General features: G+C 62.6%; 57 protein-coding genes, 1 tRNA gene and 1 other RNA gene. 29 read left to right on the forward strand and 30 right to left on the reverse strand.

Annotation, left to right across the window (positions count from 1 at the left end; all coding sequences use genetic code 11):
• A partial coding sequence (locus BHQ40_RS13780) for a beta strand repeat-containing protein (RefSeq protein WP_139139305.1) occupies positions 1–1,827 on the forward strand: 1,827 nt, incomplete at its 5' end.
• A gap of 163 nt (positions 1,828–1,990) precedes the next feature.
• Here the strand turns inward: BHQ40_RS13780 and BHQ40_RS13785 are convergent.
• From BHQ40_RS13785 to BHQ40_RS13835, 11 genes are all read right to left on the reverse strand, one after another.
• On the reverse strand, positions 1,991–2,197 hold the full coding sequence (locus BHQ40_RS13785; protein ID WP_070156448.1) for a cold-shock protein: 207 nt from the start codon (positions 2,195–2,197) through the stop codon (positions 1,991–1,993).
• 116 nt (positions 2,198–2,313) lie between these two features.
• Positions 2,314–2,547 (reverse strand): hypothetical protein, encoded by a 234-nt coding sequence (locus tag BHQ40_RS13790; protein ID WP_070156449.1) that lies wholly within the window; start codon positions 2,545–2,547, stop codon positions 2,314–2,316.
• Positions 2,544–2,762 carry a hypothetical protein gene (locus BHQ40_RS13795; protein ID WP_070156450.1) on the reverse strand — a complete coding sequence of 73 codons (219 nt, stop codon included), beginning with the start codon at positions 2,760–2,762 and terminating at the stop codon, positions 2,544–2,546. The genes BHQ40_RS13790 and BHQ40_RS13795 overlap by 4 nt, the downstream gene beginning before the upstream one ends.
• Before the next feature lie 168 nt (positions 2,763–2,930).
• A complete protein-coding gene (locus BHQ40_RS13800) occupies positions 2,931–3,698 on the reverse strand; it encodes a TSUP family transporter (protein ID WP_253183358.1) in 768 nt (255 codons plus the stop codon).
• 343 nt (positions 3,699–4,041) lie between these two features.
• A complete protein-coding gene (locus BHQ40_RS13805; protein ID WP_139139306.1) occupies positions 4,042–4,365 on the reverse strand; it encodes a hypothetical protein in 324 nt (107 codons plus the stop codon).
• Positions 4,325–5,656, reverse strand: a complete 1,332-nt coding sequence (locus BHQ40_RS13810; protein WP_216094888.1) for an MFS transporter — start codon at positions 5,654–5,656, stop codon at positions 4,325–4,327. Before BHQ40_RS13810 ends, BHQ40_RS13805 begins: the two co-directional genes overlap by 41 nt.
• Positions 5,653–6,465: a TrmH family RNA methyltransferase gene (locus BHQ40_RS13815; RefSeq protein ID WP_070156453.1), complete on the reverse strand. Its 813-nt coding sequence runs from the start codon at positions 6,463–6,465 to the stop codon at positions 5,653–5,655. Before BHQ40_RS13815 ends, BHQ40_RS13810 begins: the two co-directional genes overlap by 4 nt.
• Before the next feature lie 30 nt (positions 6,466–6,495).
• Positions 6,496–6,768 (reverse strand): HPr family phosphocarrier protein, encoded by a 273-nt coding sequence (locus BHQ40_RS13820; protein WP_070156454.1) that lies wholly within the window; start codon positions 6,766–6,768, stop codon positions 6,496–6,498.
• Entirely contained in the window at positions 6,765–7,169 is a 405-nt protein-coding gene (locus tag BHQ40_RS13825) for a PTS sugar transporter subunit IIA (RefSeq protein ID WP_070156455.1), read from the reverse strand. The genes BHQ40_RS13820 and BHQ40_RS13825 overlap by 4 nt, the downstream gene beginning before the upstream one ends.
• A 25-nt stretch (positions 7,170–7,194) precedes the next feature.
• Positions 7,195–8,124: an RNase adapter RapZ gene (gene rapZ, locus BHQ40_RS13830; protein ID WP_070156456.1), complete on the reverse strand. Its 930-nt coding sequence runs from the start codon at positions 8,122–8,124 to the stop codon at positions 7,195–7,197.
• Positions 8,121–8,576 (reverse strand): HPr kinase/phosphorylase, encoded by a 456-nt coding sequence (locus tag BHQ40_RS13835; protein ID WP_070156457.1) that lies wholly within the window; start codon positions 8,574–8,576, stop codon positions 8,121–8,123. The genes rapZ and BHQ40_RS13835 overlap by 4 nt, the downstream gene beginning before the upstream one ends.
• A 136-nt stretch (positions 8,577–8,712) precedes the next feature.
• Between BHQ40_RS13835 and gatB the strand changes: the two genes are divergently transcribed.
• Entirely contained in the window at positions 8,713–10,215 is a 1,503-nt protein-coding gene (gatB, locus tag BHQ40_RS13840; RefSeq protein ID WP_070156458.1) for an Asp-tRNA(Asn)/Glu-tRNA(Gln) amidotransferase subunit GatB, read from the forward strand.
• 134 nt (positions 10,216–10,349) lie between these two features.
• Here the strand turns inward: gatB and BHQ40_RS13845 are convergent, their stop codons facing one another.
• The 3 genes from BHQ40_RS13845 to BHQ40_RS13855 all read right to left on the reverse strand — a co-directional run bounded on the left by BHQ40_RS13845 (position 10,350) and on the right by BHQ40_RS13855 (position 11,180).
• Positions 10,350–10,667 (reverse strand): hypothetical protein, encoded by a 318-nt coding sequence (locus BHQ40_RS13845; protein WP_083276928.1) that lies wholly within the window; start codon positions 10,665–10,667, stop codon positions 10,350–10,352.
• A gap of 30 nt (positions 10,668–10,697) precedes the next feature.
• A complete protein-coding gene (locus BHQ40_RS13850; protein ID WP_070156460.1) occupies positions 10,698–10,883 on the reverse strand; it encodes a hypothetical protein in 186 nt (61 codons plus the stop codon).
• Between the two features lie 84 nt (positions 10,884–10,967).
• The gene (locus BHQ40_RS13855; protein WP_070156461.1) at positions 10,968–11,180 is read right to left on the reverse strand and encodes a hypothetical protein; all 213 of its coding nucleotides are present in this window, start codon (positions 11,178–11,180) and stop codon (positions 10,968–10,970) included.
• 126 nt (positions 11,181–11,306) lie between these two features.
• Between BHQ40_RS13855 and BHQ40_RS13860 the strand changes: the two genes are divergently transcribed.
• The 6 genes from BHQ40_RS13860 (at position 11,307) to BHQ40_RS13885 (ending at position 19,095) form a co-directional block, all read left to right on the forward strand.
• Positions 11,307–11,391 (forward strand) — tRNA-Leu (locus tag BHQ40_RS13860).
• Between the two features lie 74 nt (positions 11,392–11,465).
• Positions 11,466–13,064 carry a trigger factor gene (gene tig / locus BHQ40_RS13865; protein ID WP_070156462.1) on the forward strand — a complete coding sequence of 533 codons (1,599 nt, stop codon included), beginning with the start codon at positions 11,466–11,468 and terminating at the stop codon, positions 13,062–13,064.
• A gap of 24 nt (positions 13,065–13,088) precedes the next feature.
• Entirely contained in the window at positions 13,089–14,087 is a 999-nt protein-coding gene (locus tag BHQ40_RS13870) for a glycosyltransferase family 2 protein (RefSeq protein ID WP_070156463.1), read from the forward strand.
• Between the two features lie 108 nt (positions 14,088–14,195).
• Positions 14,196–14,819 (forward strand): ATP-dependent Clp endopeptidase proteolytic subunit ClpP, encoded by a 624-nt coding sequence (gene clpP / locus BHQ40_RS13875; protein ID WP_070156497.1) that lies wholly within the window; start codon positions 14,196–14,198, stop codon positions 14,817–14,819.
• 135 nt (positions 14,820–14,954) lie between these two features.
• Positions 14,955–16,220: an ATP-dependent Clp protease ATP-binding subunit ClpX gene (gene clpX / locus BHQ40_RS13880; RefSeq protein WP_070156464.1), complete on the forward strand. Its 1,266-nt coding sequence runs from the start codon at positions 14,955–14,957 to the stop codon at positions 16,218–16,220.
• A gap of 391 nt (positions 16,221–16,611) precedes the next feature.
• Positions 16,612–19,095: a TonB-dependent receptor gene (locus BHQ40_RS13885; RefSeq protein ID WP_070156498.1), complete on the forward strand. Its 2,484-nt coding sequence runs from the start codon at positions 16,612–16,614 to the stop codon at positions 19,093–19,095.
• Between the two features lie 56 nt (positions 19,096–19,151).
• Here BHQ40_RS13885 and mtgA read toward each other — a convergent pair whose 3' ends face one another.
• Complete coding sequence (mtgA, locus tag BHQ40_RS13890; RefSeq protein ID WP_070156465.1) at positions 19,152–19,841, reverse strand: monofunctional biosynthetic peptidoglycan transglycosylase; 690 nt, start codon at positions 19,839–19,841, stop codon at positions 19,152–19,154.
• A gap of 41 nt (positions 19,842–19,882) precedes the next feature.
• Entirely contained in the window at positions 19,883–21,178 is a 1,296-nt protein-coding gene (locus BHQ40_RS13895) for an MFS transporter (RefSeq protein ID WP_070156466.1), read from the reverse strand.
• 76 nt (positions 21,179–21,254) lie between these two features.
• Here BHQ40_RS13895 and BHQ40_RS13900 point away from each other — a divergent pair, with 76 nt between their 5' ends.
• Complete coding sequence (locus tag BHQ40_RS13900; RefSeq protein WP_070156467.1) at positions 21,255–21,827, forward strand: TetR/AcrR family transcriptional regulator; 573 nt, start codon at positions 21,255–21,257, stop codon at positions 21,825–21,827.
• Positions 21,828–21,973: 146 nt separating this feature from the next.
• Here the strand turns inward: BHQ40_RS13900 and rpoH are convergent, their stop codons facing one another.
• Positions 21,974–22,894, reverse strand: coding sequence for an RNA polymerase sigma factor RpoH (gene rpoH / locus BHQ40_RS13905; RefSeq protein WP_070156468.1), 921 nt, complete (start codon positions 22,892–22,894; stop codon positions 21,974–21,976).
• A 78-nt stretch (positions 22,895–22,972) separates the two neighbouring features.
• Positions 22,973–23,929, reverse strand: a complete 957-nt coding sequence (locus BHQ40_RS13910) for an RluA family pseudouridine synthase (RefSeq protein ID WP_070156469.1) — start codon at positions 23,927–23,929, stop codon at positions 22,973–22,975.
• Positions 23,930–23,945: 16 nt separating this feature from the next.
• Between BHQ40_RS13910 and BHQ40_RS13915 the strand changes: the two genes are divergently transcribed.
• The 7 genes from BHQ40_RS13915 to BHQ40_RS13945 all read left to right on the forward strand — a co-directional run bounded on the left by BHQ40_RS13915 (position 23,946) and on the right by BHQ40_RS13945 (position 30,506).
• A complete protein-coding gene (locus tag BHQ40_RS13915; protein WP_070156470.1) occupies positions 23,946–24,344 on the forward strand; it encodes a M67 family metallopeptidase in 399 nt (132 codons plus the stop codon).
• A 124-nt stretch (positions 24,345–24,468) separates the two neighbouring features.
• Entirely contained in the window at positions 24,469–25,110 is a 642-nt protein-coding gene (locus BHQ40_RS13920) for a histidine phosphotransferase family protein (RefSeq protein WP_070156471.1), read from the forward strand.
• A 100-nt stretch (positions 25,111–25,210) separates the two neighbouring features.
• Positions 25,211–27,583, forward strand: a complete 2,373-nt coding sequence (locus BHQ40_RS13925; RefSeq protein WP_070156472.1) for a chemotaxis protein CheA — start codon at positions 25,211–25,213, stop codon at positions 27,581–27,583.
• A complete protein-coding gene (locus BHQ40_RS13930) occupies positions 27,583–28,020 on the forward strand; it encodes a chemotaxis protein CheW (protein ID WP_070156473.1) in 438 nt (145 codons plus the stop codon). Before BHQ40_RS13925 ends, BHQ40_RS13930 begins: the two co-directional genes overlap by 1 nt.
• A gap of 93 nt (positions 28,021–28,113) precedes the next feature.
• Positions 28,114–28,479 (forward strand): response regulator, encoded by a 366-nt coding sequence (locus BHQ40_RS13935; protein ID WP_070156474.1) that lies wholly within the window; start codon positions 28,114–28,116, stop codon positions 28,477–28,479.
• Positions 28,480–28,545: 66 nt separating this feature from the next.
• Positions 28,546–29,625: a chemotaxis protein CheB gene (locus tag BHQ40_RS13940; RefSeq protein WP_070156475.1), complete on the forward strand. Its 1,080-nt coding sequence runs from the start codon at positions 28,546–28,548 to the stop codon at positions 29,623–29,625.
• Complete coding sequence (locus tag BHQ40_RS13945; protein WP_070156476.1) at positions 29,622–30,506, forward strand: CheR family methyltransferase; 885 nt, start codon at positions 29,622–29,624, stop codon at positions 30,504–30,506. Before BHQ40_RS13940 ends, BHQ40_RS13945 begins: the two co-directional genes overlap by 4 nt.
• Here the strand turns inward: BHQ40_RS13945 and BHQ40_RS26205 are convergent.
• A complete protein-coding gene (locus tag BHQ40_RS26205; protein WP_171905853.1) occupies positions 30,482–30,622 on the reverse strand; it encodes a hypothetical protein in 141 nt (46 codons plus the stop codon). The two genes, BHQ40_RS13945 and BHQ40_RS26205, sit on opposite strands and share 25 nt — an antisense overlap.
• Before the next feature lie 54 nt (positions 30,623–30,676).
• Here BHQ40_RS26205 and BHQ40_RS13950 point away from each other — a divergent pair, with 54 nt between their 5' ends.
• The 5 genes from BHQ40_RS13950 (at position 30,677) to BHQ40_RS13970 (ending at position 33,353) form a co-directional block, all read left to right on the forward strand.
• Positions 30,677–31,375 (forward strand): N-acetylmuramoyl-L-alanine amidase, encoded by a 699-nt coding sequence (locus tag BHQ40_RS13950; protein WP_070156477.1) that lies wholly within the window; start codon positions 30,677–30,679, stop codon positions 31,373–31,375.
• Positions 31,376–31,430: 55 nt separating this feature from the next.
• An RNA gene (gene rnpB, locus BHQ40_RS13955) (RNase P RNA component class A) lies at positions 31,431–31,829 on the forward strand.
• 113 nt (positions 31,830–31,942) lie between these two features.
• Positions 31,943–32,503 carry a J domain-containing protein gene (locus tag BHQ40_RS13960; protein WP_070156478.1) on the forward strand — a complete coding sequence of 187 codons (561 nt, stop codon included), beginning with the start codon at positions 31,943–31,945 and terminating at the stop codon, positions 32,501–32,503.
• A 10-nt stretch (positions 32,504–32,513) separates the two neighbouring features.
• A complete protein-coding gene (locus BHQ40_RS13965) occupies positions 32,514–32,834 on the forward strand; it encodes a (2Fe-2S) ferredoxin domain-containing protein (protein WP_171905854.1) in 321 nt (106 codons plus the stop codon).
• 111 nt (positions 32,835–32,945) lie between these two features.
• The gene (locus tag BHQ40_RS13970) at positions 32,946–33,353 is read left to right on the forward strand and encodes a hypothetical protein (RefSeq protein ID WP_070156479.1); all 408 of its coding nucleotides are present in this window, start codon (positions 32,946–32,948) and stop codon (positions 33,351–33,353) included.
• Here the strand turns inward: BHQ40_RS13970 and BHQ40_RS13975 are convergent.
• From BHQ40_RS13975 to BHQ40_RS26210, 8 genes are all read right to left on the reverse strand, one after another.
• Positions 33,344–33,748: a SufE family protein gene (locus BHQ40_RS13975; protein WP_070156480.1), complete on the reverse strand. Its 405-nt coding sequence runs from the start codon at positions 33,746–33,748 to the stop codon at positions 33,344–33,346. The two genes, BHQ40_RS13970 and BHQ40_RS13975, sit on opposite strands and share 10 nt — an antisense overlap.
• A gap of 90 nt (positions 33,749–33,838) precedes the next feature.
• A complete protein-coding gene (locus BHQ40_RS13980) occupies positions 33,839–34,072 on the reverse strand; it encodes a hypothetical protein (RefSeq protein ID WP_070156481.1) in 234 nt (77 codons plus the stop codon).
• 34 nt (positions 34,073–34,106) lie between these two features.
• Complete coding sequence (locus tag BHQ40_RS13985; protein ID WP_070156482.1) at positions 34,107–34,358, reverse strand: hypothetical protein; 252 nt, start codon at positions 34,356–34,358, stop codon at positions 34,107–34,109.
• A gap of 40 nt (positions 34,359–34,398) precedes the next feature.
• Positions 34,399–34,659, reverse strand: coding sequence for a hypothetical protein (locus tag BHQ40_RS13990; protein ID WP_070156483.1), 261 nt, complete (start codon positions 34,657–34,659; stop codon positions 34,399–34,401).
• Between the two features lie 117 nt (positions 34,660–34,776).
• Positions 34,777–35,157: an envelope stress response membrane protein PspC gene (gene pspC / locus BHQ40_RS13995; RefSeq protein WP_070156484.1), complete on the reverse strand. Its 381-nt coding sequence runs from the start codon at positions 35,155–35,157 to the stop codon at positions 34,777–34,779.
• Between the two features lies 1 nt (position 35,158).
• Complete coding sequence (gene pspB, locus BHQ40_RS14000) at positions 35,159–35,425, reverse strand: envelope stress response membrane protein PspB (protein ID WP_070156485.1); 267 nt, start codon at positions 35,423–35,425, stop codon at positions 35,159–35,161.
• A gap of 4 nt (positions 35,426–35,429) precedes the next feature.
• Entirely contained in the window at positions 35,430–36,098 is a 669-nt protein-coding gene (gene pspA / locus BHQ40_RS14005; protein ID WP_070156486.1) for a phage shock protein PspA, read from the reverse strand.
• Between the two features lie 84 nt (positions 36,099–36,182).
• Entirely contained in the window at positions 36,183–36,347 is a 165-nt protein-coding gene (locus BHQ40_RS26210; RefSeq protein WP_171905855.1) for a hypothetical protein, read from the reverse strand.
• 183 nt (positions 36,348–36,530) lie between these two features.
• Between BHQ40_RS26210 and pspF the strand changes: the two genes are divergently transcribed.
• On the forward strand, positions 36,531–37,565 hold the full coding sequence (pspF, locus tag BHQ40_RS14010) for a phage shock protein operon transcriptional activator (RefSeq protein WP_070156487.1): 1,035 nt from the start codon (positions 36,531–36,533) through the stop codon (positions 37,563–37,565).
• Positions 37,566–37,732: 167 nt separating this feature from the next.
• Here pspF and BHQ40_RS14015 read toward each other — a convergent pair whose 3' ends face one another.
• The gene (locus tag BHQ40_RS14015; protein ID WP_070156488.1) at positions 37,733–38,296 is read right to left on the reverse strand and encodes a urate hydroxylase PuuD; all 564 of its coding nucleotides are present in this window, start codon (positions 38,294–38,296) and stop codon (positions 37,733–37,735) included.
• 218 nt (positions 38,297–38,514) lie between these two features.
• On the opposite strand from BHQ40_RS14015, the gene BHQ40_RS14020 reads away from it, so the two are divergent.
• The 3 genes from BHQ40_RS14020 to BHQ40_RS14030 all read left to right on the forward strand — a co-directional run bounded on the left by BHQ40_RS14020 (position 38,515) and on the right by BHQ40_RS14030 (position 39,989).
• Positions 38,515–39,126, forward strand: a complete 612-nt coding sequence (locus tag BHQ40_RS14020; protein WP_070156489.1) for a superoxide dismutase — start codon at positions 38,515–38,517, stop codon at positions 39,124–39,126.
• A 153-nt stretch (positions 39,127–39,279) separates the two neighbouring features.
• Positions 39,280–39,681 carry a response regulator gene (locus BHQ40_RS14025; RefSeq protein WP_070156490.1) on the forward strand — a complete coding sequence of 134 codons (402 nt, stop codon included), beginning with the start codon at positions 39,280–39,282 and terminating at the stop codon, positions 39,679–39,681.
• 104 nt (positions 39,682–39,785) lie between these two features.
• On the forward strand, positions 39,786–39,989 hold the full coding sequence (locus tag BHQ40_RS14030) for a hypothetical protein (RefSeq protein WP_070156491.1): 204 nt from the start codon (positions 39,786–39,788) through the stop codon (positions 39,987–39,989).
• A 12-nt stretch (positions 39,990–40,001) separates the two neighbouring features.
• Here the strand turns inward: BHQ40_RS14030 and greB are convergent, their stop codons facing one another.
• Positions 40,002–40,484, reverse strand: coding sequence for a transcription elongation factor GreB (gene greB, locus BHQ40_RS14035; protein WP_070156492.1), 483 nt, complete (start codon positions 40,482–40,484; stop codon positions 40,002–40,004).
• 183 nt (positions 40,485–40,667) lie between these two features.
• A complete protein-coding gene (locus tag BHQ40_RS14040; RefSeq protein ID WP_070156493.1) occupies positions 40,668–42,773 on the reverse strand; it encodes a lytic transglycosylase domain-containing protein in 2,106 nt (701 codons plus the stop codon).
• Between the two features lie 94 nt (positions 42,774–42,867).
• Between BHQ40_RS14040 and dapA the strand changes: the two genes are divergently transcribed.
• The 4 genes from dapA to BHQ40_RS14060 all read left to right on the forward strand — a co-directional run.
• Entirely contained in the window at positions 42,868–43,746 is an 879-nt protein-coding gene (dapA, locus tag BHQ40_RS14045; protein ID WP_070156494.1) for a 4-hydroxy-tetrahydrodipicolinate synthase, read from the forward strand.
• A gap of 43 nt (positions 43,747–43,789) precedes the next feature.
• A complete protein-coding gene (smpB, locus tag BHQ40_RS14050; RefSeq protein ID WP_070156495.1) occupies positions 43,790–44,272 on the forward strand; it encodes an SsrA-binding protein SmpB in 483 nt (160 codons plus the stop codon).
• A 2-nt stretch (positions 44,273–44,274) separates the two neighbouring features.
• Positions 44,275–44,868, forward strand: a complete 594-nt coding sequence (locus BHQ40_RS14055; RefSeq protein WP_070156496.1) for a DUF2062 domain-containing protein — start codon at positions 44,275–44,277, stop codon at positions 44,866–44,868.
• Positions 44,869–44,901: 33 nt separating this feature from the next.
• The coding region (locus tag BHQ40_RS14060; RefSeq protein ID WP_139139307.1) for a PAS domain-containing protein at positions 44,902–45,939 on the forward strand (1,038 nt) is incomplete at its 3' end.

A 45,939-nucleotide genomic window follows, 5' to 3' on the forward strand; every position in this document is an offset into this window, starting at 1 on the left:
GGCACGGCGGCCAATGAGAGCTTCTATGGCGGCAATGGCGACGATGCGATCGACGGTGGCGCAGGGGCCGACTTCCTCTATGGCGAGGGCGGCAATGATACGCTGACGGGCGGAGCGGGCGCGGATACGCTGGATGGCGGCGCGGGCACGGACACGGCCAGCTATCTCAATTCCTCGTCCGGCGTCATGGCCTATCTGAACGGCGTGACGGGATCGGGCGGCGACGCGCAGGGCGACAGCCTGACCGCGATCGAGAATCTCGTCGGTTCCGGCTTTGCTGATACGCTGACCGGCGATGGCGGGGCGAACAGCCTGGACGGCGGGCTGGGCAATGATATTCTTGTCGGCGGCGCTGGCGGCGACGTGCTGATCGGCGGATCGGGCACGGACATTGCGAGCTATGCGAACGCCGCGAGCGGCCTGACCGCCAGCCTCGCCAACGCCGCGGGCAATACAGGCGATGCGGCGGGCGACAGCTATAGCAGCATAGAGGGCCTGATCGGCTCCGCCTTCGCCGACATTCTGACAGGCGATAGCGGCGCGAACAGCATCGATGGCGGCAATGGCGACGATACGCTGATCGGCGGCGGCGGCGCGGATGCGCTGAATGGCGGATCGGGCGTGGACACGGCCGACTATTCCGCCTCCGCATCCGGTGTGACCGTCTATATGGATGGCACGGTGGGCGTGGGCGGCGATGCGGCGGGCGATACGCTTTCCAGCATAGAGGTCGTCATCGGTTCGGCCTCCGCCGACACGCTGATCGGCGACAGCGGCGCGAATACGCTGAACGGCGGCAATGGCGACGACACGTTGATCGGCGGCGCGGGCGCTGACACGCTGCAGGGCGGCGCGGGCTTTGACACGGCGAGCTATACGACGGCCGCGTCGGGCGTGACCGCCAATCTGTCGAACAGCCTCGCCAATAGCGGCGATGCGTCGGGCGACAGCTATAACAGCATCGAGCATCTTCTCGGCTCGGCCTTCGCCGACATATTGACCGGCGATGGCGGCGCGAACACGCTGAACGGCGGCAATGGCGACGATGTGCTGACGGGCGGCGCGGGCGCTGACTCGCTGATCGGTGGCAACGGCACGGACACCGCAAGCTACAGCAATGCCGGTTCGGCGGTCGTCGCGAACCTGGCCAACAGCGCGGCGAACACCGCCGATGCGGCAGGCGACACCTATAATGGCGTCGAGAACCTGCTGGGCACCGATTATGCCGATACGCTGACAGGCGACAGCGGCGCAAACCGGCTGGACGGCGGCAATGGCGACGACATCCTGCGCGGCGGGGCGGGGGCGGATACGCTGGTGGGCGGATCGGGCATCGACACGGCCGACTATTCCGGCTCCGGCGCGATCAACCTGAACCTGTCAACGGCGACGGGCACTGGCACGGGCGGCGATGCGCAGGGCGATACGCTGAGCGGTATCGAACATATCTTGGGCAGCGGCAACAATGACAGCTTCACGCTCAATCTTTCGGCGGGCTGGTCAGTCGATGGCGGCGCGGGGCAGGATACGGTGACGATGGCGGCGAACAGCGGCACGGTGAATCAGGCCGCGCTGCTGGGCGTGTTGAGCAATGTCGAGAGGATCGATTTCACCGCCAGCAATGTGACGGCGAACCTGACCGTGGACTCCAGCTTCATCCAGTCGATCGTCGGGGCGGGCAACAGTTCGCATCTGACGCTGGCGAAGGATGGGGCGGACACAATCACGATCGATCCGGCGGCGCATTATTCAGTGTCTGGCTCCGACTACACCTTCTACAGCGATGCGGGCATGACGACGCAGGTGGCGCAGCTTACGATCGCATAGGGCTTCAATCCGGGTGCTTGCCGCCTTTGGGGTGAGGCGCGATTGGTGCGTTATCTCCATAGCGAAGCGGAACACGGGAAGCAGTAGCTGATGCTCTCCCGGCAAAGATGGCTGCTCCGGGGCGCCGGCAGCGGAAAGCTGCGGCGCCCCGGTCAACGGACCGTCAGGCCGGCTGGATATTGACCGCAGCCTGCTTGCCGCGCTTGTCGGGTTCAAGGTCATAGGACACGCGCTGATCATTGGTCAGCGTACGCAGACCGGCCTTCTCGACCGCCGTGATATGGACGAAGGCATCTGCGCCGCCATCTTCCGGCGCGATAAAGCCATAGCCCTTGTCGGCGTTGAAAAACTTAACTGTGCCAATCGGCATGGGTATTTCCTTTGGTGGACCGCAGTCTGCCCGCGGGGCGGAGATCTGCGCTGATACAGGGCCGGATTTCGATAATGCACGCGCGCCGTCCGGCCCTCGCCAGTGCGCGTGAATGCCTATTTTGCAGGGAGCGGCGGCCGGGCCATGTAGAGACCAGAGCGGACCACACGGCCTTCCAGCACCTTGCCGCTCATCCGCCGGCGGAGGTCTGCTGCGCCATCGCTGGTGCGCAGCACGACGCGCGTGCCGCCCGATGGCAGCGGTTCAATGGCCGAAATATCGATGCTGTGTTTGGCGCACATCGCCTCGACCGACTGGATTGGCGCATCCAGGTTGATTGCGCGGCTCAAGCGATTGCCGCCTTTGGCGCGCCGAAACGGCCGGGATCGAAACTTTTCGAACCATCATTCTGCGGGGTCCGATAGGAAAGCCGGTGCTGGTCGATCCGGCGGGCATAGGCCCTGGCAAGCGTGTCATGGGCCGCCTTCGCCGATGCGTTTGTCGTTTCCCTCGCAAGAAGGATTTCCACCTGTTCACGGTGGAGGAGATAATTGAGGTCTTCCATGAGAAGCGCTCCTGATAGCAAGCGGGAGCGCGATTAGTCTCTCTGTCACGGCGAACGCTTGCGGGCGATTTTCGCGCGATGGGCGTGGGATAGCACAGGGTGGGCGGTTTGTCGCCGTTTTTAACGCGCAATAGGTGTAGAAAACGCGATAAGGCCCCGCTCTCAGGGCTAGAAATGCAGCATCATGCGGAGCGGGTTGGCGGGGTCGGACAGCAGCTTGACCGTCAGGGCGAGCGACATCACCACCAGCACCGGACGCACGCCCTTGCCGCCGAAGCGCATGGCGGTGTGTGCGCCGGCCTGATTGCCCAATATGCTGGCGAGCGCCATCGGCAATCCGATGATCCAGACCACCTTGCCTCCTGCTATCATGACGAGAAGGCTCATCATGTTGGTGCAGAAGTTCAGGAATTTGGTGTGGGCGATCGCCCGGACGAGGCCCAGGCCGCCCAGCGCCACCAGCGCGGTGGTGAAGAAGGAGCCGGTGCCGGGACCGAAAAAGCCGTCATAAAAGCCGATCGTCGCGACGATGGCGAACAGCCCCGCCATGCCGACGCGGCTGTGGCGATCCACATCGCTCATGTCCGGCGCGGCGAGGAAATAGATCGCCATCGCGATCAGCAGGACGGGGATGAAGCCCGCCAGAAACCCTGAATCGATCAGTTGCAGGACATAGGAACCGGCCCCCGCGCCGATCATCGCGCCAATGGCGGGCCAGCGGAACCGTTGAAAATCAATATGCCCCTTGCGCGCAAAGGCGAGGAAGGCGGAACCTGTGCCGAACGTGCCCTGAAGCTTGTTGGTGGCGATCGCCGAGACCGGAGAGACGCCTGCGGCCATCAATGCCGGGATGGTCAGCAGTCCGCCGCCGCCCGCAAGCGCGTCGATGAAACCAGCGATAAAGGCCACGCCGGCCAGCAGTGCGATGATGTCCAATCCACAGTCCATAAGCCCCCCTAGAGCGGGTTTCCCCCGGGTCGAAGCAAAACCCGTTCTGATATTGCTTTTTCCGCAATATCCGGGCCGTCAGGCGATCCTGTCCGGCTGGAAATCCGATCCGCCCTGTGATTGCCCGGATGGGGAAAGCCGTTGGAAAATAAGGCGCGAAAAAACCCCAACAAAGGCGAGGGTGTTCGGTATTTTGCGCAATTTGCCGGTCTGATTAGTTCAAGTATTTCAATGGATTGCGCAGGCCGCGCAAAAATAGGATTTGTTGGAACCTTCGCCTTTGTTGGACTTTTGAAGGATGCGTTGAAGCGCGCCTTGGGGCGTCTCTGGCTCAGTCGCCCGCCATGCCCTCGAACGGCACGCCCAGCTCAAAAAGGTAGATGGACGAGTGCCCATCCTTCTTTCCCTCCTTTATCAGCGCATGGATCATGGCGTCGGTATTGCCGCTGACGGCGACCGCCTTGTTGGCGAGGGGAAGGGTGTCGCTATGGCCGGGCGCCATGTTCACTGTGCGGCCAACCGATCCCGGCGCCCATTCCGCCAGCGCCATGAAGGATATGCCATGTTCAGCGCAGCGGCGGCTGAGGCTCAAAAGGGCCGGGGCGATTTCCCGGTCATAAAAGGCTTCCCGCTCCTGCGGCGTCATGCTGTTCAACCCCCGTTTCCCGTTCCCGCGCGACCTTAGGTCCGCCGGGCCTCCACAATGCGGCCAGGCTGATGACCGCCGCGACCGACATATACAGCCCGACGAAACTGCCCAGTTTCAACGTCACAAGCTGCTGCGCCACGATAGGCGCGAGCGCGCCGCCGATGATGCCGCCCAGATTGAAGGCGAATGATGCGCCTGTATAGCGCAATTGCGTTGGGAAAAGCGCGGGCAGGAAAGCGCCGAGCGGGCCATAGACCAGTCCCATCAGGAACAGCGCCAGCGCGAGGATCAGGAAGATCGCAAGCAGCGATCCGCTGCCCATCGCCAGCCCGAAGATCGCCCCCATCGGGACCGTGCCGAGACATCCGGCGATCAGCACGCCGCGCGGCGTGAAGATGTCCGACCACCATCCCGACAGGATGATCCCCACCGCCATGAACAGGATCGCGCCAAGCTGGACGCCCAGAAAGACTTCACGGTCGATCTTCAGCGTTGCGGTGCCATATCCCAACGCAAAGGCCGTCGCGATGTAGAAGATGGCGAAGCAGGCGACCACGGCGAAGGTGCCGGCAATGGCGGGCCGAAGATGATCGCGCAGCAGGTCGGCGAGGGGCAGATGCGAGGGAGGTGCCTCCGCCATCGCCGCGGAAAATTCCGGCGTTTCCGTCAGTTTGAGCCGGATCCACAGACCAAGGCCAACCAGGATCGCGCTGGCAAGAAACGGCAGGCGCCATCCCCAGCTTATAAATTGCTCCTCCGTCAGCATCGCGCCGAGCAGCAGGAACATGCCGTTCGCGGCGATGAAGCCGACGGGCGCGCCCAGTTGCGGGAACATGCCAAACCGGCCGCGCCAGCCCGGCGGCGCATTCTCCACCGCGAGCAGCGCTGCGCCGCCCCATTCCCCGCCGAGGCCGAAACCCTGTCCGAAGCGCAGAAGGCACAGGATGAGCGGCGCCCACCAGCCGATCGACTGGTATGTCGGCAGGAAGGCGATGGCGAGGGTCGATCCGCCCATCAGCATCAGGGAGGCGACCAGCGTGGATTTGCGGCCGATGCGATCGCCATAATGGCCGAACACCGCAGCGCCCAGGGGCCGGGCGAAGAAGGCGAGGGCGAGGCTGGCATAGGAAAATAGGAGCTGGGTCGAAGGCGGCGCGGCGGCGAAGAAAAGCGGCCCGAACACAAGGCTGGCGGCCGTGGCGTAAATATAGAAATCGTAAAATTCGACCGAGGTGCCGGTCAGGCTGGCGATCAGCACCCGCTTGTTCCGCAGCATCGCGCCCATGCCGTCGCTCATTGGCCCGGTCCCTTCCGGCTCTGGTTCTGGTTCAATATCTCATAGGCCATCACGGCCGTCGCCACCGCCACGTTCAAACTGTCCGCCTTGCCCAGCATCGGCATTTTGACGAGCAGGTCGCATTCCGCTTCATAGGTTTCCGGCAGGCCCTGCGCCTCATTGCCGACCAGCAGGAAGGTTGGGGCGGCGTAGTCAGCATCCCGGTAATGGGAGGCCGTGTTAAGGCTGGTGCCGACAAGCTGTCCCGGCCCCTGCCGCAGCCAGGCGAGGAAATCCTCCCAGCGCGCGGTCGAGATCGTCTGGGTGAACAGCGCGCCCATGCTGGCCCGCACCGCCTCCACGGAAAAGGGGTCGACGCAATCGTCGACAAGGATCAGGCCGCCAGCGCCCACGGCGTCGCCGGTGCGCAGGATGGTGCCCAGATTGCCGGGATCGCGCAGCGACTGCGCAACGATCCAGATGTCCGCGCTGCTCCGGTCGAGCGCCTCCAGAGGCGTCAGCCGGTCGCGATAGACGCCGACCAGCGCCTGCGGATTATCCTTGCCGGAAATCTTGGACAATATGTCGGCCGTGGTTTCGATGACGTCGCCGCCCGCCGCCTCCATCGCCGCGATCAGCTCAAGCGCCAGCGGGTGCGGCGATCCGGCGTGGAACAGCATTTCCGGGAGCACGCCTTCCTCGCGCGCTTCGGTCAGGATGCGCAGCCCCTCGGCCAGGAACAGTCCCTCGCGCTTGCGATGCTTCTTTTCCCGGAGAGAACGGACGCGCTTGACCAGCGGATTGGAGAAGCCGGTAATTTCGCGTGACACTGATCGGCCTTCCAGAATGGCGGGCGGGGATTATTCTTCCCCGAACTTGTCCTCGACCAATGTGACCAGCTTTCCAAGCGATTCTTCGGCATCCGGGCCTGTCGCCATGATCGTGATGCTGTCGCCCATGGCGGCGCCCAGCATCATCAGGCCCATGATGGAGGTGCCGGTCACTTCCGATCCGTCCTTGGCGACGACGATTTGCGACGGCAGGCCGCTCGCCAGCGTGACGAACTTGGCGCTTGCCCGTGCGTGAAGCCCACGCTTGTTACTGATCAAAACCTCCCGGCGGAGATCGGTCATGGAGTGTTACCCAGCAGTTCCGATGCGACGCTGATATATTTCTGCCCTGCTTCGCGCGCCGCTGCAACCGCCTTGCGCACATCCATCGCCTTGCGGGCGCTTTCCAGGCGAATGAGCATGGGCAGATTGATGCCGGCGATCACCTCTATCTCACCGGTCTTGAGCAGGGAGATGGCCAGGTTGGAGGGCGTGCCGCCGAACAGATCGGTCAGCAGGATGACGCCGGAGCCGTCATTCACCTTGTCCACGGCGGCGGCGATGTCCGCCCGGCGCAGCTCCATATCGTCATCGGGACCGATGCAGATGGTCTCGATCGCCTGTTGAGGGCCGACCACATGCTCCATCGCGACAACGAACTCCGCCGCCAGCCGCCCATGCGTAACAAGAACCAGCCCGATCATGGGAGAATATGCCCTATATGCTGCGTCATAGCTTTGGTTCCGGACCCCCTGCGCGGCGCTTCTCCAGGGCGTCCTGGGGCGCTGATTCCATGTTGCGGTGCGAGACCGTGGGCGAAAATCCTTCCCGGCGCAAGGCTGCCGCCACCCGTTCCGCGACATGCACCGACCGATGTCTCCCGCCGGTACACCCGAATGCCACGGTTACATAGGCCTTTCCCTCTCCCGCATATCGGGGGAGGAGGGTGAGCAGCAGTTGCTCGATCTGTCCGACGGCCGCCTCATAGGCGGGGTCGCCCGCGATGTAGGCGGCGACGTCCGGGTCGCGCCCGGTTTTCGGCCGCAGATCGGGCACCCAATGCGGATTGCGCAGGAAGCGCATGTCGAACACCAGGTCCGCATTGCGCGGCAATCCGCGGGAAAAGCCGAAGGAAATGACGGTCAGCACAGGCTCCGACAGCTTGTCGAGGCTGAAGCGCGCGCGGATTTCCTGTTGCAGGCCATTGCTGTTGAATGTCGTCGTGTCGATGACATGGGTGGCCCAGCGGCGAAGCGGCTCGGTCAGTTCGCGGTCCCGCGCAATGCCGTCGGTGGCCGGACGGTCCACGGCAAGCGGATGGCGGCGGCGGGTTTCGGAAAAGCGCCGCTCCAGCTCCGACCCCGAACAGTCGAGAAATAATGTCTCGACGTCCAGTCCGTGATCCTCCCGCAAAGTCTTGATGCGGCGCACAATGGCGGCGGCGTCGAAGCCGCGGGTGCGGGCGTCGATTCCAAGAGCAAGGGGCCGCTCCTGCGCGTCCTTTGGCAAGGGCATGTCGAGCAGGCGGTCGAGCAGCAGGAGGGGCAGATTGTCGGCGACTTCCCACCCGATATCCTCCAGCGTCTTGAGCGCGGTCGTCTTGCCCGCGCCCGACAGGCCCGACACCAGCAGGATCGTCTTGCGCGGCTGATCGGTCATCGCCCGGCGAGGTCCAGTCCGAAGGCGCGCAGGGCATATTCCACCTTGATGGGGGCCGAAGGCTCATGAGGCGCGATTTTCATGACCGGCACGTCTACGCCCGCAATCCGGCGGGTCAATGGCTTCTCCGGCATGCGGTCGACAATATCGAAAAGGTCGACGATCAGGGCGACCGGCATGCTGGCCAGATGCGGCACATCGACGATGCCGATGCCGCGAATCTCCATCTTGCCCGCGATGGTCTGGGGCGGGGAGGCCGCCACATGCGCCGACGCCCCCCGGCCGATCCGTGTCGCCAGGGTATAATCGTCGCTGACGAGGGCAGCGCCGCGATCGATGAGGCGCAGGGCGAGGTCCGACTTGCCGCTCCCGCTGACGCCGCACAGCATGACGGCCCGCCCGGCTATGGCCACGGTGGTTGCGTGAAGCGTCTCGGATGAAAGCGTCGCCACAGGGCAGTCTCCAGGCGATATGCTCTAGACCGCCTTGCGGTCCAAGGGAATCCGGCAAATGCGGTAAGCGGCAGACCTTCGTCCTATCCCTGGACTCGTCTTGCCTGCCGCGCCTTTCCCGCCTATCGGCTCTGGCATGACGGAAACAGCATATCGTATCCAGGGCGCCACGGGTGATTGGGAGGTCGTGATCGGCCTGGAGGTCCATGCCCAGGTCACATCGCAGGCCAAGCTTTTTTCGGGCGCGTCGACCGCATTTGGCGCGGAACCCAACAGCCAGGTCAGCCTGGTGGACGCGGCCATGCCCGGCATGCTGCCCGTTCCCAATCGCGAATGCATCCGCCAGGCGGTGCGCACCGGCATGGCGATCGACGCGCAGATCAACAAATATTCGCGGTTCGACCGGAAGAACTACTTCTACGCCGATCTTCCGCAGGGCTACCAGATCAGCCAGCTCTACCATCCGATCGTCGGCGAAGGCGCGATCGAGGTGACGCTGGACGAGAAGGACCCGGCCAGCGCGACCAAGCGAATCGGCATCGAGCGCATCCATGTCGAGCAGGACGCCGGCAAGCTGATGCATGACCAGCATCCGACGCGCAGCTATGTCGATCTCAACCGGTCCGGCGTGGCGCTGATGGAGATCGTCAGCCGCCCCGACATGCGTTCGCCCGCCGAGGCGGGGGCCTATCTGCGCAAGCTCCGCACCATCCTGCGCTATGTGGGGTCGTGCGACGGCAATATGGAGGAAGGCTCCATGCGCGCCGACGTCAATGTCTCGGTCCGCAGGCCGGGCGAGGCATTCGGCACCCGGACGGAAACGAAGAACGTCAATTCCGTGCGCTTCGTGATGGCTGTGGTCGAGCATGAGGCGAACCGGCAGGTGGATGTGCTGGAGGGTGGCGGAAAGATCGTCCAGGAAACCCGGCTCTACGACCCCGACCGGAACGAGACACGCTCAATGCGGTCGAAGGAAGATGCGCACGATTATCGCTATTTCCCGGACCCGGACCTGCTGCCGCTGGAACTGGACGATGCGTTTCTTGAGGAATGCCGCGCCTCTCTGCCGGAACTGCCGGACGCCAAGCGCGCGCGTTATGAGCAGGCGCTGGGTCTTTCCGCCTATAATGCCGCAGTTCTGACCGCCGAGGCGGAGACGGCGCGCTGGTTCGAGATGTTGCTGGCCGAAAGCGCGCGCGTCCAGAAGAAGGGCGAGGGAGAGGTCGCGAAGGCGGCTGCCAACTGGCTGCTCTCCGAACTGTTCGGGGCGCTGAACCGTCTGGGCAAGGATCTGGACACCAGTCCCGTCAGCCCGGAACAGGGCGCTGAGCTGCTTGCCTTGGTCGCCGATGGCACCCTGTCCGGCACGCTGGCCAAGCAGGTGTTCGAGATCATGCTGGAAACGGGCGATGCGCCGGGCAAGATCGTCGAGGAAAAGGGCCTGAAGCAGACCAGCGATACGGGCGCCATCGAGGAAGCGGCGGCGAAGGTCATTGCCGACAACGCCGACAAGGTGGAGCAGTATAAGGCCGGTAAGGAAGCGCTGTTCGGCTTCTTCGTCGGCCAGACGATGAAGGCGATGGGCGGCAAGGCCAACCCCAAGGTCGTCAACGAGATATTGAAGAAGGCGCTGGGCTAGGCCGAGCGGACTCTAAAACGCTAGACGTGGCGCGTGCTCCTGCGCAGGCAGGAGCCCAGTCCCACGCTCTGAACTGGGCTCCTGCCTGCGCAGGAGCACGCTGACGCCGGGCATTGAACCGCTGCCGGAATCACTCAATAGTCATAGTCATTGTCACGGCGCTGGCGGCGGATGTCGCGGCTGGCCTCGTCCTGCCTCGCCGCGATCCTTGCCCGCTCGTTGCGGCTGAGGCCGTAGCCGTCGCGGCGGTCATGCCGGGCCTGCCGCGCTATCTTGCGCTGCTGCTTGGTCAGCTTGCGATATTCCTTCCCGGTAATATCGCCATTCTGATAGCCGCGCTCGATCCGCTCCTGCTGCCGCCATTGCCGTTCGCGGATATTCTGGGCGTTGGCGGCGGGCGTTATGGCGGTGACGGCGAAAATCGCGGTCGCGGCAAAAAGCATGCATTTCATGGCTTTTCTCCTGAACATAATTTGTGATCTTCAATCGGGCGGCGGAATCTCATCCGGTCCGCGTCCCGGCTCATCTATGTCGGGCGATGGCCCGTCCGGCGGAATTTCGGGCGGTTCCCGGTAGGGGGTTTCCTCCGGCCGCTCGATCGGCGGCGTTTCCGGCGGCGATTGCGGCTCTATCGTGTCCGGCGGCGGCACTTCGGGTTGGGTGGCCATAGGCTCACCTCCTTTTTGTAAATCTATTCCCCCGATCCTACGCCTCCGGAGCGGGGACGTTCCACGCCCGGCCTTATTTCGCAGTCAGGCGAACAGTTCGCGATCCTTGTCATCCTGATGGACGACCGGGACGGGCAATTGCTTCGTGCCCTTCGGATTGCGATCCTTCTGGTCGGAGCGGGCCGACAAGCCCAGAACCATGGTCCACCAGCCTTGCGCCATGATGAGCGGCAAGGTCCAGAACGCCAGGACAGGATTGATCGCGGCCAGTCCGACCGGCTTGATATTATCTTGCATGAACGCCTCCTGTGATGCCGGATATACGGCTGACCGGGGGGAGGGTTCCTGAAAGCGGGAGCAGATCGACGGATTATGTTGCCTTTTGGCCATCATGCCCTTAGGACGCGCCGACCGGCGACCGATGCGGGCGTGGCGAAACTGGTAGACGCGCCAGATTTAGGTTCTGGTATCGCAAGATGTGGGGGTTCGAGTCCCTTCGCCCGCACCAGTGGCGTCAGCCCTGAATCGGCCCAGAAACGGGAAGCCAGCGGAATTCAGCTTAGAGAGCGTTTGAGAGATAAGATGCAGACTGTCGAGACGTTGAATGAGGGCCTGAAGCGCGCCTACACCCTGACGATCACCGCCAAGGATCTCGACGCGCGCGTCGAGAAGGAAGTGGCCACCATCGCGCCGCAGGTGAAGATGCCCGGCTTCCGCCCCGGCAAGGTTCCGGCCAACCTCGTCAAGAAGATGCACGGTGAATCGCTGCAGCGCGACGCGCTGAACAGCTCGATCCAGGAAGGCGTGCAGAGCCTGATCGCCGAGAAGAAGCTGCGTCCCGCGATGCAGCCCTCGGTCGAGCTGGACGAAGGTTTCGAGTTCGGCAAGGACGCCGAGATCAAGGTCGCCCTGGAAGTGCTGCCCGAAATCGCGGCGCCCAGCATCGAGGGCCTGAAGCTTGAGCGCCTGACCGCGGAAGTCGGCGACGCCGCGATCGACGAGGCCGCCGAGCGCATCGCCAAGCAGCAGGGCGCGTTCGACGCGCTGCCCGCCAGCCATAAGGCCAAGACCGGCGACACGGTGGTCATCGATTTCGTCGGCAAGGTCGACGATGTGGCGTTCGACGGCGGCACCGGCGAGGGCATGAAGGTCGAGATCGGCTCTGGCAGCCTGATCCCCGGCTTCGAGGACCAACTGGTCGGCGTCAAGACCGGCGACGAGAAGGTCATCAACGTGACCTTCCCCGAAGATTATAATGCCGAGAATCTGAAGGGCAAAGCCGCGACCTTTGACATCAAGGTCACCTCGATCCTCGATTCGTCCAAGCCCAAGGTTGATGAGGACTTCGCCAAGTCGCTGGGCCTTGAGGGTCTCGACAAGCTGAAGGAGCTGCTCAAGGGGCAGATCGAGCAGGAGCATAACGGCCTCACCCGCACCTATATGAAGCGCAAGCTGCTGGATCAGCTCGCCGCTTCGCACGACTTCGACGTGCCGCCGAGCATGGTTGAGGCCGAGTTCGGCCAGATCTGGGCGCAGCTTGAGCATGAAGCCTCGCATGAGGAAGACCCTGCCGCCGCCCTGGCCGAGATGGAGAAGGAAAAGGACGACTATCGCGCCATCGCGGTGCGTCGCGTCCGTCTGGGCCTGCTCCTGTCCGAAATCGGTCAGGCCAATGGCGTCGAGGTCAGCCAGCAGGAAATGAACCGTCTGATCATGCAGGCCGCTCAGCAATATTCGCCGCAGGACCGCGAGCGTTTCGTCCAATATGTCCGCCAGGACCCGATGGCCGCCGCCCAGTTGCGCGCGCCGCTGTACGAGGACAAGGTGGTCGACTTCCTGTTCGAGAAGGCGGAAGTTTCGGATCGCACGGTCAGCCGCGAGGAGCTGGAAGCAGCGATCGAGGCCGAGGATGACGGTTCGCCCAAGCCGCACGTTCATGGCCCCGGCTGCGGTCACGACCATGACCATGACGAAAAGCCCAAGGCGAAGAAGGCTGCAGCCAAGAAGGCCGACAAGGCCGACAAGGCCGAGGCCAGCGACGAAGTAGCCGAAGGCGGCGAGAAGAAGGCTGCGCCCAAGAAGGCCGCCGCGAAGAAGGCCGAAACGGCTGAGGACGCCTCTGCCGCCGAAAAGCCGGCCAAAAAGGCTGCGCCGAAGAAGGCGGCCGCGAAAGCGGAATAACGTCCGGCAGGGCGGGGGCGGAGCATGGAGAGCACACTGCTTCCCCCCGGCCTGCGGATCGCCGTGATCCTGCCCTGCTATAATGAGGCGGGGGCGATCGCGCAGACGGTGCATGCGTTCCGAGCGTCGCTGCCCAGCGCCACGATCTTCGTCTACGACAATAACAGCACCGATGGCAGCCAGGGCGTGGCCGCCGAGGCGGGGGCCGTTGTCCGCCGGGTCCGCCAGCAGGGCAAGGGCCATGTCGTCCGGCGCATGTTCGCCGATGTCGATGCCGACATCTATGTGATGGCGGACGGCGACGCGACCTATGAGGCGGCCGCGGCGCCATCGATGATCGCCGCCATGCTGGCCGATAATTTCGACATGGTTGTCGGCGCGCGCGAGTCGGAGGTGGACGCCGCCTATCGCCGGGGACACCGAATGGGTAATCGGGTGCTGACGGGCCTTTTGCGGCAGCTTTTCGGGCGGAGCTTCACTGATATTCTTTCCGGCTACCGCGTGTTTTCGCGCCGTTTCGTGAAAAGCTTTCCGGTCCTTTCGGTGGGCTTCGAGATCGAGACGGAGATGAGCGTTCATGCGCTGGAACTGGCGATGCCGGTGTCCGAACAGGTGACGGCCTATAGCGCGCGGCCGGAGGGATCGGTCAGCAAGCTCAGCACCTATCGCGACGGCTGGCGGATATTGCGGACGATTGTCCAGCTTTACCGCGTCGAGCGGCCAATCTGGTTTTTCGGCGCGATTGGCAGCGTTTTCGCTCTGGCGGGGACGATCCTTGCCCTGCCGCTGGTCTGGACATGGCTGCAGACCGGCCTGGTCCCCCGCTTTCCGACCGCGATCCTGGTCACGGGCATCATGATCATCGCCGTGCTGAACGGGATGTGCGGATTGATTCTCGATACGGTTGTGCGCGGCCGCCGGGAGGTCCGGCGGCTCGCCTATCTGACATTCCGCGCGCCGGCCGACTTTGAACTGGATCGCCGTTCCGGGGCGCCCGATGACCGTTCCGGGACGGGCGTCTGACTTACGGGCGCGTTGCCCCCTTGAACCGGCCCGCTATTGCGCCGATGTAAGGCAGGGCAAAAGCAAGTCTGAAAGAGCATCATGCACGACCATAATTTCGATTCCCGTATGACCGACCCTCTGTCTGCGCTGGTTCCCATCGTTATCGAGCAGTCGAACCGCGGTGAGCGCAGCTTCGACATCTTCTCGCGCCTGCTGCGCGAGCGCATCATTTTCGTGACCGGACAGGTTGAGGACCATATGGCCTCCCTGATCGTCGCCCAGTTGCTGTTCCTCGAATCGGAAAATCCGAAGAAGGACATCTACATGTATATCAACTCGCCCGGCGGCGTGGTGACGGCCGGCATGGCGATCCATGATACGATGAAATATATCCGGCCGAAAGTCGGCACGGTTTGCATCGGTCAGGCCGCGTCGATGGGCAGCTTCCTGCTGGCGGCGGGCGAGCCGGGCATGCGCGTGGCGCTCTCCAACGCCCGGATCATGATCCATCAGCCCTCCGGCGGCGCGCAGGGCATGGCGTCCGATATCGAGATCCAGGCCAAGGAAATCCTGCGTATCAAGCGCCGGATGAACGACCTGTATGTGAAATATACCGGCCAGACGCTTGAGAAGATTGAAGCGGCGATGGACCGCGACACCTTCCTGGAAGCGGATGAGGCAAAGGCGTTCGGACTGGTGGACGAAGTGTTCGATCAGCGTCCCGCAATGCCCGATACGGCACAGGAATAGGGAAATCTTTACGCCGTTGCATCATTTTCTGCCCTTGTGAAACCGATGCGCCACGGTCTAGGATGACCGTGGACCAAGATGTCCCGTGGCTGAGCGCGGATTTCCGTCCCCGCCACGGGGAGGAAGATTGAAGGAATGACAAAGCTTACCGGCTCCGATTCTAAGAGCACGCTCTACTGCTCGTTCTGCGGCAAGTCGCAGCACGAGGTGCGCAAGCTGATCGCGGGGCCGACCGTATTCATCTGCGACGAATGCGTGGAACTGTGTAACGACATCATCCGCGAGGAGACCAAGGGCGGTCTCGTCGGCAAGAAGGATGGCGGCGTTCCCACGCCGCAGGAGATTTGCGACGTCCTTGACGACTATGTCATCGGCCAGAGCCGCGCCAAGCGCGTCCTGTCCGTGGCGGTCCACAACCATTATAAGCGCCTGAACCACGGGACGAAGGCGGGCGAGGTCGAACTGGCCAAGTCTAACATCCTGCTCGTGGGGCCGACCGGCTGCGGCAAGACGCTGCTGGCGCAGACCCTGGCCAAGACGTTCGACGTGCCCTTCACCATGGCTGATGCGACAACGCTGACCGAAGCCGGCTATGTCGGCGAGGATGTGGAGAACATCATCCTGAAGCTGCTGCAGGCGTCCGACTATAATGTCGAGAAGGCGCAGCGCGGCATCGTCTATATCGACGAGATCGACAAGATCAGCCGCAAGGCGGAGAATCCGTCGATCACGCGCGATGTGTCGGGCGAAGGCGTGCAACAGGCGCTGCTGAAGCTGATGGAGGGCACCACGGCCTCCGTTCCGCCGCAGGGCGGCCGCAAGCATCCGCAGCAGGAATTCCTGCAGGTCGACACGACGAACATCCTGTTCATCTGCGGCGGCGCGTTCGCTGGGCTGGAGAAGATCATCGGCGACCGTCTGGAAGCCAAGTCGATCGGCTTTGGCGCCCATGTGGCGGCTCCCGAGGAGCGCCGGACCGGCGAACTGCTTCGCCAGTCGGAGCCGGAGGATTTGCTGAAATTCGGCCTGATCCCGGAATTTGTCGGCCGTCTGCCGGTCATCGCGACGCTGGAGGACCTGGACGTGACCGCGCTGGTCAAAATCCTGGGCGAACCGAAGAATGCGCTGGTGAAACAGTATCGCAAGCTTTTCGAAATGGAGAGCGTCGATCTGACCTTCACCGACGACGCCCTGGTGGCGATCGCGAAGAAGGCGATCGAGCGCAAGACCGGCGCGCGTGGCCTGCGTTCCATCATGGAATCGATCCTGCTGGACACCATGTTCGATCTGCCGTCCATGCAAGGCGTCGGCGAGGTGGTGATCGACAAGGATGTGGTCGAAGGCCGCAAGGAACCGGTCCGCGTATTCAGCGAACAGCGCAAGGCTGGCGACGCCGCCTGATCCCATGTAAAATTTAATGAAAAGTCAGGCCGGAGTTTTCGCTCCGGCCTTTTTCATGTCTGAGTGCCTACATTTTGTTGCGCATGCGTAATTTCTTTGCTGCGTTGCAAAATTATCGCATCCTTCAAGATTGCGGTAAATCGAAGCGGAATCCCCGTGGACCAGCCGATTTTCGGCATTATCCAAATGTCATTGAGCCGGAAATGCCGGCCGAACCTTGCGGTGCGATCGATAAATCGACGCATCGCACAATGACGACGTCACAAAAGCGCAACCGGACCGGAACAGGGGCGTCGTCATGCGCTCCTAGGAAGACGCGGACTCGCCTGGTGCGGGGAAATGGAGAGCAGTGCCTTGCGCAATGCTCTCCTCAGACAAGGACAAGGGAAGCATGAGAAAAATTCTGTTGCAGGGAGCGGCCGTCATTGCGGTCGCAATGCCGATGGCCGCGTTCGCACAGTCGACAGGCTCGGTCGATTTCGACAATGAAATCATCGTCACAGGATCACGCATCAATGACGGCGTGGGCGGTGTCGTGGTGCCTGACACCAGTAAGGCGAAAGCCGTGCTGACGTCCGAGTTCATTCAGGCGCAGACACCTGGTCAGACCATCAACGACATCATCAACCAGCTTCCGGGCGTCAGCTTCCAGAATAACGATCCCTTTGGTTCGGCTGGCGGTACGATGACGATCCGCGGTTTCGACGATCAGCGTATCTCACAGACCTTCGACGGTATCCCGCTGAACGATACGGGCGGCTACGCGCTTTATTCCAACCAGCAGGTCGATCCTGAAATCATCGATCAGGTCAACGTCAACCTTGGCTCGACCGATGTCGACAGCCCGACGGCGGCGGCGACCGGTTCGACGGTCAACTATCGCTCGATCACGCCGACCGAGGATTTTGGCGTGAAGCTGGTCGGCTCGGCCGGTGATTTCAACTTTTTCCGTGCGTTCGGTTTGATCAATACGGGTGAATTCACGTCATGGGGTACGCGGGCCTTCTTCTCGGCCAGCAGCGCGACCAACGATGCGATCTACGGCGGCATCGGCAAGATCGAAAAGCAGCAATATAATGCCAAGATATACCAGCCGATCGGCAGCAATGGCGACTTCATTTCGCTGGCCGGCCATTATAACCAGAACCGTAACAACTTCTTTGGTTCAGTACCGCTCCGCACCGACACCGCTGGCCGGGTTGTGGGCAGCGGCAGCGCCAACCGCTTTCCTCTGACCAAGGGGGAGCGCTTCTACGAAACGGCGCGCTGCCAGATTGCCGCTCCGGTGACGGGCGTCGCTGATGCCGCCAGCGCATGCGGTTCGGATTTCGAATATCGCTACAATCCCTCGAACACCGGGAATATCCGTATCAGTTCGCGTTTCACGCTGGCTGACGGCGTGATCCTGACCGTCGACCCCAGCTACCAATATGTGAAGGCCAATGGCGGCGGCACCAGCATCGGCAGCGAAGGCACGACCCCTGTGGGCGGCGTCGGTTACGCCGGTTTCATCCAGGGTTCGTCGAGCGCGCCGCAATATTTCTTCGGTCGCGATATCAACGGCGATGGCGATGCGCTGGATACGGTCCGTATCCTGACGCCCAGCCAGACCCAGACGCACCGCTACGGCGTCATCTCCTCGCTTCGCTATGACATTAACGACCAGCACACCGTGCGTATTGCCTATAGCTTCGACCGTGGGCGTCACCGTCAGACGGGTGAAGCAGGCTATCTGCAGCAGGATGGCTTCGGCATCGATCCCTTCCCGGTCAATGATCCGATCGTCGACCGGAACGGCAATGCGGTGCAGAAGCGTGACCGCCTGTCCTACGCGATCCTGCATCAGGTGTCCGGTGAGTATCGTGGCGAGTTCTTCGACGCGCTGACGGTGAACCTTGGCGTGCGTGCGCCTTTCTTCAAACGCGACCTGAACAATTACTGCGCCACCGCGACGGCGGCAGGCAATCTGCGCTGCTTTGGCGATGATGCTGCGCAGGCCGCCTATGCCGCTGCCAACCCGACCATTCAGGGGCCGCAGCGCCGAGTGCTGAAATATGACAAGATCCTGCCGAATGCCGGTCTGGTCTATGATTTCAGCGATGCGATCAGCCTGTTCGGCAATTATTCGAAGGGCTTGCAGGTGCCGGGTACGGACAACCTCTACCAGTCCTTCTTCTTCGCGCCGGACAATGCCAATGCCAATCCGCGTCCGGAAACCACGGACAATTTCGATGTCGGCATTCGCTACCGGTCCAGCAAGCTGCAAGCGCAGCTTTCCGGTTGGTATACGATCTACAAGGACCGTCTGGCGTCTGCCTATGATCGTGAACTGGACCAGACCATCTACCGGAACCTGGGCCAAGTCGACAAATATGGCGTCGATGGCAGCGTCAGCTATCAGCCGATACCCGAAGTCATGGTTTATGCATTCGGCTCCTATCTGAAGTCGAAGATCAAGGATAATGTCGAACTGTCGTCGACCAGCTTCGCGCTGACGGCTGGCAAGCGGGAATCGGGTGCTCCGGTCTACACCTTTGGTGGTCGCGTACAGGGCGATATCGCTGGCTTCACGCTTGGTATCCAAGCCAAGCGCACTGGCCCCCGCTACGTCAACGATCAGAACCTGCCGGTCGTCATCAGCGGCGTGCAGGTCTATGGCGCCAAAGCTCCGGCCTATACGCTGGTTGACCTTGATGCGCGTTATTCACTGGAATCGCTGGGCGCACCCGGCGTTGCCGTACAGCTTAACGTGACCAACCTGTTCGACAAATTCTATGTCGGCGGCTTCGACGGTACGCTCGTGAACAATTCTGTGACATTTGCCCAGATCGGCGCGCCGCGCACCTTCATCGGGTCGCTGATCGTCGGCTTCTGATCGATCATCATCTCAAGGAAGGGGGCGCTGACCGAAAGGTTTGCGCCCCTTTTTTGTTACAGGCAGTCGTCCAGACCTTCGTTGCGCACCATGCCGATACGGCGCTGGATGCTGTTGCCATAGCGGCGGGTGAAGCCCTGGGGGGCGATGGCGGCCCGCTTCTTGGGCAAGGGCAGGACGGCGGCGATGCGCGCCGCCTCGCTTGGCGAAAGCTTTGAGGCGTCGTGGTGGAAATAGCGCATCGATCCGGCATTGACGCCATAGGTGCCGATGCCGGTTTCCGCGACGTTCAGATAGACTTCCATGATCCGCCGCTTGCCCCAGATCGCCTCAATAAGGACGGTGAACCAGGCTTCGAAGCCCTTGCGGATGAAGCCGCCGCCCTGGAATAGAAAGACGTTCTTCGCCGTCTGCTGGCTGATGGTCGACCCGCCGCGGACACGGCCTCCGCTTGCGTTGTGGCGCATGGCCTGGGCGATGGCGACGGCATCAAAGCCGTGATGCGAGCAGAATTTGCTGTCCTCCGCCGCGATCGCCGCGCGGGGCATATCGGGATCGATTTCGCTCAGTGGCATCCAGTCCTTCGTGATGCCATTGCCATCCATGATCATCGTCATGGTCACGGGTGGCGGCACGAAGCGAAAGATGACCACAAGCACGAACGAGATGATGACGAACCACATCAGGATCTTGAGCGGTATCGATATCCAGCGGCGGCGCGGCCGCCCGGCAGCTTTTGTGACCATAGGGCGAACCTAGCGCGCGAAACGCCGGGATCGCAAGTGGATCAGGCGGGAGCGAGCCTGCGCCCCTGCAATGCACCGGGCCGGATGGCCAGAGCAAGCAGAGCGGCGAGGATGCAAAGCGCGCCGGCGGCGATGAATGCGGGCAGGTAGCTGTTAAGTGCGGTGCGGGACAGGCCCCCGCCAAAGGCCGCGCTGGCTGCGCCAAGCTGATGCCCTGCGAAGATCCACCCAAAGACCACATTGGCGCGCTCCGGCCCGAAGCGGTCGGCCGTGAGCTTCACTGTCGGCGGAACGGTCGCGACCCAATCCAGCCCATAGAAGATGGCGAAAACGGACAGGCCGTAGAGGGAGAAGCCGCAGAACGGCAGATACAGCAGGGACAGGCCGCGCAGGCCATAATACCAGAACAGCAGCCAGCGATTGTCGAACCGGTCGGACAGCCAGCCGGAGCCGACCGTGCCGATGAAATCGAACAGGCCCATCATCGCGAGGAATCCGGCCGCGCCGACGGCGGCCAGCCCATAATCTCCGCATAGCGCGATGAAGTGCATCTGGATCAGGCCGTTGGTGCTGGCCCCGCAGACAAAGAATGTGCCGAACAATATCCAGAATGTGGGGGTGCGCGCGGCGTCCTTCAAAATGATGAGGGGGAGGAGGAGGGCGGCGCCCAGGCCGCCGGACGGCGCGGGCGGGGCGCCCGATATGTCGCCGCCATAGGGGGCGAGGCCAAGGTCAGCGGGGCGATCGCGCATCAGAAGCAGGACCAGAAGCGCGGAGAACAGAATCGCGCCGCAGACGAGGCCCAGCGCGACGCGCCAGCCGGAATGTTCGGTGAGGCTGGCGAGCAGCGGCAGGAAAACGAGCTGCCCCGTCGCTGTGCTGGCGGCGAGGAAGCCCATGACAAGGCCGCGGCGCTGCGCAAACCAGCGCGTCGCAATGGTCGCGCCAAGGACAACGGCGGTAAGGCCCGTGCCCAGGCCAACGACCACGCCCCAGAGCAGCACCAGTTGCCAGAGCCTGTTCATGCCAAGGGAGAGGAGCAGGGCCGACACGACGATGCCCATGGAAATCAGCATCATCCGCCGGACGCCGAACCGGTTCATGAAGGCGGCGGCGAACGGTCCCATCAGGCCGAAAAGCGCAAAGCGGATGGCGAGGGCGCCGGAAACCTCCGAAGCGCTCCAGCGAAACTCCTCCTGCAGCGGCACCATGAAAACGCCCGGCGCGCCCACCGCGCCCGCCGTCACCAGCATCGTCAAGAATGTGACGAAGGCTACGACCCAGGCGTAATGGCGGTTGCGGGCGGAAAGATATGCGTTGAGTGGACGGCTGAACATGACATGCTCCGGAAGGGACTTGCGTTAAATGTCGATCATCATGTAAATGGTCAAGCGCAAATCGAAGGAGAGAAGGTTGAGGGTCAGCAGGGAACAGGCGGCGTTGAACCGGGAACGGGTGATTGACACCGGCTCCCGGCTTTTTCGCGAAAAGGGCCTGGATGGGATCGGCATTGCCGATCTGATGAAGGCCAGCGGCATGACGCATGGCGGCTTTTATGGCCAGTTCGAATCCAAGGATGCTCTCGCGGCGGAATGCGTGACGCGCAGTTTCGGGCGCAGCGTCGAGCGGTGGCGGCGGCTTCTTGATCAGGCCAGAGACGGGCATGACGCAGATCCGCTGCGGACGATCGTGGAGGATTATCTGTCGGTCCGGCATCTGAACGGACCGGAAACCGGTTGCGCCTTTACGACGCTGGCCGCCGACGCCGCGCGCAGGGGCGGGGCGATGGCCGAAGCGATGTCCACGGGCATGGATGCGCTGGTGGATATTCTGGTCTCGATTCTGCCCGAAGGCGGGCGGGCCGATGCGCTGGCGATCCTGGCGCAGATGAGCGGCGCTATGACCCTTGCGCGGGCGACGGCTGACCCGGCCTTGGCGGAGGAAATATTGGCGGCCGCGCGAAAGGCGATCCTGACGCCCAGGTGATCTGGCAGGTGATCTGGCAGGTGATTTGGCGGGTGATCTGGCAGGTGATCTATTGCCGGGTTTGATGCCCGGTGCGATTGCAGGGCAAGCATAAAAAAGGCCCCGCCTTTCGACGGGGCCTTTCTGCTTGGGATCAATTTAACTGGTTAGATCGCCGCGAGGCGTCCGCCGATGCCGGACAGCTTGTCGCCGGCGATGCGAGTCATCGCCTTCTGCAGCTTTTCGAAGGCGCGCACCTCGATCTGACGGACGCGCTCGCGCGATACGCCATAGACCTGGCTCAGTTCTTCGAGCGTCTTGGGTTCTTCGGCCAGACGGCGCTCGGCAAGGATGTGCTTCTCGCGATCGTTGAGATCGTCCATCGCCTCGATCAGCATGTCGTGACGCAGGTCTTTCTCCTGCGCTTCAGCGACGCGCTCATCCTGCAGCGGGCCATCATCAGCCAGCCAATCCTGCCACTGGCCCTCGCCATCCTCACGCAGAGGGACGTTGAGCGACGTATCGCCGCCCATCGCCATCCGGCGGTTCATGGAGATGACTTCCTCGTTGGTCACGCCCAGATGCGTGGCGATCTTCTCGACATCATCGGGATGAAGGTCGCCATCCTCGAATGCCTCGATGCTGTTCTTCATCCGGCGCAGGTTGAAGAAAAGCTTCTTCTGAGCAGCCGTGGTGCCCATCTTCACGAGGCTCCACGAGCGGAGGATGAATTCCTGGATCGACGCGCGGATCCACCACATGGCGTAGGTCGCCAGGCGGAAGCCGCGATCCGGCTCGAATTTCTTCACGCCCTGCATCAGGCCGATATTGCCTTCGGAGATCAGCTCGCTGACCGGCAGGCCATAGCCGCGATAGCCCATCGCGATCTTGGCGACGAGGCGCAGATGCGAGGTGACGAGCTGCGCGGCGGCATCAGGGTCCTGATGCTCGGCGTAGCGCTTCGCCAGCATATATTCCTGTTCGGGCGTCAGCAGCGGGAATTTGCGGATCTCGCTGAGATACCTGTTGAGACTTGCGTCGCCGCCAAGCGCTGGCACCGTCGCGGGGACATTGCTCTTGTTGGCCATGACAACTTTTCCTTCCCTTCCATGCGCGCGGCGGGACCCAGATGAGGCGTCGCTGCACCGCGGCAAACTTGGCACTATCTATACGTTAAGCTGGCTTAACAGTTCCTGCATGTCAGCCGGAATTCGGCTTTCGAACGATAAAGCGCGCCTATCGACGGGGTGTATGAACCCCAGGGTTTTGGCGTGCAATGCCTGTCTATCGAAACCCAGCGTTTCCAGTATCGATTTGAAACCTTTTTTCGCTCTACCGTAAACCGGGTCGCCAATCAAGGGGTGTCCTATGTGCGCCATATGGACCCGGACCTGATGCGTGCGGCCGGTTTCCAGCCGGCATTCGACAAGACTGGCGCCGTTCAGCGCCTGTTTTGTCGCATAATGGGTGACGGCATGTTTGCCGCGTCCTTCCCGTTGAACCGCCATTTTCTTTCGATCAGCGTCGGATCGGCCAATCCAGGTGTCGATCGTCCCGGAAGGGGGAGCGGGCCGCCCGGCGACGATGGCGGCGTAGAGCCTCTCGATGCTGTGCGCCTTGAACTGGGATGCCAACCCTTCATGAGCCTTGTCCGTCTTTGCAACGACCAGAAGCCCGGAAGTATCCTTGTCGATCCGGTGAACGATGCCCGGCCGCGCGACGCCGCCGATGCCCGAAAGCTGCCCCCGGCAATGGTGCAGCAGCGCGTTGACCAGCGTTCCGTCCAGATTGCCGGCCGCCGGATGGACGACCAGCCCGGCGGGCTTGTCGACGACGATCAGATGATCATCCTCATAGATGATGGAGAGCGGAATGTCCTGCGCCACTGCCTCCGCCGCCACCGGCGGGGGCAGAGTGATCGCGAAAACCTCCCCCGCCGCGACCTTTCTTGCCGGATCGGAAACGATCCTGCCGTCGGCGGTCATGACGCATTGGTCGAGGATCAGGGCCTTCAGCCGCTCACGCGAAAGATCCGTCGCGACGCCAGCCAGCGCCTTGTCCAGACGCAGGCCAGAGCTTGCCTCGTCGATAAGCGCTTCTATGGTTGAGGCCCCCGGAACCATTATCCGGGATATGGGGATGATCGTGCGGATTTCAAGGTCGCTGTTGGAAAGGATTGTCGCGCTGGCGGGGGCGGAAGATGCGGAAATCTGCGGTTTGCTGCTGGGGAAGAGGGCGGAGTGCACCGGGATAGTTCCGGCCGCGAATGTGGCGCAGGACCCGGCCGCCCATTTCGAGATCGATCCCGCCGTTCTGATCGCCGCTCACCGCGCCGCGCGAACGGGCGGTGCGGCGGTGCTTGGCCATTATCATTCGCACCCCAGCGGCGTGGCCGAACCGTCGGCGACCGATGCTGCGGCGGCCCGGCCGGACGGCGCGTTATGGCTGATCGTTGCGGACGGAGACTGCGGTCTCTGGCGGGCCGGAGAGGAAGGGCTTCATGGCCGTTTTTCGCCTGAAATCATGGAAGTGATCTGAACCATATCCGCCGATCCGGGCGCCTGCGCGGCTGGATCGGGGGTTGCATCCCGTGGCTTTCCCGGCAATAGGCGTGGATAGCGGCCCAATATGGGACAAGATGCAGGCCAGAAGAAAGCACGGCATGACCGATCCGAACATGGAATTTGCAGCGCTTCTGTGCTCCCGTTTATGTCATGATCTTCTCAGTCCGGTGGGTGCGCTCAATAACGGCCTTGAATTGATGGCCGATGAAACCGACCCGGAAATGCGCCAGCGCTGCCTCGACCTTCTTGGAGACAGTGCGCGGACTTCCGCAAACAAGCTGAAATTCTTCCGCCTCGCTTTCGGTTCGGCCGGGGGATATGGCGACAGCGTTCCCGCGCATGAGGCCCGTACCGCCATTGAGGGCATGTATGCCGCCGCTGGCCGGGTGACGGTCAACTGGATGGTCGCCGAGGAGGCCCTGGCCAAGCTCCCCGCCAAAATCCTACTCAATCTGGCGCTGATCGCTGGCGATGCGCTGGTGCGCGGCGGGCAACTGGATATCGGCGCGGAGCATCGCGATAGCGTCGTCGAGATTGTGGTGCGCGCCGAAGGGCCGAAAATCGTGCTCGATCCTGAACTGCGCGCCGCGCTTGGCGGGGCGACGTCCAGCGCGGACGTGACCTCCCGTTCGGCAGCGGCATGGATGGTCCACACTTTGGTCGCGGGCGTCAACGGCCATATCATGCTGTCCGATCCCGCCGACCCGGTGCTGTTGTTCGGGGCCAGCCTCCCGGCGTAAAAGTCGGCGAAATGTCCAAGCTTTAACGCTGATTTAACCACAGCTCCGCCAAAGTGCGGCCGAAAGGCTCTGAGCCTAGCGGTCGCATCGGACGGGACTTATGGACGATCTACTCCAGGAATTCATTTCGGAGACACAGGAAACGCTTGAGGCGCTGGCCGCCGAGGTCGTCGCCTGGGAAACCGATCCGACCGACCGCGATCGCCTGGACGCCATTTTTCGTTTCTTCCATACGGTGAAGGGAAGCTGCGGCTTCCTGAACCTCCCGCGCTTCGAAAAATTGAGCCATGCGGCGGAGGATGTGCTGTCCGACATCCGTGAGGGCAAGCGCGTCGCCGACCCCGCCACCGTCAGCGCCGTGCTGGCTGTGATGGACCGGATCGGGGAACTGGCCGAAGCGGTTGCGTCTGGAGCGGCCCTGCCCAACGAGAATGACGATTTCCTGATCCAGAGCCTGCATCAGGCGGCCGGACCGGATGGCGCGGAAGCGCCCGCCGCCCCGGTCAATAACGGCCGGCGCGAGGGGCAGCAAAGCCCGTTGCGCACCATTCGCCTGCCGCTGACCCTGATCGACCAGTTGATGAACGGCGTGTCGGACATGGTGTTGGCGCGCAATGAACTGTCTCGCAAACTGCGCGAGCGGTCCGATCCCGACCTGGACAGCGCGTTCGAGCGCCTTTCCACCTGCGTCGCCGATATGCGCGACGCCATATCGAAAACGCGCATGCAGCGGGTCGATCGCCTGTTTGCGGCTATTCCCCGCATGGTCCGCGACCTGGGCCGCGATCTGGGCAAGGTTATCGATCTGGAGCTGGAAGGCGGCGACGTCGAAATGGACCGCGAGATGGTGGAGATGGTCGTCGACCCGCTCACCCATATCGTCCGCAACAGCATTGATCATGGCATAGAACTTCCCGCGCAACGCCGTGCAGCGGGCAAGCCGGAGGCCGGGCATCTGCGTGTCGCCGCCCGTCAGTCCGGCAACCAGATCGTCATCGAGATCAGCGACGACGGCAAGGGCATCGACACCTCGCGGCTCGTCGCCAAGGCGATCGGCGATGGCACACTGACCAGCGAGAGCGCCGCCCGGCTGAGTGAACAGGACAAGGTTGACCTGATCTTCCGCGCCGGTCTGTCGACCGCCGAGCAGGTAACCGCGATTTCCGGCCGGGGCGTCGGCATGGATGTGGTGCGCGCCAATGTGGAGCGGATCGGCGGCGTCATCACGCTGGACAATATGCCGGGGCAGGGCCTTTCGATCACGCTCCGCGTCCCGCTGACGCTGACCATCATTCCCGGCCTGATCATCCGGGCGGGCGGCCAGCATTTTGCGATTCCGCGCGCGGCGATCGTCGAGATTCTGCACGACAGCAACGATACGCTGTCGCTCTCCTCCGTGGGCGGGGCTTCGATAGCCAGCATCCGCGGCGTCCGCCATTCGATGATCGATCTGGAGGATGTGCTGGGCCTGCACAAGCCCGACCATGCCGGACCGCGCACCATCATGGTGGTGCGCTCATCGTCCGGCATCCCCTTCGCCATGGGCGTGACTGCGGTCGAAAATCACGAGGAACTGGTGATCCGTCCGGCCTCTCCGCCGATCATGGCTGCAGGCGTCTATGCCGGCATGACGCTCCCCGACAATGGACAGCCGATGCTGCTGCTGGATGCGGGCGGCCTCAGCAATGCGGCGCGCCTGCCCAACGTCATTGACGACAGCGCCGCGCGCGAGGCGGATGAGGCGGTTGCGGCGGAGGCCGAGATTCAGACGGTCGGCGCGCTGCGCTTCATAGAGATTACCGGCGAGGAGCGGCTGTTGAAGCTGTCGCTGATCGAGCGGGTGGAGGATATCGACGCTGCCCAGTTCGGCGCTTCGGGCGGGCGCGGCTTCGTCCGGGTAGAGGGACGATTGCTGCCGGTCGCCAATGCGCATCACCGGTTTGAAGGCGAAATGGTCACGTCGCTGCGTCTGCGTGACGGCGAGAATGAAGCCTATTATCCGGTCGCCCGCGTCATCGACATCGTGCAGATGCCCTCGGTGCCCGATATGCTGCTGTCGCGCGGACCGGTCTGCGGCATCGCCGTTGTGGACGGAGCGCATCTGGAAGTCGTCGACGCCTTCGCCCTGTTCGCTTCCCTTCCGGCGGAAGCGATCGAGGAAAAGAGCGCGGGCCGCTGCATCCTGGCTGACGCTGACGACATATGGGCGCAGGAAATACTTGCGCCGCTGCTGCGTCACGCCGGGCATGACGTGGTGTTCGGCATTCCCGCTGGCGAGGCGATGCACCCCGATGATATCGTGCTGACGACCCGCGCGGACAGCGATGTGGAAACTGTTCCGAAGGGGCAGCCGGTCGTCCGCCTGCGCAGCGCGCGCGGACCGGGAAGCAAGAAGGACAAGAGCATCTACCGCTATGACCGTGATGCGCTGATGGCCGCCATCGAGGCGGCGCGGCAGGGGAGGGCAGCCTGATGAACGAGCTATATCTGTTCGCCCATGTCGCGGGCACCGCGATTGCGGTGAAGAGCACCGAGATCGAAGCGGTGGTCAAGGTTACGGAAATATCGCCCGTGCCGGGCATGCCCGTGCATATCGCCGGGCTTTCGGCATTGCGCAGCCGGGTGTTGACGATGGTTGATATAGGCGCGCTGATCCATGGCCGGAAAACGTCGAGCGATAGCTGGCCGCTGGCGATTGTCGCGGACATCAGCGGCCACAGCTACGGCCTGATGGTCGATTCCGTCAGCGATATCTGCACGGTTCCTGGCGGCGCTTTACCGTTGCGGGGCCAGCTCGACGCCGCGTGGGCGCCCTATGCGCAGGCGATCGTCGAAAATGAAGGCAATCCCTATCTGCTCGTATCGCTGGCCGGTTTCATCGAACCGCGGCAATTGAGCGTTGCCGCCTGAATATCGCTGAGGGCCGCCCGGTTTAACCAATCCCTCAGCTTTGTGCGCTACCGTGCTTCCTGTTGCTTCTCGGTCGCATAAAGGGTTTCGCACATGAAGAACTGCCTCGTCGTCGACGACTCCAAGGTTATCCGCAAGGTCGCGCGCCACATTCTGGAATCGCTCGATATCAAGGTGACGGAGGCCTGTGACGGCCGTGACGCCCTGAACCAGTGCGAAGCTGCGATCCCCGATGTCGTCCTGCTCGACTGGAACATGCCGGTCATGAGCGGGATGGAGTTTCTTCAGGAGCTGTCGCGCACGAAAATGGACGCCCGGCCCAAGGTCATCTTCTGCACCACCGAAAACGGCATCGGCCACATCAAGGCCGCCGTTGAAGCGGGCGCGGACGAATATGTCATGAAACCTTTCGACAGGGACACGCTGGAGAGCAAGCTGCAGATCGTGGGGGTCATCTGACGGCCCTGTCCTGACAGGCCGCCAATAACCGCATTCGATCAACGCTTCTCCGAAAGTATCACGATAATGTCAGCACCGATTCTGGCCTCGGCCTGGAACATGACGGATCAGAAGGCGGCCTCTGTGCTGATCGTCGATGATTCGGTTGTTGTTCGTACGGTGCTGGAGCGGATCATCGCCGCCGACACGCGCTTTGCGGTGGCTCACAAGACCAGCAACGCCGAACAGGCGCTCGCCTTCCTGGAGCGCGAGAGGGTCGATATCGTCCTGTTGGACGTGGAAATGCCCGGCCAGAGCGGTCTGGCTGCGCTGCCCGCGATATTGAAGGCGGGGCGCGGCGCGCGCGTCATCATCCTGTCCGGCAATTGCGAAGAAGGCAGCGCCGCCGCCGTCGAGGCGCTGGCGCTGGGCGCAAGCGACATCCTGTCAAAGCCGGGGCGCGGCAGCTTTGGCGACCAGTTTTCCGAAGCGCTGCTCTCGCGCATCGCGCGGATCGTCAATCCAACCATACCCACGCCGGTAAGCACAGCGCCGGTGAAGCTGCGTTCCTTCCAGCATGGCAGGACGCTTGGTTGCCTGGGCGTCGGCGCATCGACGGGGGGCATTCACGCCCTTGGGCAGCTTTTTGGCGGTCTGGGCGAGCCTTTGGGCGTCCCCATCCTGCTGACCCAGCATCTGCCGCCAAGCTTCATTCCGTTCTTCGCCACGCAATTGGCGCGCATGACTCGCCTGCCGGTCAAGGTGGCGGAGCAGGGCGAGACGCTGAGACCGGATCAGGTCTATATCGCGCCGGGCGGCGTCAATCTGGAATGCCGCCGCGCGCGCACGGGCAATGTGCTTGTCACGCTGACGACGGAACGGGCGCCATCGGGCAGCCTGCCTGCGGTCGACCCCATGTTCGCGGCGATGGCGCGGTCCTATGGACCCGAAAGCGGCGCAATCGTCCTGACCGGCATGGGACGCGACGGAACAGCCGGGGGGCATGAGGTTGTGAAAGAGGGTGGCTGGATCGTGGCGCAGGATGAACAGAGCAGCGTCGTCTGGGGCATGCCGGGATCGATCGCGCGGAGCGGACTTGCCAGCGCATTGCTGCCGCCGGAGGAGATTATGGGCTTCGTCGCCAAGCGCATGGCGGTGACCGCATGAGCGCGCCTGGAGCCACGCCGGGCAATTCCGCAGCGTTTACGGGCGCGATGCGGATACTTGCCGGCCTGCTGGAAGCGCGCACCGGGCAGATACTTTCGGAAAGCCGAATCTGGCGCATCGAAACCGCGCTGAAACCCGTGTTGCGCATGAACGGCATGGCGAATCTGGAGGAACTGGTTTCCCAGCTTCTGGCGAGCACCGAATCGAACCTGACCGATGATGTGATCAACGCATTGCTCAACAATGAGACCAGTTTCTTCCGTGATCTGCAGACATTCGACATGCTGTATCGCGATCTGCTGCCACAGCTTTCCTCGTCCAAGCAGGACAAGGTGCTGCGCATCTGGTGCGCGGGCTGTTCGACGGGGCAGGAGGCTTATTCGCTGGCGATGCAGTTGCGCAAGGATGCTGGCCGCTGGCAGGGCTGGCGTATCCAGATCCTGGCGACGGACATCTCCACGGCCGCCATTTCGCGGGCGCAATCCGGGCTGTTTTCGCAGATCGACGTGCAGCGCGGCCTGGCGATCAATGATCTGTTGCGCTGGTTCGAGCCGGTTGGCGACGATTGGAAGGTCAGCGACGAACTGCGCCGGATGATCGAGTTCAGGGTCGATAATCTTCTGGAGCCGAAAGCGTCGAGCGGCGATTATGACCTGATATTGTGCCGCAATGTGATGCTCTATTTCTCGCTGGAAAGGCGGCAGAAGGTGTTTTCCCGCCTTGCCGAACATAGCAGGCAGGGCAGCTACCTGATCCTGGGCGCTGGCGAAACGGTCATCGGCCAGACCGACGCCTTTGCGGCCAGCCGCAGTTTCCGGGGCAGCTATGAGCGCTCTGCGAAAACGGAGAAGATCAATCAACCGGTCAGGAAAACCGCCTGATTGACCGTCGGCGCCGTTGCAAATGGGCAAGGGCGGCCGTTCAAATGCTTGATCAGGATGGCGCTCTCGTCCATTGTGCCGGCCATCATGTACGACATGCCGGTCACCGGGATCATCTTGCCGGGCGCAGCGCTCCCAGAACCTCTGCATGACGTGAACGGACGGCGGCTATGAGCATTCCCGGCATGATCGACACGCCGTCTCCCAATTTTGACGAGCGTTCCGTGCCGGTGTCGATGCTGGTGCTCCATTATACCGGCATGCCGGACGCGGCGAGCGCCATCAACTGGCTGGCCAATCCCGAATCGAAAGTCTCCGCCCATTATGTCGTGACCGAGGATGGGCAGATCATCCGCATGGTCGATGAAGCCAAGCGCGCCTGGCACGCGGGGAAGGCGTGGTGGCGCGGCGCGACGGACATCAATTCCGCCAGCATCGGCATAGAGATCGTCAATCCGGGCCATGAATGGGGCTATCGTCCCTTTCCCGACACGCAGATGAGCGCGCTGATCCCGCTCGTCCACGATATCGTGACGCGCTACGGCATTACCCGTGGCAACATCGTGGGTCACAGCGATATCGCGCCCGCGCGAAAGCAGGACCCCGGCGAGCTTTTTCCGTGGGGCATGCTTGCCCGGCTGCGCCTGGCGCTGCCGCGTCCGACCAAGAATCTGATGGACCCTTTCTGGACTGACAGCGCCTTCATGCTGGCGCTGGAGCGGTTCGGGTACGACATTGCGGATCAGGAAGCGGCGGTAGTGGCGTTTCAGCGGCGCTTCCGCCCGGAGATGATCGACGGCATCATCGATGGCGAGTGCCGCGCGATATTGCTTGCCCTGCTGCTGCCCAAGCCCAGGGGCGACGACTGACGGGATGTGCTGACAGGGGATGACTCCGCCTGCGCCAGCGCCTATAGCGCGCATGCCAGAGGGCCGGGCGGCCGCGGCGTGGCGGGTAACTTCCACGGCGAGGAAAGTCCGGGCTCCACGAAATAACGGTGCCAGCTAACGGCTGGCTGGGGAAACCCAAGGGACAGTGCAACAGAGAGCAGGTCGCTAAGGTCTAGGCCCAGCGAAAGTGAAAGGGTGCGGTAAGAGCGCACCGCGGACCCGGCAACGGGGACGGCATGGTAAACCCCACCGGGAGCAAGACCGAATAGGGACGGCGCGGGGAGCAATCCCCTAGGCAGATTTCGGCCGAGACCGTCCGGGTTGGTTGCTTGAGGCCGGGAGCGATCCCGGCCCTAGAGGAATGGTCGCCCATCCGCCTACCTCCACAAGAGGCGGCGGTGGACAGAACCCGGCTTACAGGCCCTCTGGCAGTTTTCGGCAATAAATATGATCCCGTCCCGCGCGGGGACCAGTGGACGGCGCAGCCTCCTATTTTTTCCGCGCCGCTTCCTTCCTTTGGCGGGGATCGCTCGCTAGATAGCAGAGATGGCGCGTTCCACCCGATCCAATGACTGGGGATTTCCCCGCTGGCGCAGCTATGGCGCTTCCCGCGAGGCGCAGCAGGTGCGCATGTGCGATCGTCACGGATGCGACAAGCCGGGGGATTGCCCCGCGCCGAAATCTCCAAACAGCCGGGATCGCTGGTATTTTTGCGCCGAGCATGCGGGCGAATATAATCGCAACTGGGACTATTTCGAAGGCCTGGACGCCGAAGAGCGGGAGAAGCGCACGCGCGAGGAGTCCCGCGACGCAGGGGCCTATAAGGCCAAGGATTTCTACGGCTGGGGCGGGCCGGGCGACGGCAGCCGGTCCCGCGATGAATTACGCGCGCTTTCCGTACTGGAACTGGAGAGCGACGCGGATTTCGAGGCGGTGAAGAAAAGCTGGCGGAAACTGGCCAAGGAGAACCATCCGGACGTCCGCCCCGGCGACAGCGAGGCTGCCGTGCGTTTTCAGGCTATCCAGGCCGCCTATGAAGTGCTGCGCCGGGCGGAGGACGCCAAAAGCTGGAAACCGTCAGGCAGGGCGGCCGGGATGGCCGATTGAAGGCGCGCCTTTGAAAGATCGAGTCTCCTCCGGGTGGCAGACGGCCATTCTCGTCTGCCGCAAATGTTCAAAGAAACTGGATGGCGGTTTCGGTCCCAAGGGAGATGAGCGGCTGTCCAAGGCCCTGCGCAAGCATCTGGCCTTGAAAAAGGGACGGAAGGCGGCGGCGGGGATCATCGAGGTGAACTGTCTGGGCATATGTCCCAAAGGCGCGGTCACGGTGGTCGATGGCGCGCATAGCCGCGAATGGCTGCTGGTGCGGCCCGGCGCGGATCTGGATGAATTGGCGGAGATGCTGGGCCTTGCCGATCGGGAGCCAGCCGGTTCCTGATGCATAGGGCCCCTGATGCCTACGACCAAAGTCTGATGGCAGGAACATTAAGGATTTCCGGCGTATATTCGGCACCGAAAAGATAAAGCGATAAAAAAGGGTGGATGTCGCATGACATGGAAATTCAGCGTGGATTGGGACCCTGACCAATTGCTGATCATGGTCCGGTGCCAAGGCCTGTGGACGATGCAGGATACCGAAGATTTTGAGGCGGGCGTCCTCAATCTTCTGGACCTGTATCAGATCAAGCGTTTCGACATGATGGTCGATCTGGGGCTGGGCCTCACCCAGACTGCGGAGGTCGCGGCGCGGCTGATGGCGGTGGATGAGCAGTTCATGAAACGCGGATTACGCCGCCGGGCCGCCTATTCGCAAAGCGCGATGGTCCGGGCGCAGGTCACCCGGCTGATATCCGGCAAACAGGAAAGCCGCATCTTCCCGGAGGAAGAAACGGCGCGCCAATGGCTTCTGGCGATGCGGCGCTCCGGGGTCGCCCCGGTGGAGCTGGCTCACCCGTAACGCGCGGCGGTCTCGCGGATCAGGGCGATCATATTGGGAATGCCCTGAGTCCGGTTGGAGCTGAGCTGATTTTTGAGATCGAAGGGCGCGAGCGCCGCCTCTATGTCTGTCGCCGAGATATCCGACGGCGCGCGATCCTGGACCGTTAGCAGGACCAGCGCGATAATCCCCTTGGTGATGGCCGCATTGCTGTCCGCCAGGAAGTGCAGAGCGCCGTCCTCCTGCACCGTGGGATAGACCCACACCGCCGCAGAACATCCCCGTACCAGAGTCGCATCGGTCTTGAGCACATCCGGCATCGGCTCCAGCGCCTTGCCCAGATCGATCAGCAGCCGGTAGCGATCGTCTGCGTCGAGAAATTCATATTCTTCGTAAAGGTCGGAAAGATCGGTCATGGCGGGTCATATAGGGCCAAACCGATCGCAGGAAAGCGAAGTTTCCCTTATCGGCCATCCCGGCTCTCACCGGGATGGCGCAACGGGCGTTCAGAGTTCGACGCCGGCGGCGATCGCTTCCAGCTTGCGGATGCGCTCCTTGAGGTCGGCGACCTCAATCCGGGCGGCCGCGGAAGGAGGAGAGGTGTCAGCGCCTTGCTGGCCGATCTCCGCCTTCTTCAGGTCAAGCCAGCCGGTCCAGCCCTTAAGGGCGATCAGGGCGACGGATATGGTGCCGGTAAGGCACGCCCCCGCCATGACGAGATAGAAAACCGGGTCCTGCATCATGCTATTCCCTTTGTCCGTGGGACGCGCTCACTCAGTCGCGGCCCTTGAGTTTCTCAAATTCGCGTTCCAGCGCCGTGGAACTGTCGGTCGCGAGCCGCTCCAGAACGGCGACCCGTTCCTTGAGCGCTTTCACCTCCTCGCGCAGCCGCTGCGCTTCTGGGTCGGGGAGGGCCGCGGCCTGGCTGCCGCTGCGATGATCATGCCGGTATTTCGCCTGCAGAACCTTCGCGATCATCACGATGCCGACAATGAAGACGACCATCGTGAAAGGATTGTTGATCATCGTTCAAACTCCCTGTTTGCTCCCGCTGCCGTCACGCGCCTCAGTTGAGAGGGCGGTCGCGCAGGCTTTCGATTTCGTGGGCGAGATCGGCACCCCTGTCGGTTGCGATCCGTTCAAGCACCCTTACCCGCTCCTCCAGCCGTTCGGTATGAGCGGCATATTGCGCCGCCTTTTCCGCCGTCAGGCTGGTTTGAGCCTCAAGCTGGCGTTCCTTGAGAGAAAGCCATTTTTTCATCACGCCAGCGCCGATCGCGGCAAGGGGAATGACAACCCAGACGGTAGACCACAGCCAATATTCCATCGTCTTTCTCCTCGCGATCTTCCCGCTTCCCGTATCTGCGGATGGTCAGCAGGTTTTTTCGATCGGCGTCATTGGTCGTTCGACGAACGCCGTTCCATCCCATATTCAGGATGGGCCTTAGCGCAGATTGTCGATCTCATTGGCCAGGCGGGTATTGCGGCTGGTGTAATAGACCTCAATGTCGGCGAGCCGGCGGTCGATATCCCGGAACTTTGAGCGGACGTCGCGGGTGGAACGCGCCGGATTGCTGCGAACGCCCTGCCAGAATTTGGCGTCCTCCTTGTCGTGATACAGGCCATAGGGCTTGTTATCGGCCAGCCACGCGGCAAGGACATAGGCGATCAGCGTCCAGGGGAATGCGCCCATGATCGTCACCAGCACGGCGGCGATCCGGACCCAGGTGGCGTCAATTCCGGTATATTCGGCGATGCCGGAGCATACGCCCTTCCACTTGCCATTCTGGGGGTCGAGGTAGAATTTCGTGCGGCGCGGGGTCATCTCAATTCCTCCGGTCAAAGTCATAGTCGTCGGACGGCGCGGGGCGCGCGGGCCGGAAATCGGGATTGTCGGCGGCGATGATGCGTTCGATCGTCGCGAGGCGCTCCTCAAGCCGGCGGGCGGTGTCGTGCATCTGGTCCAGCATCGCCTCATCCTCATTGGTGAGCGTTGCCGCTGTCCGCCACTTGGTGACATAGTGGAAGATGATCCAGGGAAGCCCGATAAAGAGCATTCCCACGATCACGATAGGCAGAAAGACATCCTCCATAGCGTCAGGCTCCCTTGTTCTGGGCGGCCTTCATCGCCGCGAGTTCCGCCTCAACCTTGTCGTTCGACTTGAGTTCGGCAATTTCCTCCTCAAGCGTCTTGGGCGTTGCGCCCAGGTTCATCGCGTCGGCGCGGCCCTCGGCCATGTCCACGCGGCGCTCCAGCATGTCGAAGCGGGCGAAGGCGTCGTTGACCTTCTCACCGGCATAGGCTTCGCGCACCCGCAGGCGGTTCTGCGCGCTTTCCATGCGGGCGGCCAGCGCATTCTGACGGGCGCGGGCTTCGCGCAGCTTCGCCTGCAGCTTGCCGATATCTTCTTCCGAAGCGCGCAGGGCCTCATCCAGCGTCTCGATTTCATGGCCGAGTTGCTCGGCCATATCGGTCGCCTTCTGCTTCTCGACGAGGGCCGCCTTGGCAAGATCCTCGCGGTCCTTGCTCAGCGCCAACTGCGCCTTTTCGGTCCAGCTTTCCTGCAGCGCTTCCAGCTTCATGATGTGCCGGCGCATTTCCTTCTGGTCGGCGATCGTGCGGGCGGCGGAGGCGCGCACCTCGACGAGGGTTTCCTCCATTTCGAGGATGATCATGCGGATCATCTTTGCCGGGTCTTCCGCCTTGTCCAGCAAGTCGGTGACGTTGGCGGCGATGATGTCGCGGGTGCGGGAGAAAATACCCATTTTGAAATCACTCCTGGTCTTTTTCGTTCGGGGCCGGGGCGGGCGGATTTGGGGGCAATGCCCGCCCCGGCATGGAGGAGCCGCTTACGCCAGATAGCGGGCGGCTCCGGGGGTCAGATGGTTGTCGGCCAGAATGGTCGCATCATTGGCCCTTGCGGGTCCGACGGCCGAGAGGATCAGGGTTGATCCGAACAGCACCGCCGCGATGGCGACCGAGAGGCTTCTGCCAATTTCCTTTGCTTCGCTCATCTTTCGATACTCCCGTGGATTTGGCCTTCATGTCAGTTCCGCTTTGTGCGGATTATCCTCATCATTGCAGACCCCGTGCCAGTTTTTTGAAATGGCGGTTTTCTGGGGTTTTTGGAGCTGGGTTGGCGCAAATCGCCATATAGCGCTTGCCAAGAGTTGGGAATTTTCGCCATAGATTGGGGCATGGAGAAAAATACGCAGTTCGTTGGACAATCAACAGCGTTTCTCGATGCGGTCGAGCAGGCTGGCCGGGCCGCCGAGCTGAACCGGCCGGTGCTGGTCATCGGCGAACGTGGAACCGGCAAGGAACTGATCGCCGAACGGTTGCACCATCTGTCGCCGCGCTGGGGCGAGCCGCTGATCACGATGAACTGCGCTGCGCTGCCCGAGACGCTGATCGAGGCGGAGCTTTTCGGGCATGAGGCGGGGGCCTTCACCGGCGCGACCCGCGCACGGGCGGGGCGGTTCGAGGAAGCAGACGGCGGCACGCTGTTTCTTGACGAGCTGGGCACGCTGTCCATGGCGGCGCAGGAGCGGCTGTTGCGCGTGATAGAATATGGCGAGGTTTCCCGGATTGGCGCGTCGAGGCCGATCACTGTGGACGTCCGGATCGTCGCCGCGACCAACGAGAATCTGCCGCGGGCGGCAGAGGAAGGGCGTTTCCGGCCGGACTTGCTCGACCGGCTGTCCTTTGAGGTTATCACCCTTCCGCCGCTGCGGGCGCGGGAGGGCGATGTGGCGGTGCTGGTCGATCATTTCGGGCGGCGCATGGCGTCCGAGATTGGCTGGACGCAATGGCCCGGCTTCGCCGCGGCGGCGATGGCGGAGCTGGAGGGATATCGCTGGCCCGGCAATGTCCGGGAATTGCGCAATGTGGTTGAGCGGGCCGTCTATCGCTGGCTGGAGCCGGCGCGGGCGATCGACAGGATCGCTTTCGATCCCTTCGCATCGCCATGGCAGCCCGGCGCTTCGATGCGGGCGGCTGCCGATCCGCCAGTGCCGGAGCAGGCGAGTGCGCAGTTTTCCGTACCCGCGCAGCCAATGGCCTTCGATGATGTGACGGATTTGCGCGCCGCCGTTGATGCGCATGAAGTGGCCATCATCCGCAGCGCGTTGGAGCGGTATCGATTCAACCAGCGGGCGACGGCCAAGGCGCTGGGCCTGAGTTATGACCAGTTAAGGCATTGCCTGAAAAAACATGGACTGATGACGGCTTAAGGTATCCAACTGTGCGTTAGACCCCGTTCGCCCTGAGCCTGTCGAAGGGCTGTCCTTTTCTCGGCGTCGAAAAGAAGGACAAGGCTTCGACAAGCTCAGCCCGAACGGGAGTGAGATGTCACGCAAAGCGTTTTAAAATCCGCCATCAGCTAGTCTTTGGCGGAAGGTCAGCCGCCGTTGAAGTTGATCATGCAGTAAAGCATCGGGATCGACAGGATCGTATTGGTGCGGCTGAACATCATGGCGGTGGTCGCCGCCTTCGCCTTCACCGCGTCCTCGGCCGGTACGATGCCAAGCGCCTTCTTCTGGTTCGGCCAGATCACGAACCAGACGTTAAACGCCATGATGAGCGCCAGCCACATGCCGATGCCGATCAGCAGAAAGCCCTGGGCGAGCGTCAGCGCTTCGACCAGATATTGCGCGCGCCACGCGATGATGAGACCGGTCAGCACCGTCAGTGCCGCGCCCCAGCGGAAGAAGAAAAGGGCGGACGGCGCGATATGCTTGGATACGCCCGGCTTCAACTCCGCCGGAATTTTCGGCATGGTCGGGATCTGGACGAAATTAAAATAATAGAGGAGGCCGATCCAGGTAATGCCGAAAAACAGGTGCAGCCAGCGCAGCACGCCCTGTTCCAGCGTCGTGTTCACAGGTACGGCGAAGATCACGAGCAGTGCCAGCACAAGGCCGGCCACCAGCACCAGATGCAGATTACCGAAAAACTTGACCATGTTTTCTCCCCCAGATTTGGCGGGGCGAAGCGATGAACAGTCCCGCCTGAACGGGCAAGTTTATGACATAGTTTCGCTTGTGTCACACTGATAATTTCGTTCGCACTTCATCGGATATTCCTGTTTCCTGCTGCGGTGCAGCACTGCTAGGGCGATTGAACCTTACCTGTGTCCGGCCGTTTCATCCGGACATATCCCACCTCGACAGGAGCTTATTCATGCCCTTTGTGCTGCCCGAACTTCCCTATGCCAAAGATGCCTTCGGCAAGATTTTGTCTCCTGAAACCTTCGATTATCATCATGGCAAGCATCATAACGCCTATGTCGTGAAGGCGAACGAACTGGTTGCCGCCGACCCGGCATTGCAGGGAAAATCGCTGGTCGAGCTGATCAAGTCGTCAAAGGGCGGCCTGTTTAATCAGGTCGGCCAAATCTGGAACCACAGCTTTTACTGGCTCGGCCTGTCTCCGGAAAAGCAGGAACCGACCGGCAAGCTGCTCGACCTGATCAATGAAGGCTTCGGTTCTGTCGATGGCCTGATCGACAAGCTGAAGGCCGAAGCCGTTGGCCATTTCGCGAGCGGCTGGGCTGCGCTCAACCTGAAGGACGGCAAGCTGGAAGTCACCTCCTATCATGACGCCGATACGCCGGTTGCGCATGATGCGACGCCGCTTTTCATCCTCGATGTGTGGGAGCATGCCTATTATATCGACTATCGCAATGTGCGCCCTGATTATGCGGACACGATCCTTAAAAATGCCGTGAACTGGGAATTTGTTGCCCAGAATCTGGATGGAAAGGGCGTGAGCCGGGCTGATCAGCCCGGCTGATTCATCCCTTTAACATATTGAATTTGCTGAAAGCCGCCTCGATCTGGGGCGGCTTTTTGCATCCATTTTGGTCACGTTAGGGAAATAGACGGGAATTTGCGCGTTATTGCCGTCGCTCAAGGTCCATGAACGGTGTCTTGGAACAGGTGCTCTATGAACCTTATAAAGGTTTTGGCTATCGATGACTCGTCGGTCAGCCGTCAGGTCATAGCACTTCTGCTCGCGAATGATCGCGATATTGACCTTGCTGCGTCGGCGTCGTCCGCGCAGGAGGCGTGGGAAGAGCTTCAAAACAACAATATCGACGTCATCACGCTCGATCTCGATCTGCCGGATGGCGACGGGCTGGAGATGCTGGAACTGCTGACGATCAAGGACACATGCGGCGTAGTCGTCGTGTCGGGCGATGACCGCCAGCATAAGCTTGCCATACAGCTTGGCGCGACTGCCTGTTTCGAAAAGCTTACGTTGATCAATGAGCAAACCCGCTTCCTGTCCGCCATCCGGGAGGCTGCGGGATTGGGCAAGGGGCCGCGGCGTCAGACCATGCATTGATTCCCCGCCGCGCGCTGAGCCGGGGGCAGGGCGCGCATATGGCATCATGAGTGATTGAAAAAGCCGGGCAGGGGCAATAGGCGTGCCCGCAAAGGAGACGCCATATGGACAAGAAGATCACCCTGACCTTCACGGAAGACGAGGCGGAAATCCTCTGCGATGCGCTGGATACCGACCTGGAGGGATATGAGGATTCGGCGAAGGATGCGCGTGCGAACGGCAACCGCGCCGATGTGCAGACTTTCACCGAAGCGGCCGACCGGATCAAGGCCGTGCGCGACCGGGTGCGCAAGGCGATCGACAGTTGAGAATCGCGCCTGCTATTCCGGGTAGGTGATTTCGATCACCTCATATTCCTTTTCCCCGGCGGGAAGCATCACCCGCCGGAGATCCCCCACCGCAGCACCGCGCAGAGCCCGCGCGATGGGTGATCCCCAGCCGATCCGTCCTGCGCCGGCATCCGCTTCGTCATTGCCCATGATCGTCACGGTGCGGTGATTGTCATCCTCGTCGGCGATCGTGACGGTGGCGCCGAAATAGACCCGGCTCTTGTCCGGTTGCTGGCGCGGATCGACCACCTTGGCGTCCTTCATCTTCTTCGACAGGCGGCGGAGCTGGCCGTCAATCTCCCGCATGCGCTTGCGGCCATAGAGATAGTCGCCATTTTCCGAGCGGTCGCCATTGCCCGCCGCCCAGCTTACGACTTCGACAATGCGCGGGCGCTCCACGCCCAGAAGCTGATCATATTCGGCGCGCAGGGCCGCGAAGCCCGCAGGCGTGATATAGTTGGGCTGGGTCGTCATGCGTGAGCATTAGAGCTTGTCGCGCCTGGGCGAAAGTGTGTGGGAGCGTAAGTGCGTACTCCTGCGAAAGCAGGAAACCAGTCTCGCCGTTTGAACTGGTCTCCTGCTTTCGCAGGAGCACGTTCTGCTTTCCGTTGATCAGGTTGTGCGTCTGAAGCAAGCGCCTGGCAAAATCCCGCCGGATCAGCCGGGCGTATTTTTCCCAAGATAGCGGCTGAGCGGCGTCTGACTGCCGCGGAAGCGCGCATTGGCTGGGTTCATGGCGTCATAGACTATGGCGTTTTCGAGCACCCGCTGGACATAGTTGCGCGTCTCGTAAATCGGGATGCGCTCAATCCATCGCAGCACGTCCGAACCGGCGATGCGGGGGTCGCCATTCGCCGCCAGCCATTTGTTCACATTGCCCGGCCCGGCATTATAGGCGGCGACGGCAAGCGGATAGCTGCCGCTATAATAGTTCAGCATCTGCTGAAAATAGGTGCTGCCGAGCTGGATGTTGTAGCTGGTGTCGGTGGTCAGCGCGCCGGCATTGTAGCTGAGGCCGATACGGCCGGCCGTCTGCGCCGCGGTGCCGGGCATGAGTTGCATCAGGCCGCGCGCGCCCGCATGGCTGACGGCGGCGCGGTCGAACTGGCTTTCCTGCCGGGCGATGGCGTGGATCATCGTCCAGTTCGCCTGATGTCCGGAGGGTACGGGAATGCGTGGGAAGCTGGACGTGCCATAGCCGGAAAGGCCATCGGATATGGCGCGGCGGCCGACCATGACACCAAGGTCGGGACGGGACAGGGTTTGCGACAGCTCGGCCGACATGAAATGGCCCTTGTCCGTTTCCGCGCTGGCGGCGATGGCGCGCAGGAATTTGCTCTGGTCCTCATAGAGGCCCATGGTGCCCAGCGCCTTGGCGGCGCGTACGACGCTGCGATTGTCGAAGGCTGAGCGGTCTGCCGCGCTGATTTCGACCGGACGGTCGACCATGGTGGGCGCGGGAATCGGGCGGCCCAGCCGTTCGAGCGAGAGCTGCCCGTAAAATTGGTCGGGATAGGCGGCGGCCAGCGCGAAGAAAGCATCGGCGCGCGCCTTGTCGTTCATCTGCAGGGCAGCGCGCCCGGCCCAGTAATAGCCCTTGCTGATCGTCTGGGGAGAGCGGGCGGCCGTGGCGTAACGCTGGAACATGCCGAGCGCGTCCGAAGGCCGGTTCAGATTGTAGAAGGCGGTCGTCCCGGCGAGCCAGGTGAGGCTGGTATAATCGTCGCGTTCGCCGATCGGCCGGTCGCGCACGTCAATGCCGGGGCCATAGGCGTCATCCACCTTGCTGGCGATGGCCCAGGCGAACGACCATTGGCTGTCGTTAGCGGCGGCGCGCGCATTGGTCAGCAACGCCTCATACCATTTTTCCGCGTCGCTCGGCCGGTTGGACACGGATTGCCGGTTGGCGAGAAGCGTGCGGGCGGCGATGCTGTTGCCGCTGTCGCGTAGCCACATCGCCTTGTCGGCAAGGAAGCCCGCATCATTCTGCCCATAAGCTTCGGCGGCCTGCATCTTCGCCGTGGCGTCCGGCGCCTTACGAAGCATTGCCGAGCGCGCCTGGAAAACGGGGCGGCGGGCGGGAGAGGTGTAGGCGAGAATGCGATCTACGCCGCCCGTATTCTTCTGCCACAGCAAGGCGTCGGCCCGCTGGTCGTAATCGGCGGTCGTGAAGCTGCTGCCGAACAGGGAGATCAGGCGGCTTTCATCATCGGCGGTAAGGCCGCCCGCGACCCATGCCGCCCGCGCCTCCAGCTTCGCCTCATCCCTGCGGCCCAGGCTGGAAAGGGCAACGGCGTTGCGGGCGCGGCCGACGGCTGTCTTTGCGGGATAGCGGGCGAAGAAGGCCACGACCTGATTGGGATCATAGGCATTGGGGTTGATCGACGTTTCCGCCAAGCGGCGCATGCGGTCCTGCCCCGGCCAGTCCGGGTTCGCCGTGATGAAGCTGGCATAGGTGGAAAAGCCCAGCGTGTCGCTTTGCTGCAGCGCGCGCCACTGGGCTATGGTGCTGACAACCTGTCCGTCGCGCGGCACGCCAAGCTGGCTGCTCGCCCGGTTCCAGGGGCTTGGCTGTCCAGCTCCCGGAATGGGTTGAACCATGCCCGGCGCCTGTTGCGGCGCCGGCGCGGGGGTGGGCTGCGCCATCTGCTCTGGAAGAATGGATGTGGGCGCGCCCGTCTGCGCCCCTGCGGAGGCCGTGGAAAGCAGGAATGCGATCACTGAAATGCGAAGCAGCGGAGCGTGTGAAACCATGCTGGACATTATGGCGATAGGTTCCTTATCAGGCGCTGAACAAGCCGCTATGGGGGCAGCCCGCTTATGCCCGCGAAGTCCGGCGCTTTGAAGGAGTTTTATCATGTTTTCCGGTTCCATACCGGCTCTTGTGACCCCTTTTCGCGACGGACCGCTGGATGAAGAGGCATTTCGGGGCTTTGTAGATTGGCAGATTTCGGAGGGCAGCGCAGCGCTCGTGCCCTGCGGGACCACAGGCGAAAGCGCGACCATGACGGTCGAGGAGCATAACCGCGTCGTCGCCATCTGCGTGAAGCAGGCCGCCGGGCGCGTGCCCGTGATCGCCGGGTGCGGATCCAACGACACAAAGATCGCGCTGGAGCATATGTTCGCGGCGCAGGCGGCCGGGGCGGACGCGGCGCTGGTGGTTGCGCCCTATTACAACAAGCCGAACCAGGAAGGCGTATATCGCCATTTCGCCTATCTGGCGGAGCGGTGCGACCTGCCCATCGTGCTGTATAATGTGCCGAGCCGTACGATAACCGACATTGGCGTGCCGGTGATGTTCCGGCTGGCCGAGGAGTTTCAGTCCATCGTTGGCGTGAAGGACGCCACCGGAAATCTGGGGCGAGTCACCGCGCAGCGCCTCGCCTGCGGCAAGGACTTCTGTCAGTTGTCCGGCAATGACGAAACAGCCCTTGGCTTTATGGCGATGGGCGGAACCGGTTGCATATCGGTCACCGCCAATGTCGCGCCGCGCCTGTGCGCGGAGTTCCAGAAGGCTTGCGCCGACGGGGATTGGGACAGCGCGCTGGAATATCAGGACAGGCTTTATCCGCTGCACGACGCCCTGTTCAGCGATTCTTCACCCGGCCCCGTCAAATATGCGCTATCCAGGGTCCGGCCCGATTTTCCCAACGAGGTGCGATTGCCGATTACCTGGCCATCGGAATCGAGCAGGGCGGCAGTCGACCGGGCGCTGGAGATCGCGGGGCTGGTATAAGTGTAACGCCCGCACCACATGTTGATTTGAGAATAGCTGGATAATGGCCCGCCCACGCCCCGAAACCTTTGACAAGAAGAAGATCGTCGCCGAGAACCGGCGCGCGCGCTTCGAATATTTCATCGACGACACGTTCGAGGCCGGCATCGCCCTGCAGGGGACCGAAGTGAAGGCGCTGCGCGGCGGCGAGGGGTCGATCGCCGAAAGCTATGCCGAGGTGAAGGGCAATCAGGTGTTTCTGGTGAACAGCAACATCCCCGAATATAGCCACGGCAATCGCGAAAATCATGAACCCAAACGGCCGCGCAAGCTGCTGCTCCACGAGCGCGAGATCACCAAAATGCATAGTGCGGTATCACGGCAGGGCATGACGCTTGTGCCGCTGATGGTCTATTTCAACAGTAAGGGCAGGGCGAAGGTCGAACTCGCGCTGGCCAAGGGCAAAAAGACCCAGGACAAGCGGGAGACGATCAAGGAACGCGACTGGAAACGCGACCAGGCGCGCATCATGAAGGATCGTGGCTGACCGTGACCAATCGTTTGACCCGCTGGTGGCATGAAAACGCGCCGACGCGCGAATCCCTGGAGCATAACCGTTTCCTTGCGCCGGTCGCGCACCGGGTGCTGGAACCCTCGCTCTGGCGTTTTACCCGCCGTTCGGTGCCGCGCGGCGTGGCGCTGGGCCTATTCGTCGGCATATTCCTGCTGATCCCCGGCCTGCAGATTGTCGGCGCGGCGCTGCTTGCCCTGCCGTTCCGGGCGAATATCCCGGTGGCGGCCGCCATGACCTTCCTCAGCAATCCCGCGACGACGCCCTTCATCCTGTGGGCGTCGGTCTATGTCGGCAATATCACGCTGGGGCGCAGCGCCGATCTGTCCGGCCTGATGGCGCTGTTTCATGAAGGCGCGGGCATTGGGCGCTGGTGCGCATGGCTGTTCTCCGAAGCCGCGCCCGCCCTGCTGTTTGGCCTGTTGATCATCTCCGCCGCCTGCGCGGTCGTGGGCTATTTCCTGTCCATCTGGTTCTGGCGCGCGCGCATGGGGCGCAAATGGCATGCGCGCAAATTGAGGATTGGCAAGCACGCCGAAACGGGCGCAATAGAGAAAAGAGCGGCGGTCTGACCGCCTGATCTGTTTCTTCCGGGGGATGCGGGCATGGCCGGGCAAGGCGCGGCACCACGCAAGGATGACATTATCGCGTTGACGGCGCAGCAGACGGCATGGGGTCAGTTGCCCCTGATTTTGCTGGCCGCCGCCGGCTGTGCGGCGATCATCTGGTTTGCCGTTGGAGAGGCGGCGCTGGCTGCGGGCTTCGCGGCGACGCTGATCGGCGCTGGCGCGCTTGCCTATATCTTCACCCGCAATTTTTCGCCGCCCTCCGCCGATGCCGACGCCGTGCCGGACTGGACCATTGCGCGGGCGGCCGCCGACGCCTCTGGAGTCGCTATCGCCATTACCGACCGGGCCGGCCGTCTCGTCTGCGCGAGCGATCTGTATGGGGAATGGTTTCCCGGCTATCCGGCGCCGCCGCATCTGCCCGTGGATGAAGGCGATGCGGACAGGCTGTCCAGCGCGGGCCGCGCGGGCTGGCGGGACGGAACCGGCCGGGTGGAGGGCGTTGGCAAGGGCGCGTTGCGGATCGACGCGGATATCTCCCGCACCGGACGGTCCGACGATTATCTGCTCTGGCGCTTCACTCCGGTAAAGCATGCGAGCATCCTGGATGATTTCAACCGGCTGTTGACCGGAGACGCAGGCTGGCAGCTTTCCGAGGCGGGGGTGATGGCCGCGATGATTGGCGGCGAGGGCCGGGTGCGGGCCGCCAATGGCGCCTTCCTTCTGCGCGCGGCGGGGCGGATAGACGCCAATGTCGCCGGGCGCGATTTCGCCTCCTATCTGCGGGTCGACGGCAAGGGCCAGGTATTTTTCGCGCGCGAGGAGCGGGGCGTCGTTCCGATCCGCCTGCTGCAGGTGCCGCTGAAGCCGGGATCGACGGAGGGGCCGCGCCTGATCCTGTTGATCGACGAAAAGCCGGGCGGCGCGGCGACGGGAGACGGGACTTCGGCGCTTTCCTACATAGAGACATTGCTCTCCCTGCTGCCCTTCGGCCTGGCAATGGCGGACAGGGATGGGCGCGTGCTGTTCCTCAATGATGCCTTTGCGCGGGCGGCGGGCGTGAAGCCGGGCGAGAAG

This window comes from Sphingobium phenoxybenzoativorans (assembly GCF_001757355.1).
Taxonomy (GTDB): Bacteria; Pseudomonadota; Alphaproteobacteria; order Sphingomonadales; family Sphingomonadaceae; genus Sphingobium; species Sphingobium phenoxybenzoativorans.

Bases quoted from the DNA above. Each gene is read 5' to 3' on its own strand.
- BHQ40_RS13785 (WP_070156448.1), bottom strand. From the start codon at position 2,197: ATGCCGATTGGCACAGTTAAGTTTTTCAACGCCGACAAGGGCTATGGC.
- BHQ40_RS13795 (WP_070156450.1), bottom strand. From the start codon at position 2,762: ATGGAAGACCTCAATTATCTCCTCCACCGTGAACAGGTGGAAATCCTT.
- BHQ40_RS13810 (WP_216094888.1), bottom strand. From the start codon at position 5,656: ATGAGCGACGGCATGGGCGCGATGCTGCGGAACAAGCGGGTGCTGATC.
- BHQ40_RS13820 (WP_070156454.1), bottom strand. From the start codon at position 6,768: ATGACCGATCTCCGCCGGGAGGTTTTGATCAGTAACAAGCGTGGGCTT.
- BHQ40_RS13825 (WP_070156455.1), bottom strand. From the start codon at position 7,169: ATGATCGGGCTGGTTCTTGTTACGCATGGGCGGCTGGCGGCGGAGTTC.
- rapZ (WP_070156456.1), bottom strand. From the start codon at position 8,124: ATGACCGATCAGCCGCGCAAGACGATCCTGCTGGTGTCGGGCCTGTCG.
- gatB (WP_070156458.1), top strand. From the start codon at position 8,713: ATGACGGAAACAGCATATCGTATCCAGGGCGCCACGGGTGATTGGGAG.
- BHQ40_RS13845 (WP_083276928.1), bottom strand. From the start codon at position 10,667: ATGAAATGCATGCTTTTTGCCGCGACCGCGATTTTCGCCGTCACCGCC.
- BHQ40_RS13850 (WP_070156460.1), bottom strand. From the start codon at position 10,883: ATGGCCACCCAACCCGAAGTGCCGCCGCCGGACACGATAGAGCCGCAA.
- BHQ40_RS13855 (WP_070156461.1), bottom strand. From the start codon at position 11,180: ATGCAAGATAATATCAAGCCGGTCGGACTGGCCGCGATCAATCCTGTC.
- tig (WP_070156462.1), top strand. From the start codon at position 11,466: ATGCAGACTGTCGAGACGTTGAATGAGGGCCTGAAGCGCGCCTACACC.
- BHQ40_RS13870 (WP_070156463.1), top strand. From the start codon at position 13,089: ATGGAGAGCACACTGCTTCCCCCCGGCCTGCGGATCGCCGTGATCCTG.
- clpP (WP_070156497.1), top strand. From the start codon at position 14,196: ATGACCGACCCTCTGTCTGCGCTGGTTCCCATCGTTATCGAGCAGTCG.
- clpX (WP_070156464.1), top strand. From the start codon at position 14,955: ATGACAAAGCTTACCGGCTCCGATTCTAAGAGCACGCTCTACTGCTCG.
- BHQ40_RS13885 (WP_070156498.1), top strand. From the start codon at position 16,612: ATGAGAAAAATTCTGTTGCAGGGAGCGGCCGTCATTGCGGTCGCAATG.
- mtgA (WP_070156465.1), bottom strand. From the start codon at position 19,841: ATGGTCACAAAAGCTGCCGGGCGGCCGCGCCGCCGCTGGATATCGATA.
- BHQ40_RS13895 (WP_070156466.1), bottom strand. From the start codon at position 21,178: ATGTTCAGCCGTCCACTCAACGCATATCTTTCCGCCCGCAACCGCCAT.
- rpoH (WP_070156468.1), bottom strand. From the start codon at position 22,894: ATGGCCAACAAGAGCAATGTCCCCGCGACGGTGCCAGCGCTTGGCGGC.
- BHQ40_RS13910 (WP_070156469.1), bottom strand. From the start codon at position 23,929: ATGGTTCCGGGGGCCTCAACCATAGAAGCGCTTATCGACGAGGCAAGC.
- BHQ40_RS13915 (WP_070156470.1), top strand. From the start codon at position 23,946: ATGATCGTGCGGATTTCAAGGTCGCTGTTGGAAAGGATTGTCGCGCTG.
- BHQ40_RS13920 (WP_070156471.1), top strand. From the start codon at position 24,469: ATGACCGATCCGAACATGGAATTTGCAGCGCTTCTGTGCTCCCGTTTA.
- BHQ40_RS13925 (WP_070156472.1), top strand. From the start codon at position 25,211: ATGGACGATCTACTCCAGGAATTCATTTCGGAGACACAGGAAACGCTT.
- BHQ40_RS13930 (WP_070156473.1), top strand. From the start codon at position 27,583: ATGAACGAGCTATATCTGTTCGCCCATGTCGCGGGCACCGCGATTGCG.
- BHQ40_RS13935 (WP_070156474.1), top strand. From the start codon at position 28,114: ATGAAGAACTGCCTCGTCGTCGACGACTCCAAGGTTATCCGCAAGGTC.
- BHQ40_RS13940 (WP_070156475.1), top strand. From the start codon at position 28,546: ATGTCAGCACCGATTCTGGCCTCGGCCTGGAACATGACGGATCAGAAG.
- BHQ40_RS13945 (WP_070156476.1), top strand. From the start codon at position 29,622: ATGAGCGCGCCTGGAGCCACGCCGGGCAATTCCGCAGCGTTTACGGGC.
- BHQ40_RS26205 (WP_171905853.1), bottom strand. From the start codon at position 30,622: ATGATCCCGGTGACCGGCATGTCGTACATGATGGCCGGCACAATGGAC.
- BHQ40_RS13950 (WP_070156477.1), top strand. From the start codon at position 30,677: ATGAGCATTCCCGGCATGATCGACACGCCGTCTCCCAATTTTGACGAG.
- BHQ40_RS13960 (WP_070156478.1), top strand. From the start codon at position 31,943: ATGGCGCGTTCCACCCGATCCAATGACTGGGGATTTCCCCGCTGGCGC.
- BHQ40_RS13970 (WP_070156479.1), top strand. From the start codon at position 32,946: ATGACATGGAAATTCAGCGTGGATTGGGACCCTGACCAATTGCTGATC.
- BHQ40_RS13975 (WP_070156480.1), bottom strand. From the start codon at position 33,748: ATGACCGATCTTTCCGACCTTTACGAAGAATATGAATTTCTCGACGCA.
- BHQ40_RS13980 (WP_070156481.1), bottom strand. From the start codon at position 34,072: ATGCAGGACCCGGTTTTCTATCTCGTCATGGCGGGGGCGTGCCTTACC.
- BHQ40_RS13985 (WP_070156482.1), bottom strand. From the start codon at position 34,358: ATGATCAACAATCCTTTCACGATGGTCGTCTTCATTGTCGGCATCGTG.
- BHQ40_RS13990 (WP_070156483.1), bottom strand. From the start codon at position 34,659: ATGGAATATTGGCTGTGGTCTACCGTCTGGGTTGTCATTCCCCTTGCC.
- pspC (WP_070156484.1), bottom strand. From the start codon at position 35,157: ATGACCCCGCGCCGCACGAAATTCTACCTCGACCCCCAGAATGGCAAG.
- pspB (WP_070156485.1), bottom strand. From the start codon at position 35,425: ATGGAGGATGTCTTTCTGCCTATCGTGATCGTGGGAATGCTCTTTATC.
- pspA (WP_070156486.1), bottom strand. From the start codon at position 36,098: ATGGGTATTTTCTCCCGCACCCGCGACATCATCGCCGCCAACGTCACC.
- BHQ40_RS26210 (WP_171905855.1), bottom strand. From the start codon at position 36,347: ATGAGCGAAGCAAAGGAAATTGGCAGAAGCCTCTCGGTCGCCATCGCG.
- pspF (WP_070156487.1), top strand. From the start codon at position 36,531: ATGGAGAAAAATACGCAGTTCGTTGGACAATCAACAGCGTTTCTCGAT.
- BHQ40_RS14015 (WP_070156488.1), bottom strand. From the start codon at position 38,296: ATGGTCAAGTTTTTCGGTAATCTGCATCTGGTGCTGGTGGCCGGCCTT.
- BHQ40_RS14020 (WP_070156489.1), top strand. From the start codon at position 38,515: ATGCCCTTTGTGCTGCCCGAACTTCCCTATGCCAAAGATGCCTTCGGC.
- BHQ40_RS14025 (WP_070156490.1), top strand. From the start codon at position 39,280: ATGAACCTTATAAAGGTTTTGGCTATCGATGACTCGTCGGTCAGCCGT.
- BHQ40_RS14030 (WP_070156491.1), top strand. From the start codon at position 39,786: ATGGACAAGAAGATCACCCTGACCTTCACGGAAGACGAGGCGGAAATC.
- greB (WP_070156492.1), bottom strand. From the start codon at position 40,484: ATGACGACCCAGCCCAACTATATCACGCCTGCGGGCTTCGCGGCCCTG.
- BHQ40_RS14040 (WP_070156493.1), bottom strand. From the start codon at position 42,773: ATGTCCAGCATGGTTTCACACGCTCCGCTGCTTCGCATTTCAGTGATC.
- dapA (WP_070156494.1), top strand. From the start codon at position 42,868: ATGTTTTCCGGTTCCATACCGGCTCTTGTGACCCCTTTTCGCGACGGA.
- smpB (WP_070156495.1), top strand. From the start codon at position 43,790: ATGGCCCGCCCACGCCCCGAAACCTTTGACAAGAAGAAGATCGTCGCC.